Raw genomic sequence first — 55,913 nt, 5'->3', positions numbered from 1 at the left:
TCGTCCTTTAGGGCGGGGAGTATGTCAAGGTCAGTAGTCGAGTCTCCGTATGAGCCCCCAACAAAACGAGGGAATTCATGACAAAAATCGGTATTGCGAGCATCGACATAACACCCCAGCACCCCGTCTGGCTAACGGGCTATGGCAACCGTGACCACAGATCTGAAGGTGTCTACCAGCCACTCACCGCCGGGGCTATCTCCATCACCGGTGATACAGACGAGGTGCTGATCTTAACCGCAGACCTCATCGGATACGACCTTGCGTACGCAGCGTCCGCAAAAAATCGGATCGCTGAATCCACCGGTTTGCTACCGCGCCAGGTCGTTTTGACAGCGACGCACACGCATTGTGCGCCGTTCTTCTATCCGATGGCGATGCCGGGCGAGGTTGAGAAGGGATATGCAGAATTTCTCCTGAACCAGCTTGTCCAAGTCGCAGTTGCAGCAAAAAATCGGCAAGTTGAAGGAACTGTAGGGTTTTCGAGAGGACACTCTGAATTTGGCGTCAGTCGCCGTCTGCCGGACGGAGAGGGTGGCGTTCTATTCGCACCAAATCCGGATGGTACCATGGACCGAGATTTAGACACCCTCTGGTTTAGTAGCACAAGTAGAGAATTGATCGGCAGCTTAACAATCTTCGGCTGCCACCCAACAAGCCGAGGCGGATACATGCTGGGCGGGGATTACCCCGGCTTTCTATGCCGCGCATTAAGCGAACAAACCGAAGCACCCGCATTCTTCGCGACAGGCTGTGCGGGAAACATTCGTCCATGGTTTAAGGGCGAGAACAACGGCTTTAACACACCGTCACTCGAAGAGCTAGAAACCGCCTCCCGACGAATTGCAGATGAGGCGATCCAGTCCCGACAAGCCATAACCCCAGTGGACGCTGAAGAGTTGTGTGTCACAAGTGATTTTCATCACCTACCCTATGCCGAACTACCCGATGATGCAAGGTTCCGTGATAAGGCAGAAAACCACGCCAATCCATTCATCAGACAGTGGGCATCAGAAATGCTCAAGCTATCCAAAGCAGGTGGACTACCTACCAGTTGCCCGCAAGAGATTCAGGTGGTGCAATTCAACGAAGCGCTACGAGCAATCTTCATCGGCGGTGAGGTACTAACAGAGATAGGTCTACACGTCAAAAGCGCACTCCAACCCGCGACAACGATTACGGTCGCTTACAGCAACGGCTTGATCGCTTACGTACCGAGTAAGGAGACGTATGACCTCGGCGGATACGAAGTGGATGGCTCTCACTTCTACTTCTTACGTCCTGCCCCGTTTTTAAAGGAGATTGAGGACCTGATCGTTGCCAAGACGGTAGATATAGTTAAGAAAACAGGTTGATTCCTTCAATTGACAATAAATGCCGCACAACAAGAGGCTCGGCTCTATACCCACAAATTAATTCGAGGGTTCTGCCATGAAAAAGTCCATGAAACATCTTACAACCGCAACTTTCATTAGCGCATACCTAGCACTAATCTGTGGATGCCAACAATCATTCAAACAGGTTTTTGTTGAGGAAAGCGAAATTGACAAACAACTTGTAAATTATGCCCGCCCCGAAAATGGAGGTGTAGTTTATGTCTCTCAAGATAACCCCGATCATCCCGCCTCAACCTTGACGAACGGAATTGTAAACTCTGAAGGTTGGGATCAGGGTGAGGGCTGGGAATCGAAGTTTGATGGCGAATATGAATATGGTGGATACATAGAACCTGGCGAACGTGAGCAGCTGGCAGTCTTCAGTCGGGGAGGCGGCGCAACACGTCGGAACGAAGATACAAATCAGATAGATTACAATAGCGGAGACCTTTACGGCGGTGGGATACAGGGTACTGCTTCTTCGGCGGTAGGCTGGGCTGTTATTCAATTCGCAGAGGAGGAACTGGTAACCCGCGTCATCGTCCACACCGTCGATTCGGAGAAGTATCCCGCCAGCCAGTACGGCATCAGCGATTTTGCGGTCCAATATTGGACGCCACACGCAAACGGATGGAAGCACGTAGATCGGATTGGGAAAAAGATCGGAGAACAACACAACAGTATCCGCAACAACAAAGATGGACGAGTCGTCGTGCGTTTCAAACCGGTGCGAACCTCAAAGATTCGTCTGCTTATTCGCCTGACAAATGACACCGAGACCTACGCAAAAAGGCGTTCCGTCGGCTACACACACGGAATGCTCAGTCGCATCCGCCTCCGCTCTATGCGGGGAACGATTCGCCTCACTGAAATCGAGATTTATGGACTTGAAAAGAAAGACGAACTCGCATCGATGACATCAAGCCAAGATGACGCTAGTGAACAGCTGCTTGATGAGATTTTCGCGGTAGAATCCAACGCGCCTGTGTCATCATCGGATTCCGATGCATCGACTACCGAAGATTTTGCGCGGGCTGCGATGGAGACAGTAGCCAGCCCACAAGATCCCGTTGAAGTCGTTATCCAAAGATATGCATCCGCTTACACCAATCGCGATCTATCCGCATTGATGGGGACCATATCGCCCAACTACTCAAGAGATGGCGAAAATTACAAGCAGCTGCGAGAGAAGATGGCGGGCGTATTCCAAAGGTATGCACAGATCGATTTTTCATTGCAAAAATTGCGTGTTCAAGGCAAAACCCGAACAGCAACGGTGGACGCAGATTACACGGCTGTCCTAACTTCAGCAGCAGACTCACCTGTAATGCTTTCAGGCAGGTTGTCTTTTAGATTGATTAAGTCCAAAAATGGGTGGCAGATTTCAAGCATCAACACCCAAGGACGATAACATGAACCTTAGAAACCCGTCGATTTTGCCGCACGTTCCACTCCTCCGCTCCGCAAGTCCAAGAGTGGGAGTCCGATGTGCAACGCATGGTCCCTTAACCCCAATCTATCGCTATCTCACTTCCTGCCTCTTACCAGTCGCACTGTGCGTTCTGGTTGTGCTCAACGGATGCGGAGCCGCAGCGACAACTTTTCAGCTATCCCCCGCTGACGCCGAAAAGTTGAATCCAATTCTTGAAGAACTTCAGTTGAGTTACAATCTGACTTCGACATTAAGGATACTGCAGCTAATCGTGACCATTGAGGAAGAGGACAAAAAAGAAGAAGTCCGAGAATCCCTCTGGTACAAGAGATCCGAGACGGACGGCGATCTACTGCACATTCAAGCGATGGGACCCCTGAATGAACCACGAGTGGTTGCTATTGCTGCGCGAAACCAGTTTCTGCTTTATTTCGTCAACGAGGAAGAGGTCATTTTTGAACCGTTGGAAGATCAGGTGCTCCAAGAAGTTTTTGGGGTAGATCTGCGGGTTTCCGATGTGCGGAGCGCTATTTTCGCAAATCCCTTCCTAGACGGGCGAACCGGCGAGTTGTCCCTAGCACATTCCGGTGCGAAGTTTGTGGTGAGGCGTCCCGGTATCACCGCAGGTCAAATTGAGCAGATTACAATCTTTGTGCGCGATTCCGAACCGCAGGTCAGCGATTGGGAAGTGCGTGAAACCAACGGCACAACTATTCAGCGAGCAAAGTTCTCAGACTATCGGGAGGTCGGCGGTATCTTGCGCCCTCATAAAATTGAGATAGAACGCCCCATCGAAAAGACGCGAGTCGAACTGAAAATTATAAAACCTGAAATCAACCTTGATATCAACGACAGTAAGTTTGAGTTTGAGCGGTTTTTGCAGCAAGGTACACAGCGCCCATTGTTGAAGGAGTAGCATGGCAGATTTCGACTTGTGCGTACATGCACACGGAAAGATTAATCTGTACCTCGATGTTATTGAAAAACGCCCGGATGGGTATCACGAAATCGAAACAATCTTCCATTCTATTGGCCTGCATGACGACATCTACCTCCGCAAACGTACTGATAGACAAATCACAGTGCACTGTGAACACCCACATGTGCCGTGCGACCCACGTAACCTTGCCTATCGCGCGGCAAAGCTGCTGCTTGACAATACGCCCGATCTGAGCGGCGTCGAAATTACGATTCTGAAACGGATACCGGTCGCAGCGGGCCTTGGTGGAGGTAGCGCAGATGCCGCTGCGGTGCTGTGTGGAATGAATACCCTTTTTCACCTCGGTTTGACACAGTCAAATCTAATGCAGTTAGGCGTACAACTTGGCGCGGATGTGCCGTTTTGTATACTGGGTGGCGCCGCTCTTGGACGCGGCATCGGTGAAATCTTGACACCGTTGCCTGCCATGGACAAACCGTGGATCCTGCTGGCAAACCCCGGCTTTGAAATCTCTACCGCTTGGGTTTATCAACACATCAATTTATTATTGACTCCACCCAAAAAAAATGTTACAATGCTGACTCGCTGTTTGCAGAATGGCGAGTTTTTCAACATCGTGCGCTATCTCTATAACGGCTTAGAAGTACCTGTTCTCTCGAAATACCCCGCTGTCGCTGAGATAAAAACCAGACTCAACAAATACCCAGGCAGCCGTGGGGTGCTCATGTCAGGGAGCGGCGCAACGGTGTTTGCGTTAATGCAAAACCAAGCTCAAGCGAAGCTGGCTGCCGCGAACTTCGAGAACGACTTCGCCTTTTGCAATGCAACCCCTATGAGTAGCGTGGGAGTGCGTATCTCTTGATGGGCGGTCGCCAAGCGGTAAGGCACGGGTCTTTGGCACCCGCATGCGTAGGTTCGATCCCTACCCGCCCAGCATTTTCATAGGCCGTAGCTATCGTCGCAGCTACGGCTTTCTTTTGTCCTGGAGGAATATCACATGCAACAAGTTAAACTTGAAGCCCAAAAACGGGAGGCTGCTGGCAAAGGCGCCGCACGTGGCATGCGACGTGCAGGGAATCTTCCTGGAGTCCTGTATGGTCGCAAGAACGAGGTTATCCCCATCCAAATTGATGCACGAGGTTTTCGCGATTTTCTGCAAAACTACGGGGAAAACACGTTTATCAATCTGGAAATCGCAGATCACGGCATCGAAAACGTTATGGTGAAAGAAATTCAGAGGGACCCGGTAAGCAATCAACCGCTTCACACAGATCTCCTGCGCATCTCAATGGATGAACCGATTACCTCTGCAGTACCAATTACCTTAATCGGATCTGCCCCGGGAATCCAAGAGGGAGGAATCCTTGAATTTCCGCACCGACAATTAACGTTACACTGTCTCCCAACCCTTCTACCTGACGAAATTGAGGTCGATATCAACGAATTAACGATCGACGATAGGATCTCGGTGGAAGATATCTCCCTCCCTGAAGGAATTGAGATTATAGATGACTCAAACACACGGATCGTCGCTGTTGTGCCGCCGAGGATCGAGGAAGAACCAGAAGCGGAAGATGAGGAAGGCATGGAACTAGAAGCAGAAACCGACGAGGATGCGGAACCAGAAGTCATCTCTCGCCGCAGTGATGATGACGAGGACGATGAGGAATAAGTGTGTGGCGCTTTACCTGCAAGTTCGCCACTATTTTAGGGTGTCCGATAGGCAGCGTAATTCCTCTATATCACTACATTAGGTCATCAGAATAAGCCGCGATAAGTGCAGTAGCCCTCCGATAGATCTGGACACAATCTAGCTCGACTATCGGTAACATGTTACTACAATCTTGTAGTCAGGTGCTTAATGGTGCGTCAATCCATTCTATCCATTGCCATTTTGTTATCGAGTTGGATCAGCTATAGCTACGCTCAATCCTCGCTAATCCGTTTTGTTGATGGAAGCGGCAAGTCGCTCGCCCAAGCACAGATTATTGAGCAGGATGGCGGATTATATCTGCCAGTTAAGACCTTGCGGGAAGCATTCGATCCGGGGATGAAACAACAGTACAGTTCCCTGACAAAGCGGCTTACCTTAAACCTCAAAGAGAAGCAGCTCCTGCTACGAGTTGGATCACTTTCTGCTAGCGCCGATTCGGACGAAACGAAATTGTCACTCACGCATCCCCCACTGATCATTGAGGGACAATTGATGCTGCCCCTCACATTTTTTACCGATCTGCTGCCCAAGTTATACGATTTTCGGGTCACTCATAACCCCGTAATACAGACGATACACATCACTGAAAAAACTGCACCACTCCCTGATCTCTCCGCTCCTGAGGCTATGGAAGGCCCAGCAAAATTTCTGGTAATCCTCGATCCAGGACACGGCGGTGCCGATACAGGTTATCACGGCAGCACAATGCGACCGGAGAAAGATATTGTCCTTGACCTTGCCAAACAGGTCGAGGAGGTTGCCAGCCGGAATCAGGTGGCGGTCCTATTGACGCGCGACGCAGATTTTGAACGGCGTCCGAGCGAGCGAATAGATATTGCACAGAATAATCAAGGGAAACTGTTTCTCAGTCTGCACTGCAACACCTCTTTTTCAGAACGGGCCGCAGGTATCCACCTCTACATTAGTAATTCCTTAGGATTTACCCAATTAGAGCGTCCACCCACTCATCCAAACGAAACTTCACAGCGTAACATAACTATCGAAACGCTCTCCCAAGAAGATTTCTTGATACAGAGCCGGAAGTTCGCTACGATTCTCCAGACAGAATTAGAAAAGCTCTCGCCTGCTCCAATTCCCCTGAACGAGATACCGGTCGCAACCCTGGCAGCGGTCTACATGCCGGCAGTTCTTATTGAAATCGGTTATCTATCTAACGAAGCCGATGAAGCGAGACTCGTAGACGCCGACAACCTTGCCCTCCTCGCAACAGGAATAGTACAGGCAATTCAGACGTATATCGCAGAATCAGATCAGGCGGAGGAAACTGCCAATGGTAGATAATGCGGTGCACAAGAATATGAAACCTACTCAGATTCGGCATGTTGCGATTTCAACTGCCACTCTCGCAATCACTATTGCTATCTTAGTGATATTTATAACATGTGAGTCTCCACAAACCGATCCAACGCCAGTACCTCCTCCTTCACCCATTGTCATCTCCGAACCGGCACAGACCCAACTTCAGAAATGTACGCTCTTCTTCTTTGATACCAATTCACTCAGGCTCGCCGGCGAAGAACGACAGCTAAACCTATCCCAAGATGTCACTGAACGCCTTAAACAAACTATCACCGCACTCCTCAGTGATTCCATCAGTGGCTTATATCAAACCATTCCCAAAGGTACGCTCCTCTATGAGGTATACGTCGATGAACAGGCAACGGCGTATTTAGATTTTTCACAACATCTCAAAGACGGTCATATCGGCGGAACAACCAGCGAAGCCCTCACCGTAGCCGCAATTCTGCGAACTGTTAAGGTGAATTTCTCGGATGCGATTAGAAAGGTACAGATTCTTATTGAGGGGCTTGAAACGGATACGATTGGTGGGCATGTCGATATTTCAAAGCCGCTGAGACTTACGCTGGACTTGGAAGTGGTGAGTAAGCATGCAGAATCAACCGAAGCAGAATCGACAGAAGTTGAGTCGACCGCAGTTGAACCGGCGGAAGCCGAAACAGTGGAAGCAGGTCAAGCTAGCGGGCAGGAAACAGATAATTAACGCTATTTCTCACAGTTGAATGCCCCTCCCGAAACTTCCTAAAACTAAACACCCATCATGTCCACACCAAGAAAGCTAATCGTTGGACTCGGAAACCCCGGTCCCCGATACGAAAATACGAAGCATAACCTCGGATTTTGGGTTGTCAACGAACTCCTCTTACGATTGCAGCTAGATCGGCTAGCGCCCTTGTGTAAGTCACTTGTCGCTCGAACAGAATGGCACGACTCCGAAGTTATCCTTGCCAAACCGATGACTTATATGAACAACAGCGGACAAGCTGTCAACATGCTTGTTCAGAAGTTTGACATCTTCCCGCATGAGCTATGCGTAGTTTATGATGATCTGAACCTAGACATCGGTGTGCTACGGATGAGAAGGGCGGGAAGCGACGGTGGACATAACGGGATAAAGTCAATTATCCATCACCTCGGCACACAGGATTTCCCGCGTTTACGTGTGGGGATCGGAAAGGTGGAAGGAGATTGGATGGATCATGTTCTCAACGAATTTTCCGCCGCCGAGAGAGAAGATATCAATTGGGCAATTCCCTGCGCAGCTGACGCGATTGAGACGTTTGTAATAGAGGATGTCCAAACAGCAATGAATCGTTTTAACGGATGCGCTCCTCCGAAACATGACCCTTGATCACTTTACCGCTAAGCATGCAGAAGAACGGCGTTATGGAATGGAGGGCGAGTTCTCTATATTCTCCTCGTTTCTCAGCGAAACATAACTCAGATAGCGAACATCGCTAATTTCGCCCGTGTTGACCGCCTCGGTAACCGCACAACCCGGCTCAGACAGATGGACACAATCTGTGTATTTGCACTTGCCAAGATAATTTTCCATCTCCGGAAAATAGAGATCGAGATTCTCCGTATCGACGCCCCACAAGCCGACCTCTCGAATGCCGGGCGTATCCGCCACCTCACCGCCAAAATCCAAGCAAAAAAGTTCCACCAGTGTTGTTGTATGCCTACCCTTCCCCGTTTTCAGTCCCACTTCGCCGACACGCAAGCCCAGTCCCGGTTGAACCGTATTCAGTAGGCTTGACTTTCCCACGCCGGACGCACCAACGATGACGCTAAACTTATCTCGTAGCGCGTCCCGAAAAGGTTCAATGCTCTGTGGATAATTGATACTTGTAAAAATCACTGGATGCCCGAGTTGCTCGTAGGCGCTCAAGATTGAACCCAATTTTTGCTGTTCTACTACATCGATGAGGTCAACTTTATTGATGCAGACAACCGCATCCATCTCCCCCACTTCTGCCAAAATTAGGAATCGATCCAAGAAACGATAATTAAGGTCAGGCAAACGAGTTGAGAGAACAATAACCACCTGATCCGCGTTCGCAACAACAATCTGTTCGATGGCATCACGCTTGCCGGGGTGTCTGCGCGAAAATTTTGTCCGACGCGATAAAATCTCCTCAATGACCCCCTCGTCATTATCGAGTGGCGTCACAATGACCTCATCCCCAACGGCAACGGGATCCGCGTAGATCTGCCTCCCCTCTGCAGATCTCTGGGCACGCTTGACACGCCCCCGCAGCTGACAACGAAGCACCGCGTCACCATCCTGAACATCATAGAAGCTAGTTCTAGCTCGAATGACTCGTCCTTGAATCGTATCCATAACCAAGGTTGAAGACTACAGGTTGAAACTTCGCGATAGCATCACCAAGAAAATATCTATACCTAACAAAGAAAAATAATCTAGACATACGCTTTCATCGTTCGGAGCGCAGTTTCCACATCAACATCAAAATCATCAAAACTGCATTCGCATGAGACACGCCCATCGTAGCCAGCACCCTCAAGGGCGGTAAAGAACTCCTCGAAATCGAAGTCATCGTTGCCCGGATACGATCGTTTCGCCGGCTCGGCGATATGGACGTGCGCCAACCACTCTGCCGCATCAATGATATTTTGCATCGGCTCATCCTCTTGCCAGACATGGTATAGGTCTGCTAGCAACTGAATCCCCTCTCGATTAACCCGTTGCGCCATCTCCAACCCATCAGCAACAGTGCGGAGGATATTTCCCTCCCTATGACAGATTGGCTCAATTACGATCGTAATATCATTCGCTTCTGCGTGATCTGCAGCCATGTCCAGAAACTCCGCAATCTGATCTAACGCGCTCTCTTCTGAATAACCGTCCTCAAGATTGCGAGAGCCACTGCTTCCATAAACGATAATCTCCCCACCAATCTCCTTCGCTCGACGACACGCGGTTTCGACATAGCGCGACAGCCGTGGGAAATCAACCACGTCCCCGACGACGCGCAAATCACCTGGAATAAAACCTGAATACGCCTCCGGCTTCAAAGTTGACTGTGCCACGCGTTCCTGAATCTTTTGAAACTCCGCATCGCTCGCTTCTGGAATGAGCGCATTTCTCACTCCTAATTCAATGTAATCATAGCCAACCGCTGCGAGCCTATCAATCTTTTCGAGCGGAGCGCAAACGCCAAATCTCATACTGTTCTCCTGTCCTTTTAAGGTCGGTTCAAGAATAGATCAACTACCATTTATGCGCTATCTCCAGCGATTTCTCGAACCTTCTCAAAGAAAGCTTTCTTACGTTCTGTATTGAGTCCCCACTGCACCGGTACACTTTGGTAACCGTCGGAGTAGTTATTCTCGCCCGGATCGAAATATCCCCACGACGCATACTCACTGATTGCTGCAACGAAGTTATTAAGCGGCTTATCAAAATCGAAGTGATCGTCCTCATTGAACAGAATCGGCATCGTTCGGTAGCCGGACACCTGCCGTGCTTGCTGAACCATCTCGGCGATCCGGTTGGGATCGCGGACACCGTTGCCGTGCATCAACAAAAAGTCTGATGTTCGCACGACGTTCTCCTCTGAGACCTTTCCGCCGCCGTAGCTTGTCCCGACAAGCAGCCGTCGTCCATCACGGGTTATGCCCTTAACCCGTTCAATCAACTCATGAACCCGGTCCGGTTTCAAAATGTCGTGGAGATATCGCTGTACATTGCATTCATTGTTGACCTCAACGAGGACATTCGTATATCCCTGATCAAAGATCCAGTGCGTAACATTATCTACAGCACGAACAACCGCCGCCTCGTCGCTAACACGCTCATCTTGACCAAAATAGAAATAACCCAGAATCACAACCATTCCAAGTGCATCGGCACGATCGATAATACGAGTCAACCGATCGATATAATCGGGGTTTAAGCTACCATCTGCCTCAATCCCTGTATTATGCCACGGCTGCCCCTTCGAGTATCCCTCCGGGCTTCCACCTTGAAGGTTGATCGTAAATGCCAATAAACCGTAGGATCTCCATTCAGGCATTGCCTCTAAGAACTCTCGCGTGTTCCTTTCCGCATCCCACTCGCCGGTGTCAGGATATGCCCACATGGCGACAGTCTCCGGATTGCGATCATCGAAAACTCCCTGCACCATCCGCGAATTGAGGAGTAATCCCTCAATCTTATGTCCGTTATAGAATCGACCGGGATAGGTTATTTTTCCATTGATGTAAAACGCATCGTCAGCAATACTTATAGCAGTTTGCCTTTCCATATAATCTCCTTTTCGAGTTGTTTGAACAATGCTATTTGAGCACCCTATCGAAACGGCATCGGCACCCTGTCGCCATGCCACGGAAAGGCATAGCTCGGTTGATTCACAAAACGTCGCATCGCTCCCTCCAGTCGAATATTTGTGGAGGGAGGTAGTTGGACTACAAAATACTTGCTATCAACAGGAATGGTATTCTCCAATGCTTTTTCTTGGTCAATTGTCTGAAATTTCACTTGAGTAAATTGGTGTTCCCCAAAAGCACCCGCCTGTACAATCACATTCCGAGTTTCAGTTCGGTTGAGATTCACAAGCTGGATGCCCACCCTGTCAGACTCCAATTTATCAACTAGAGCCGCCACATCCTTCGGAAGCCCCGGACGTGCACGGTCCATGTCGAAATAACGTACCGTCGCACGCAACAGTCCGCCATTGTAGATAGGCTGTGGTGAGCCCATCGTCACCTGTGTGATTCCCTTGGTAACGACAGGGTTCGGGGGCCACCGGTTCTCGGCGATAATCTGCGCGGTATCACGGGAGTCACAACGCATAAACTCGTACATCGCCAAGACGTATTGATACTCCGCCTGTAACCGCTTTTCGGGCCAATCGGGGTTTACGCCGTCGTAGTAGTTAAAACGTGCCTCCAGATTCCCACTGCTCCGGTCACCCGCAACCTCGACTTCATTCCAGTCATTCTCCCTTTCACCGGCACGCAGTCTCGCTATTAGCTCGTAATCCCTTGCCCCCATCGACGCATGATATACACGTGCCAACCACTGAATTCCTCTCGGCTGATATCCCTCCCAACCGTTTTGCGTGATTCGCGTTGGCACAAGCAACTGACCATCTTCCCGCGTCTTAGCAAGACTCAATAAAAATTCAATCTGCGAGCGGATGAATTCCAGATAGCCAAAATCGCCGGTGAGCAACAGGGCACATTCAGCGGCGATGGTCGCGGCTAAAAACGCATTACGGGCAGAATTACGACTGTTCCACCCGTAAAATCCACCCCACCATTGACCGTTGCGTTGCTCGCCTACCTTTCCTGTAGGTCCGACGTTGTCCGGAATAATCCCGTTGTTAGCCCGTGTGCGGTCCATCCACGCTTCCGTGTATTCGAGGACCCACCGCTTATACTTCTCTTCGCTGGTGTAAAGATAGGCATTCGTCATCAGCGCCGTAGCCGCTAAATTATCTGGAATATCGCCGTTAAGAACGACGTCATCGAAAATCTTTAGAATTTCTTCCGCCCGCCCCGGGTTCTCAAACCAGTTCTCCTCTAAATCCTCAACCACCGGATAGAGGTTTGACCGTTGAGCGTGCCCGTGTGCAACGCCACCCGGATAGTAAACCGGATCCAGCAGCACCTTCGCCAGCGCAAGGTCTGCATGAAAACGGGGACCGACGCTGCCATGGAATGGAGAGCGAATAATCTTATACTCAGGGTCATAGTTGGGGGCTTCAGGATCCTCAGCCATATACATCGCTGCGAACCGTTTGGCGCGTCGGATGTTCTCCGGATGGGTTGGATCCGCCAAACCGAAGCAGTAAAAGGACTGATTGCCTTCGCCCATGTGAAACCAGTCGGCGGGACCGTTCAGGTTGTAGTACTCATTGTGGAGTTGCACCCGAAACTCTGGATGTTGCGGCTCATCCTCCCGACGCACAATCCCGTCATCATAAAGCCGGGTAATCGCATTCCATTCTTGGAGACCGATCTCCAGCACCCTCTCATCCGCACCGATAGCGTAAAGGAGTCCTTTGTATGAATGCGCTTCGTATGTATCATCAACATCGTTCACATTATAAGGGGTTCCATCAAGACGACCATACTTCTGCGCCGCCAAATCCACCGCCTTCTCCATGAGGCGGATAAGTTGATGCTCTATCAATGCCCACGCCGGCGGCGTGGAGATCTCTGCCGCCTTGATCGATACCATATTTCTTTGCATGTTTCGTATTGTCATTCTCCAACCTCCAACACACGAAAAAGGCATAAAACGCCGTTCCAGCCTTCTACCTAATTACAACATAGGCATGTCCATTATCTCACATCAACACCTATTTTTCAACGCCAAATCCTGCATTACAATCAAATTTTAATGGCGAGTAAAAAGTTTGACAAAGCTTTGCACATTGGCATAAACTAATATCCATAATGCTCGCTGCCTTTTTCTACACGCACATCTCCTAAGCTAGAGACGCATCGAACGCAAACATTGAACCCAAAACCGTTGAAGTCGAGTTGCCCGCGCTAGAAGGAAAAGAGTGGGGAGCGGCCCGCTTAGAGGCGAATTAAAATGAGTGACACGTCAGATTATCAAACGACAGTCCAGCGGCAAGCTGGCAGGATCGGAGAACTCCACTTACAGCGCAACGGGATCGCACTCCCACCGCTATCAACACCAATTTTATTTCCCGTCCTCTCATTCATGACGAGCACGAGCACAAATGGGGGTGGGATATGGAAATACCTGCTGAAAGACGTTATGAAATACGACGTGCCAATCCTCTCGCAGGTATTACATTTCCTCGATTTTAACCTCAGAGGCAAGCACATCGGCTACTGGCGAGAAAAACCGATGCGCGAACGCTACCGAGAGCCCAACGGCCCCTATGATGCCCCCATGTTTCTGGATTCGGGCGGCTTCAAACTGCTCTACAACGCCGGGCTTTCCCTCTCAGAATTCGGTATCCATAAGGAGACCGAGGCGGATAATATTCTAGACTTCCAACTCGATCTGGGTGGTGATATCATCGCTTCCCTCGATTATCCACTACCGCCCGGTCTCGTCCGCGCCGAAGCCGAAATCCGTATGGATCGGAGCCTTCAGAATGCGTTCCGAGTTGCAGAGAAACTCGCAGCTATGGACAACCCGCCCTACCTGTACATCTGTTGTCACGGACAATCCAGAGAAGATATTCAAATCTACGTCACGCATGTTTTTGAGCGGCTGGTGGGAGCGCTCCCCTCCTTCGGACTTGCAGTCGGCTCGCTCGTACCATTGCGGGGCGACAACGATTCAGAGGTGCTATCCCGGATATGTGGTGTACTCGACGCCATCCCGGAATCAGCACGGGACCGGACACCGATCCACGCCTTCGGCGTTTCTGGCAATCTAACCCCAATACTCGCTTACTTGGGGGTCGATAGTTTTGACAGCACGAGTTACATTCAAGCTGCGCGTAGCTTAAGCTATTCACATCCGGAGACAGGGAAAAAACTAAAGATCCTGGAGTTGGATACGATGGAGTGCACCTGTCGTGTCTGTCGGGAGTCTTCGCTCGAAGAGATGCAACAAGCATTCATGGAAGCAAAAAGCTATCGACTCACCTCAACGGGAAAATACAAAAGCTACTACTACGCCAAAATTGCGTTGCACAATTTTGAGATGGAGGTCAAAACTCTCAAACACATGGTGAAGGGAATTAAAGCCGACAATTCGCTCGCAGCAGTAGTCGATCACGCCTCAAAGGCACGCGGTGTTCGGGACGCAGTTAACTGGTTAATCGAAAACGACAATGATTTTGCAACGAAGATGTCAAAGACCGTGGTCTCCACACCTAAACGTTTGACGACTCAACGGACGCAACCATCGCTCTCGTTGAACTATACTCCCGACTCGTTTTCAATACCCCCAGATTATCAGCCTCCTCCAGAAAAACGGATTCTTTTGACAATCCCTTGTGCTGGCCAGAAGCCGTATTCCCTGTCACGCACCCATTCCATTGTAAACACCACACTCCGCACCGCATTTGGCGGGGATCAGCAGTTCATCCATAAAATCACTCTATCGGGACTTTATGGACCCGTCCCCGAAGAATTTGAATCGCGGGAGGCAGTAGTCCGCTACGACTTTCAGTTGTTGCCTCGGAACGCTGCCCAAATTCAACTCAGCGCAGATAGGTTCAACGCCTATCTCGATCGGCATAAAGCACACTATGAACTGATCGTGGGTTATGCTACAAGCCGTGCCTACCGCAAGGTCTTAGAGCTGGTCGGCAAGCATCACCCGGATTTCATCTTGCTACCAACTAAGCCCAAGCAGAAAAGACTTTCCGAGTTTTTCCGACACATCCATCTCGACGAACTCATAAAAATATTATCCAGTGTATTGGCTAAAAAATCGAAATAGGATTTTAGTTGAATTCCATGAAAACCAAAAGTCATCTGGAAGTTGGCCTGTGTCAGACCTGTCAGCACGTCAAAATAATCGAAAACGCCAATTATAGTCGTTTCTATCTGTGCCTCCTTTCAAACTCCAACCCTGACTTTCAGAGATATCCACGTCTACCCGTGCTAACCTGTCCCGGCTACCACCCCCAGAAGGAAACAACCCGTCAGAAATACCACGCATCCTAACTTGCTTGAAGGAATACTCGGAAATTTCCTATTCTTGACGACTTTGATCTTGAATATCAACCACGTTTCCCTTATAATATTTGATAATGTGTCAAGTTCATATATCCAGTCACCAAACCTACTTCCATACAGAGTTTTCACGCTCAAATATAAAAAGAATATGTAAGGTTTGATGGGTATGCGCTCCACTATTGGATCTTTACACTATTTAACAGATCGCCGCAAGGCAATCAGGGCTTCTTAGGTAAGTAGGGCACAACCATCGTTGTTCCCCGCATACATTAGCCCCAAAAGGAGGACAGGAAATGACAACAGCGGAAATTAAAGCAATGGCTACAGAGTATATTATGAACACATACGGTGAACGCTCGCTGGCGTTTGTCCGTGGAGAAGGGGCTTATCTTTGGGATGCAGAGGGCAAGAAATACCTCGATTTCCTAGGTGGTCTAGCCGTCAACGGATTGGGACATTGCCATCCTAACGTGGTCGCAGCCATCCGTGAGCAAGCAGGGAAACTCCTGCACATCTCCAATCTCTACTACATCGAACCACAAGCCCGGCTCGCGAAAATGCTTATTGATAACTCTGATATGGATCAATGCTTCTTCTGCAACAGCGGTGCCGAAGCCAACGAAGCCGGGATTAAACTTGCACGGAAGTTTACCAGAGACCAAGGCAGAGACGCGTACGAGATCATCACGATGGACAACTCATTCCATGGGCGTACAATGGCAACGATAACCGCAACCGCTCAACCCAAATATCACAAGGGTTTTGAGCCGATGGTTCCGGGGTTCACCTACGTCCCGTACGATGACCTCTCCGCTGTGGAAGCCGCAATCAGTGACAAGACCTGCGGCATCCTTGTGGAAGCGATCCAGTCCGAAGGCGGAGTCAACACACCGGGCAGCGGTTACATGGAAGGGCTGCGCGAACTCTGTGACACACATAATCTGGTCCTCATCCTTGATGAAGTACAAACGGCGATGGGACGGCTAGGTCCACTATTTGGGTATCAAAGTTACGGCATTATCCCGGACATCATCACAATGGCAAAGTCCCTCGGTGGAGGGGCGCCAATCGGTGCGATGCTCGCTAAAGGGCATATCGCAGCAAGTTTTGTCCCCGGCACCCACGCGGCGACGTTTGGAGGAAATCCGCTAGTGACCGCCGCAGCATGTGCAACAGTCCAAACCATCCTCAATGAAAACCTAGGCGAAAATGCGGTCAAAATGGGTGACTATTTGGAAAACAAACTGATGGCATTTAAAGACCAATACCCGATCAAAGAGGTACGCGGCAAAGGCTTGCTGCGTGGGTTGGTGCTGTCTGTTGATGCCAACGCAGTCGCCGCGAAGTGTATCGAAAATGGCTTAATCACGATTTGCACAAATGATTATGTCCTTCGCTTCTTGCCACCGCTCAATATCACCGCTGCCCACGTTGACGAAGCGGTTTCGATCGTCGAGAAATCGCTAGCTGAGACTCTCTAATACAGATGACAAAAGTAACTGAGGGGTGCTCATCGTTACTGTAGAAGGATCATCCGTGCTAGGCAAGCGGAAGCATTGACATGAAGCGAAGAGAGAGACTATTAGCAAAAGCGCGAAATAACCCCAATAGCCTACGCTTTCGTGAATTTGAAATCCTGCTTACTCAATGTGGCTTGGGTTTTCGACCATCAGACCGGTAGCCATCGCATCTCGTATTCACCGCGAGGCTATCGGCTACCAATCCAACCCAAGCGGTCACAAGCAAAGGGGTATCAGGTAAGAGAATTTCTCAGACAACATGCTCAAGGAGATCACAATGAATAACGACATATTCAACGGATTCACCGTAAACATATTTCTTGATGAAGACGGCGATTATCTAGCCCATTTTGTCGAGATGCCCAATATATCCGCATTCGCAGACACACCGGAAGGGGCACTGAAAGAACTCACAGTTGCTTGGCAAGGAGTCAAAGAGAGTTACCGAAAACATAACGACCCCATCCCAAAAGCACCTCCACGGAAAAGGCAAGCGTCTGCACCTTCCCTAGTGTCGGCCGGGACTGTCACACCCCAATAACAAAGTCTTCCATATTGGGTGTTTGATGTATTATCAACATCGGTCAGAAGGTTAGGTGATTTACTCGTTAAACAGAACCAGAAACCGAGCTTTTGCCAAAAACTCGGTTTCTACACATAGGAGAAAAAATAAGACTCAAAAGTATAGAGTCTTTCTTGACACTAATGCCAACTACAAAATCTGTGTTATGGTTGTGGACCATCATCCTCACCACCTGCAACGGGTGTGACAAAACCAAACCCAATGCAATCTTGGAGACGAACAAAGGACGGATCGTTATCGAACTCTACCCCGATGCCGCGCCGAAAACAGTTGATAATTTCGCAACCCTCATCCAACAGGGGTTCTACGACGGGCTCTCCTTCCATCGGTATGTGCCTGAATTTGTAATCCAAGGAGGCGACCCAACGGGTGACGGCACCGGAGGACCCGGGTGGATGATCTACGGCGAATTCCAAGACCCTCAACTTCGGTCGAAAATGCCCAAGCACGAAAAAGGGACTGTCGCAATGGCACGAACGCAACAGCCGAATTCTGCGGGCAGTCAATTCTATATCTGCTTGAATCCAGACTCCAACGGATATCAGCACCTCGAAGGCGAATACACCGCCTTTGGGCGCGTCATCGAAGGGCTAGACGTCGTTGATGAACTTCGACAAGGTGATAGGATGAATAAAGTTACACTCAAGGACTACGAGCCGACAACAGAAAGCGAGAAATAACTTTACGAGAAAGGCAAATAAATCTCATGGAAGAATGGAAAAAGCTCGTTCGGGATACCGTCAATACACCTGAAAAACTTGCTGCTATTTTCGATGTAGATCTCGACGAGATAAAGCGCGTTCACGAAGTATTTCCTATCCGTATCAACCCTTACTATTTAAGCCTGATCGAGGAGCCGGGAGACCCGATCTGGAAACAGGTTGTCCCAGACCCAAAGGAACTGATCCGAACCGGTTTTGAAGAAGACGATCCACTCGGCGAAGAAGATGATAGCCTTGTCCCCAACGTCACGCATCGCTATCCGGATCGGGTGCTGTTTTACGTCAATTACATGTGCCCGATCTACTGCCGATTCTGCACTCGAAAGCGTAAAGTGGGAGATCCGGATTCCATCCCCGACAACAATATCGAAATGGGCTTGGACTATATCCGAAGTCACCCTGAAATCCGTGACGTAATTATCTCCGGGGGGGATTCGTTGATGCTGACGGATCGGAAGATCGATTATATCGTCGGCAGTCTCCGCGCCATTGAACACCTTGAAATTATCCGAATCGGTTCGCGTGTTCCAGTCACTTTACCACAACGTATCACGCCGGAGTTATGTGCGATTCTCAAACAGTACCACCCTTTTTATATTAACACCCACTTCAATCACCCGCGAGAAGTTACGCCGGAAACTGAGAAAGCGTGTGGCATGTTAGTAGATGCCGGTATCCCTGTCGGCAATCAGGCAGTCCTGCTCAAAGGCGTCAACGACGATCCCGCGGTCATGGTTGATTTGATGAAGAAACTCCTCAAAATCCGCGTCAGACCCTACTATATCTATCAGGCAGACCTCGTTTACGGAACAGATCACTTCCGCACGTCCATCAAAACAGGCCTGGAAATTGTCTCCGCATTGCGCGGGCATATCTCTGGGCTCGGTGTACCACACTATGTGGTTGATGCCCCCGGCGGCGGTGGAAAAATCGCGCTCATCCCAGATCCAGTCGTGTCGTTCGACGATGATGAAATCCAGTTGAAAAACTACGAAGGCAACACCTACAGCTATCCAAGCACCTCTTTCTACGATGAGGATTGGTAGGATTTTAGAACCTGTTTGAAAAAGAAAACAAACTCAACCCCGTAGGCGGGGCATCTTGCCCCGCCACGATTAGAAAAGTTAAATCTCATAAAAAAAGAACAGATTATTACATGTGATGAAGAGATCGTCAGTGGAATGCCCGTCTTTGCCGGTACGTGTGTGCCCGTCGCGATATTGATTGATTACCTTAAAGCAGGGGACTCCTTGGAACGTTTTCTGGATGGCTTTCCTACAGTCAAGCGTGCACAAGCCATCGCTTTTTTAGACATGGCTCTCGAAGCTGCCCTGATAGAAGAACCAAGTGTACGCCCTGCTTAGCGCAAAAACGATCGTCTCAATCGGTATTCAACAAATTAAAGTCTTGTTTGTGTTGTCCTTAAAACAAACCGTGCAAAATATGAAAAAACTGCGACTTTGGGCGTTTACACTCCTACTGCTTTCTCCTCTATTGCTGCCCATGAGGGTATCCACTGCCCAGTTGGATATGGATGACAGCGCGATTTCAGGTGATCTGTTTGACAGAATATCCCCGCCAATCACTGACTTTTTTATCTCTGCCCAACAGGTATCTGCGGGACCACCAACAAAAAAAAGTCCCAGAGACTTTATCGGTCGTATCTATGCGCCCAAACCCGAAGATTGGAAAGTGCGTTCTGAAGCGCATCCCATAATAGGCGTGCCCAATACACCGTTACCCCTTCCCTTTGCTGTCGCCGTGCGAAACTTAGACGATGGTTTTCCGCTTAGCGGGCTGCCCATCACGTTTGCAGTCACCGCGGGCGGTGGAACATTTAGTGTGCCCCGCGCCCTAACCGATCACACCAGTATAGCAGAGACCACACTCACACTAGGACCAATCTGCCGCTGGAATTGAGGTGCCAGCGACCTTCCACGCCATCTCCGATACGGAAGCACCACCGATTATAGCAGATGTCAACAACGACGGTGTTGTGAATGTCCTAGACCTCATCTTGATTGCATCCAATTTCGGGCAGTCTAGGCAGAATGATGCAGATGTCAACCGAGATGGGGTTGTCAGTATTCTGGATCTGGTATTAGCTGCGGGCATGTTTGAGGAAGAGGCAGCCGCGCCATCAGCACAATCACAAGTGCCTGAAATACCCACAGCGGTAGAAGTTCAAGGGTGGCTGACTGACGCGAGAGCACTTCAGGTTAGGTATCCCCTCATGAAACGAGGAGTTCTGGTGCTTGAACAGCTCTTGGTATTCTTAACTCCAAGGGAGACGGAACTACTAGCAAACTTTCCAAATCCCTTTAACCCAGAGACGTGGATACCGTATCGGCTAGCTGAGGATGCTTTCGTCACCTTGACCATCTATGACCTAAGCGGTCAGGTTGTCTGCACGCTGGATGTTGGGCATCGGATCGCATCGGCCTACGAAAGTCGGTCAAGGGCAATCTACTGGGCTGGAAAAAACGGATTGGGTAAGCCGGTGGCAAGTGGTGTGTACTTTTACACCCTGACGGCGGGAGGCTTTTCCGCCACACGGCGGATGTTGATACTGAAGTAATGGACAAAATCATTCTCAAAGGCATTCAATTTCACGGCTATCACGGCGTCGCAGAAGCAGAGCGTCAGCTTGGGCAGAAGTATGAAATAGACCTTGAGCTGATGACCGATCTCTCCGACGCCGGCAAAACCGATGACCTCACCCGCACAATCGACTACGCCCAAATTGTCCAACTGGCAATTGAAATTGGAACCCAGCAGTCATTCCAACTCTTTGAAACCCTCGCCGAAACGATTGCGGAGGCAATCCTCGCTCAATTCCAAATCGAGGAAGCCCGAATAACCGTCAAAAAATTATCACCTCCCATCGCACCAACCCTCACCTATGCAGGCGTCGAAATCCATAGAAAGCGAAAGCCAAATGGCTAACCCCGTAATCCCCTCCTTCCATCAGACATCACAGACGGATCCAACCTACCGGGATTTCACGTTCCACGTTTCAGGTTTCATTCTCAGCATCTGCCTTTTTGTGATTACCGGTCAATCCGTCCAAGCAGCTATCCATCGTACAAATCTGTTTAGCGATCTGCATCCGGGCGTCCATATCTATCGGTACGATTGGCGCGAGGAGGGGTGTGTCATCTACGTCGCCGAAATGGATCGCTCCCATATCGACCTCCATTTTGAAGCAGCAATCGCCAGGGACCAGATCCTAGGCAAGGAAACCGTCAGTTCCATCGCACATCGACGCTCACAGCGTGGTGACCGCCGCGTCTTGGTCGCCATCAACGGTGGATTTGGCGTTCTCGGTGATATGAGAGGATATGGAGGCGCGTTGGAAAATCTACATATCCAAGCCGGGGAGTTGTTGACGCAGCCTGCTTCGGATAGAGAGGCGTGTTTCGGCGTAACATCAGATGGCGAATTCTTGATTGGGCCCGTCCAAATGGAAGCTGCCGTGACCATCGGGACATATAACTTCCCACTGGAGTGCATCAACCAAAGATTCCTCGATGGCTGCCAATCCATCCTTTATACTCCCCGCATGGGCGACTCCACACACACGAATCGTAAGCGCGCTTATGAAATTACCTTAACTGGATTCAATTTGCCAATCACACCTAAATACGAGAGCGAGTTTGTTATTGATCGGTTTGGGAAAGGTGGTAACAACCCGATTCCCGAAAACGGTGTAGTCATCTCCTTCCGCTCACGAATCGACAAAAAGTTGGAGACACAGTTAAGTGCAGGAAAACACGGAAAGATCGAAATTGAGCTCAAGCCAGCTATCTGGAATCGCGCAATTCAAGCAATCGGCGGTCGAATCCGACTTGTGAAAAGTGGACGGGTGAACGAAATCCTAGAAAAGCATCACCACGCCCAGAAAAATCACACCCCCGGAAAACGGCAGCGCGACTTGGCGTTGAGCTACGAACCACGCACAGCCCTCGGCTACAATGAACAGAAGTTGATTCTGATTGTCGTGGACGGGCGAAGGGCGGATTATAGCACCGGATTATCCCTATATCGACTCGCGAGCCTCCTTATCGAATTCGGCGCAAAAGAGGCAATTAATCTGGACGGCGGCTCATCAAGCACCTTCGTGGTCGATGGAAAAATCGTCAATCGGCCCTCCGGACAGAGTGAACGTGATGTCCTCAACGCCGTTTTTATTACGGTCAATCAGCCCCGGTAAATGCGATGTAACGAAACCAGATCTTTGATGTAGGGAACAACGATCGTTGTTCCCTACGGAATAGTGGATTCTTGGTAAGGGTTTATTTTAACGCAATTTGCCACCTAAAGCCCCAGTGAACCGACACGTCTCTCAGTAGATCAAGATTTCATCCCACTCAATTTACATCCCACACAACAAAGCACATCTCACCAGATTTGTCACCAAAAGTTTTTCGTAGCCTTACACTCGAATTTGTGATAACATCCCACACAACAAAGAACCTTGAGCCGTCCCGTCTGTATCCAGTCTTCAACAAACAAAACTACCAACCCAAATATAAGGAGCCATAAAATGCCAGACCGAGTTGAACTGAATCCACCCTGGCCTTGGGCGAGCCAATTCCGAATAGCCCAAGGAGTACAGGTAGGAAACACCGTATATGTATCAGGACAGGTCGCCTTCGATCCACAGGGCAATTTAGTTGGCGGGGACGACATGGGGGCACAGGCGCGACAAGTTTTCGTCAATGTTCAATCGGTCCTCGCTGAAGCCGGCGCAACTATGGAGGACGTGGTAAAAATCACCGCCTTTCTTACCGATATGAGCCGCTACGCAGAGTACGCAGCCGCGCGTACAGAGACATTCCCAAACAACATTCCGGCTAGCGCCACGGTCGCCACGCCAACATTGGTGAACAGCGACCTGCTTGTCGAGGTCGAAGCAATCGCCGAGATCGGTTGCGGTGGGACATAGTTGTAAGGCACACTCCACTTTCCCAGAACGGAATTGTCGTATCACCAATAACGGCGCGGTATAGCGCATCTTCGAGGCAAAAAGCAGTGATTCATTGAAGGCCCATTTTTTGACAATGCGAAGCGATAGCCCAACGAAAGACACGTCCATCACCTTCCAAAGTGGCTTAACGCTTAAATCCTGTCTAATCACCCTACTACTCATACCAATCACTGCGTATTGGCTAATCGAACTTGAGGTCGTCCGCTATACTTTCCCGACAATTATTCACCCGTTTTCAAATGTCATTTTCGTCATTTTTTGGCTCCTGCTGATTCGGCATATACTTGTTAAAATCTCTCCAACGCTCGGTCTCTCTCAGCAGGAGCTTCTCACCATCTACATCATGTTGGGGTTCGTTTCCTGCCTCTGTTCGTATGACATGATGGAGATCTTAGTCCCGATTTTGGGACATCCGTTTCGGTTTGCAACCCCCGAAAACGGCTGGCGAGAACTGCTTTTCAAGCACCTTCCCGAATGGCTTACCGTGCGGGATGAAAAAGCCCTGACACCATTTTATAAAGGAGGTACAACTCTCTACGAAGAGGGGTATTTTAAGGCATGGCTCATCCCCGGCGTTGCTTGGATCGCCTTCCTATTTGCACTGATGGTTGTGATGTTGGGACTCACCACCCTGTTGCGAAAGCAGTGGACGGAACACGAGCGATTGACATATCCACTGATTCAACTCCCGTTGGAGATGACCAATCCTAGGTCTAGCTTCTTTAAAAACAGACTGATGTGGCTTGGCTTCGGTATCGCTGCCTTAATCAGTATCGAAAACCTGCTCAATTCAATCTACCCCGCGTTCCCCTACATCCCCGTCAAACGTCAGAACATCCATCAGTTTTTCACGGAGCGACCTTGGAACGCGATGGGCAGCGTAAGGCTCTCTTTCTACCCCTTCGTCATCGGTATCAGCTTTCTTATGCCGCTTGACCTCCTGCTTTCGTGTTGGGTGTTTTACTGGGTTTTCAAAATTGAGTTGATGGTCGGTAATATCATGGGTTGGCAGGGGTTACCACGCTTCCCCTATATCGCTGAACAGAGTTTCGGCGTGTATATTGGGCTATTCGCGGTTGCATTGTGGACAGGAAGGGCGCATTTTACAAGATTAGGACGCCATCTGTTCAGCAGTACCACATCCACGTCACAACTGGATGACTCCCATGAGCCGATGCGGTATCGGTTGGCATTTGCGTGTGTGGTCTTTGGCACGATTTTCTTAACAGTCTTTTCCTATAAAGCAGGTATGCCCCTATGGGTAATACCACTATTCTTTGGGATTTACTTCTTACTGGGGACGATGATTGCGCGGCTGCGTGCGGAAATGGGATTCCTGTGCCACGATTTTCAAAATGGTGTCGATCCGCATCATATGATTATCGACGCCTTCGGGACACGCCGACTCGGTGCTGGTGCCCTCACCGTTTTTACGTTGTACATGCACGTCACTTTCGCAAACCGTACCAACCTGATGCCGCAGCAACTGGAAGCCTTCAAGATTTCGGAACGGCGAAATATTAATCCCCGCCATATCGTCATCGCCATCGTGCTCGCAACACTCATTGGGGCAATCGCAACGTACTGGCTTTTGTTGGACAACTACTATCGACACGGTGCCGAATCGGGATACTACATGGGCCCAACCACAGGACGGGGCTGGATTTATCACCGACTTGAAAGCTGGCTGAACTCCCCTCAAGAGCGAGATGAACCCGCGCTTGCCTTCATGGGTGGCGGACTCGGTATAGCGGTAGTCCTGATGTTGCTGAGAGGGCGTTTCTTGTGGTGGTCGCTCCACCCCCTCGGCTATGCAATGGCGGATAGTTGGGGGATGTACAATCTATGGAGTTGCCTATTCGTCGCTTGGGCGTTGAAGGCAGTCATCCTGCGCTATGGGGGTCTCAATGCCTATCGACGCGCTATCCCCTGCTTTTTGGGGTTGGCGTTGGGAGATTATCTGTTAAGCAACATCTGGGGAATTTTGAGTATTCTAACCAATACACCTTTATACCAATTTTTCCCCTAGCCCGCTTGTCTTTTTATCAAATTTAACGGAAACGAAGGTGTAACCATGAAACTAAGCTGTATACCCGTTTCGCTCTACGAAGATATTTTTAGCGGTGAAAAATCAGTCATTGATTGGATCCGTTTCGCCAATACTCTAGGGCTGGAGGGAGTTGACTTCAGCATAAAATTCTTCCCGAGCCGAGATGAGGATACCCTTAATGCAATCTCTGAGGAAGGGCAAAAGATTGGTATTGAGTTTTGCGCTGTGGCGTGTTATCCTGATTTTACACATCCGGACGCAGATCAACGCGCACTAGAAATAGAACAGATGAAAGCAGACATACAACTGACAGCGGCACTTGGCGCCAAATACGCCCGCGTAACCGCCGGACAGAATCACCCCGGCACGGATCGGTCAGAAGGAATCCGATGGGCAGTGGATGGACTCCGTCAAGTCGTCGATGAAGCAGATAAGTTGGGGGTAACTTTAGTCTACGAAAATCACACAAAAGGTGCTCCCTGGCACTATTGGGACTTCTCACAACCTAGCGATATTTTCCTAGAAATTCTCAACAGCCTTGCGGATACGTCTCTCAAGGTCTGCTTTGACACCGCAAATTCGCTTGTTCTCCGAGAAGATCCAATAGCGCTGCTAGAAGCCGTGATAGACCGAGTGGAAGTTGTTCATGTGTTTGACATCCGTACCCCAGGTGAATTCGAGACCGTCCTTGTTGGCACGGGAGCATCACCTATCAAACAGGTTTTCTCCATTCTGAAACGAAACGGCTACGATGGCTGGTTAAGTATTGAGGAGGCAAGTCGTACAGGAGAAGCCGGATTTGAAAAAGCTGTCCCCTTCGTTCGCCGTGCATGGGAGGAGGTCTCATAGCATAAAATGAACATTATCTGCATTTGCTTAGACACATTTCGAGCCGATATCATCGGCTCCGGCAAAAAGTACAGCCACACACAGACGCCCAACCTAGATGCCTTTGCAGCCGAAAGCATTCGGTTCACACGGGCATTTGGGGAAGGTCAACCCACACTTCAGATTCGCCGTGGACTGTTCACTGGAATGAGGAGTTTTCCGTGGCGATTCAACTTCGACCGCCGGGGACATTGGCACCACGCACCCGGTTGGCATAAAATCCCTCCAGAGCAAGATACAATCGCTGAAGTCCTACTAGAGAGAGGCTATCTGACAGCCTTGATTGCCGATACCTATCACATGTTCAAACCTACAATGAATTTCTCACGCGGGTTTGCTCACTTGGACTTCATCAGAGGACAGGAATCGGACAACTGGCGAAGTGGCGATCCCCGTCTGATTGAAGATCAACTAAGACAGCACGTCAGGGAACCGATTGACTGGCAGCGCCACGCAGGTTTGGTCAACTACCTACTCAATCAACGACATCGGCGCTCTGAAGATGATTACAGCTGCGCTCGTGTATTTCGGTCCGCCTGTGAATGGCTCGACGATAATCACACGGTAGGGCCGTTCTTCCTATGGATAGACAGCTTTGATCCACACGAGCCGTGGGATCCACCACCCGGCTATGCAGATGCATATCTCCCCGACTATTCGGGCAAAGACTTCATCACGCCAGGCGCAGCATCTGAACAGGGCGATCCAACGGAAGATGAACTCCGCAGGATCGAAGCGCTCTACCTCGGCGAAGTTACCTTCGTCGACAAATGTATTGGACGCCTGCTCTCCAAAATAGAGGAGTTAAAGCTACGCGATGACACGCTGGTGGTAGTTCTCTCCGACCACGGCACCCAACTTCGTGATCAAGGACGTTTCGGAAAAGGTCCCGACCAGCTGCACCCATTCAATACCCAACTGAATCTGTTGATTCGCCATCCAGAACGACAACAAGCCCAGGAGGTTGATGCGTTTGTTCAGAACCACGATCTGATGCCGACCTTGCTACATCAGCTTGGCATTCCATGTGATTGGACAGACGGGGTGGACTTCTGGCAACTGGTGACAGGTGAAAAATCATCTATCCGCGACCGAATCATAATTGGTTGGGCAAATTTCGCAACAGGCAACGCACGGGGTCGCGTGAGCGTAAGAGATGAACACTGGAACTTTTGCACCGCCGTCGGTTATGACGATTCGGACGGTGATGAACTCTTCAACTTGGTAGATGACCCCGCAGAAATCCATAATGTAGCAGAGAATCATCCAACTGTGGTCAATGCTTGCCGCACGGAAGTAGAAGGATTGCTTGGCCAACCTCTACCGGGGCGTATGATTGAGGTGTGCGATCCGGCACCGGGACCGATGACGCACTGGCTACAGCAAAAACTCCAGCAATTCAACTGACAAGCCAAGGGAATTGAACGATGACCAAAGCACTCCAATCCGGTCTCCTCACCGAATCGAATATGGCACTGTTCGCTGACTATTATGAATTCACCATGGGCAAGGCGGATTTTGACAGTGGGAACAACGCAATCTGCACTGAGAACTACTTCGTCCGCTTCATTCCGCAGGGCGAGTATATGATTACGGCAGGACTGGAGCAGGTGATCCACTACATCTTGAACCTGCGCTTTACCGATGCAGATCTCAAATGGCTGAAGGAAAGCAAGGCGACGCCGGATATGAGCGATGATTTCCTTGATTACCTGCGTCACTTCAAATTCGATGGCGATGTCTATGCGGTGCCTGAAGGGACACCCGTCTTCGCAAACGAGCCGCTGATCAATGTAACAGGCAGATCTATCGACATCCAGATCTTCGAGACCTATCTCCTCAACGTGATGAATTTCCAGACGTTAATCGCCACGAAAACCGCGCGGATTGTTCATGCAGCACGCGGACGCACCTGTTTCGACTTCGGAGCGCGCAGGGCGCATGGGCGAGATGCCGGCATTCTGGCTGCACGGGCATCATTCATTGGTGGTGCTGCCGGTACGTCCCTCGTCATTGCGGGTCAATACTTCGACATCCCTTACGTCGGGACAACTGCACACAAGTTCATCATGGACCGTTCGTCTGAACTAGCGGCGTTTCGAGACTATGCAAAATCTTTCCCACACAACACCCTCCTCCTGATCGACACCTACGATACCATTCAAGGCGCAAAAAACGCCTGTATTGTTGGAAAAGAGATGCAGGCAAGAGGTGCACAACTGAGAGGGGTTCGGCTTGATAGTGGTGATCTGCTAACACTAAGCAAGGCGGTGCGAGCAATCTTCGACGAGGCGGGGCTGCACGATGTACAGATCTTCGCTAGCAACGACCTTGACGAATTTCAGATTGATAAACTATTGGCTGCAGGTGCCCCGATTGACGGTTTCGGCGTTGGCACCCGTTTGGCAACGGGAGCAAATTTCAACCCGCTCACCGGTGAAGGTGGTCCATCGGCGCTGCCCGGTGTCTACAAGCATGTCGAGCGAATCGAGGACGAGAAGGCTACTGTCACCATGAAGTTAAGCGAGGAAACAGGCAAATCAACCCTTCCCGGCAGAAAGCAGCTCCATCGCATATACGATGATGATGGAAATTACGTTAAGGATGTGATCGGTCTCTGGGAGGAAGATCTCCAAAACAGTGAGCCGCTGCTCGTGCCGGTAATTAACAAGGGTGAGCTAGTCTATTCATTCCCTGACTTGGCTGCGATGCAGGCAACAGCAAAAACCGAGCTAGCGAGGCTGCCCGTATTCTATAAAAGATTGACGAAGGCGGACGAATATCCTGTTGTTTTGAGTGCGGGATTGGAGGATTTATTGGAGAAATTGACACAAAACAGGCAACATTGATATACTTTTCAATAAGTAATAGGCCTTACGCAGTTGAGTGCTCAAAACCCTGTAGTTCGGCGATGAATCGCCGCAGAACACAATGTCCAACACCCGATGAATCGGGTAACTACAGTGGGAGCACCATCAAGGAGTGTGTAGGGAATAACGATCGTTATTCCCTACGGAAGTGCGTAACTTCTAAGGTAAATTGACTTAGAACCTGTTTGAAAAGTCATTTGATTCAGCATATCTTCAGAATAGACGGAGATATACCGCCTATTCGTATTCAAACTTGGGAGGGTATTCAGAAGGGTATCCAGAAACATGAGCAGTAAACCCAAATGCATTATCGTCACAGGCCGTCCGGGCTCAGGGAAAACAAGTCTATCCAAGAAACTCGCTGAACGACTGTGGATGCCGGTCATCAGTCGCGACGAAATCAAGGAGGGCTATGTCAACACCCATGGTGTCAAGCACGATCAACTTCCACCGGACACCAATGGTGTGGTCACCAATTTCTTCTTCGAGATAGTGAATCAGTACCTCGCCGGTAAGATCTCTGTCGTCATAGAAGCGGCCTTTCAGCACAAGGTCTGGGAACCAAGGATGCCCAAAATCCTTGAATTGGGCGATCCTTTCATTGTTGTATGCTCCGTTGACGGGATGGTGGCAGCAGAGCGCCATCTCCAGCGCGGCCTGGAGGATCCAAGCCGGGAGTTCTACCACGGCGATAAGCGCGTTGAAGTCTACAGGAAAACTGGTGTAATGTCGCCCCCTGGTAACTATATGGCGCCAGATTTCAACGTGCCCACAGTTCATGTCTCAACAGAAGGGCAATACTCACCCAGTATAGATGAGATTGTGAACCTTGTTTTGCAAATATGATTGTTTCTTTGAGTTTGGGTTATGTTATCGACTTCACGAACAAACGTGACAAGGCAAAAAAATCCTGTCTGGCTTGCACCAAGAAGTATTATTGTATTGAGAGATGAAGCTAGATATGAGTGGTTACACGGTATTGCCCCTAGAAAATCAGACCAGTGGGATGGTCAAACCTACGAGAGGCAGCGTAGGCTATCGCTAACATTTAGAAAGGTGATTCTCGAATAATCGTCAGGAGGTAACTGATGCTCGAAAAATTGTTCCGTTTGCAAGAGTCAGGAACAACTGTTAAACGTGAAGTTGTTGCAGGCTGTACAACGTTCATGACATTGTCCTACATTATCTTCGTCCAACCGGCGGTGCTGTCGGCGGCGGGGATGGATTCCGGCGCAGTGATGGCAGCAACCTGCATCACTAGTGCATTGGCAATGGTGTTGATGGCACTGCTCGCCAACTATCCAATCGCCCTTGCGCCGGGGATGGGACATAACTTCTACTTCGCCTTCACGGTCTGTCTCACCCTCGGCGTATCGTGGCAAAACGCGCTCGGTGCCGTTTTCATCGCAGGGGTGCTGTTTATCCTGCTCTTCTTTGTCGGTTTGCGTGAAAAAGTGATGACTATTCTGCCCGTTTCGTTGAGGAACGCCATCCCTGCCGGAATTGGGTTGCTCATCGCGTTGGTAGGCTTGGAATGGGCGGGCCTTATCGTCGACCATCCAGCAACCTATGTCACCCTCGGCGATCTGAAATCACCCCCGGCACTCCTCTCGCTGTTCGGAGTGATCGTGATAGCTGTCCTGTTTGCTTTGAAAGTGCGAGGCGCAATCCTGATCGGCATTATTGCCTCAACCATTGTTGGACTCATCACCGGCATGGTGAAATTTCAAGGGGTTGTTTCCGCACCGCCGTCCATCGCTCCCACCTTCCTCCAACTCCAGATCCCGAACATTCTCGTAGACCCGAAGATGATTTCGGTCATTTTTATCTTCATTTTCCTGGATCTGTTCGATACCGTTGGAACGTTGGTCGGTGTCGGCGAACAAGGTGGATTTATGGTCGATGGCAAGCTGCCGAAAGCCAAACAGGCACTGCTCTCTGATGCGGTCGCCACAAGCGCAGGCGCCCTGCTCGGCACATCAACGGTTACCAGTTACATTGAGAGCGCGTCGGGGATCTCCGCAGGAGGGCGCACAGGCCTAACCAGCATCGTGACAGCGGTTCTGATGCTGCTCGCTCTATTCTTCAATCCACTAATCAAAATGGTAGGCGCCGGATACCCCATCAGTGAAACTACGTCCCTCTATCCCATAGTTGCCCCGGCACTGATTATCGTCGGAAGCCTTATGCTCAAAAATGTGGTCTCCATCGATTGGGACGACACGACAGAGTCTATCCCAGCATTTCTGACCCTGCTGCTGATGCCCCTCACGATCAGCATCACGGAAGGAATCGCGTTTGGGTTCATCTCCTACGCCCTACTAAAACTGGTCACCCGTCAAGGGAAACAGGTGCACTGGCTGATTTACCTGTTCGCAGTGCTTTTCGTGGCGCGATACATCTGGCTCATCTGATCGCCAGAGAAAAATATACTTCAACCATTTCTACCTACTATGCCTCCATTTCGCCGGATCGGTGACATCGGTGATGTTTACGTGCCGACCCAATTTCGAGAAATTGCCGCAGAAGACGCTTCATGGAAGCTGTTCACACGCAGCGAACTGGGACAATTCGATCGAATTTTCACCCACCTGCGCCGCGGTGGCGTAGCAATCCTGTCCGGCGACTGGGAGCAAGTGACGAGGGTCATGGATTACATTGGACGGAAAAAGGATGAGATGATTCGTCCATCCCGCGAAGGTGGGCGGGACAGAAAAAGGTCGGGTCGGGACAAAGACAGATGGCAACCCCAAATGGGAAGCGAGAAACGCAAATCACATTCGGGGTTGGGGAGTGTAAATCCCACACAAGAAAGGGAAAAAGCACTGTCGCGCTTGATGTGCTGGGCAGATCCAACCGGCACCTTACAAGTAACCCCACCGCCAAGTCTACCCTATCTCCTTGAATGGATTGGCGAAAATCAGGGCGCAAGTGAAGGACGACCGTTTCTAATACCCATCGCCAAGATTCAGAATATTCAAAGGGCACTTGCAGCGACTTATCCGATTCGTGCGCTCGGGGTGCCGCTGGTTGCCTCCGACAACGTGCTTCCACCCCATTCTCAGGAAACGATTGAACTGTTCCAGCAGGGATTGCAAAGCGTTAAACCGCATCTACCGCACAGTACAACGGTGCTCGATATGGGTTGTGGGTGCGGGTGTCTTACACTGCTCGCTGCGCAGGAAGTGGGAGATTTGGGAGTGAAAATCTACGCGTCGGATCTGCTGCCCGAAGCGGTTGCGACAACCCGCCTCAACCTTCTGCGTTTCACCGATAAGCGCAATGCTCCGTCACAAATCCAACTCATGCCGGCGGGCGACCTTTTCCAGCCGGTGTCAGCACTTCGTTTCGATCTGATTATTTTCAATGCACCGTGGGTGGTTTCGCGCCCGCGGACCCGAGCAGAGATCGCCATCCACGACGAAAAACAACGGACCCTTCGACGCTTTTTCGACGACCTTCCCAGTTACCTCAACCCAAGAGGTCGAGTGCTGATTGGGTATGCAGATGCCTCCGGCAAAAAAGCCGTTGCGCACCTCGACGCAATGATCAGCTCTGTGGGTTTAACCGTCTTGCACCGATTCAAGGAACGGGTGGCGACCCATAGAACAAAGCGGAAATGGGAAAATATCACGGTTTATGAACTGGTCAACGAAAAGTCAGACGCCTAAACCTTGCCGAATAAAATTCCGACTGGCTTTGGCACATTCCAATGGAGTCTTATCTCCCATCGGACCATTCTGCTCCACCGTAATCCAGCCCGAATAACGTTTCTCCCTCAGAATCCGAAACACGCCTTCATAGTCGCAGTCGCCAGCGCCAACCTCTGTCCTTAAGTCGAAATCCTCGCACCAATCCTTAAACTCCAGAAAATCGATCCGATCCCAATTTCGCTCAAGGAAGATGGACGCGCGCTGTTCCACCGGATGCCCCACAAAATCCTTGGTCGCGTGTCCGACATCCAAGAAACCGAAGAACTTGGTGGGATCTGTTTTGTGTAGCAACTCCTCAGTCTCCTCCAACGTCTCGCCGGTGTGATGGGTGTGATTGTGGAAGCAGGCACGAACGTCATACGTCAGCGCAATCTCGCCAATTTGGTTTAGCAGGTCAGCGATTTCGTTCATGTCTGCCCCCTTCTGTGCCAAACCACCTATCGTGACCAGATGCTTCGCACCGAGCTGCTGCATAGCCTCACAGACACGGTTGACCCTATCGAAGTCACGGTCTATGACCAGATCAACACTTACCACGGGGAGTCCACGATCTGTTATCCGCTCGAGAAAGTCCGTCTCCTTAATAAGCCGAAGCAGCACCCTCTCAAATGTGGCAACACCCGTATAGCCCGCTGTCGATACATCGTCAATCCAAGCAGGCATCTCTTCGTTAGGCAGATCGCCACCCCACATCAGACTCATACACGCGAGTTGAATATCAAGCGTTTCGCTCATATTTACTCCAATCGGTACAGTTGTTCAAATCGGATTAAATTGAATTCTCGACTACAACTTTTTATCACGAAACCTCCTCGACAATCGTACCTTCAATGCCTCGATGGCCATCCGAATAGACATAGTAATACACCACCAACACACGACCGTCTTCAAGTTCAACTGACCAAGGATAACCGCAATCGGAATCGTGCGAATCGCTTCGGATAACAAGCACCGGTGCGGTGTCCAAGTCACTTCCCTCCGGTTCGAGGATACGTGCTAGGCAACCCCGCTGTCCGGGCCAGCGTGTCCCGACAGTGGTGAAGATACGCCCATCCCGCAGTCCAAGCATGTGACCGGGGCAGCCGCGGATTGCCGTCTGTCGCCACGGAGACCATGTTTCCCCACCGTCGGTCGATTCCACTAACGCGAGGCACACCTCGCGGCTAGCTGCACCGGGCCCAGGGTGGCATCGAAAGAGAACGATAATCTTTCCACTAGGGGTGAGATGGATGGCAGGCTCACTGAAGTGGGTAACAGGGTCTTCCGCAATCCGCCCACCGTACTCCCACGTCCTCCCCATATCCCTTGACACCCGCAACATACCAAAGAAAGGCATTGAGCCGTCCGGATGATCGGTCGCCTTGCTCGGTAAGAGCAAACGTCCGTCGGGCATCTGTATCAACCCGCTCCGGGCAATCCCCGAATGAGACGCAGGATGCCCCCACACGGCATCAGGCAATGGTGGGAAGCGTACCGGTTCGGTCCAAGTGTGCCCATCATCCTGGGAACGCACCCAGAATGGGATACCCGCGTGAGCATCCCATTCGCCACCTTCGCGCTCTTCAGCCTCGGGAACTAGCGCAACATTGGAAGCGTGAAGGAAGATGCTCCCGTCCGCAAGGGTATGCGTACCGAAGTCAAGTACACCGCCCAACGGATCGATGGTAACCAAGTGTTGATCACTCCAAGTTTGCCCTTCATCCTCTGAGCGACAGGCACGGACATCAAATAACGGGTGACTGTGGTGAGAATAACCCACGAACGGTGAACGATGAAACAGAACTAACAGATTCCCACTGGGTGTACGCACTAGGTTGGGGTGGGCACCGTACCAGCCCTCTTCACGATAAATCGTTATATGGTCTACAACGCGCCAACTCATTCGACCTTTCTCCTTTGCACCAATTGAAATCTCCAGAAAATCAGATGTCTAAATCTAAAGGACTTTTTGGTAAAGAAATCCTGCGGAAATAGGTCTCTGCCACAATTTCCTGAGACTATATCTTAACAGATGTCTGCTCTTAAACCGTCCCTAATTGTACAAAACCGGTATTTCTTGCGTTTGAGTTTCGTGATAATTCGGTCTGTTGCTTCGAGTGTACCCGCACGGTCCGCATGTGCATTTTCCGCTTTTCCATCATGTAATACAATTATTGAACCGGGCCCTGTTTTTTTTAATACCCTTTGGGCAATTCTATCCGGATTCTGGGTAGTCCAATCCCAACTCCACACATTACAACTAATATGTGCTCTATCAGCTTTCGCGAGAAACCATGCGACTGGCAGAAATCTTGTTAACATCGGTGCACGAAACGCGATCTCACCCGCAGCCCCTAACTGTCGAAGAAGGCTGTCCGTGCGTTCAATTTCTCGTCGAATACGAGCAGGCAACCGGAAACCCAACACAGGATGGCTATAGGAATGATTACCAATCTGATGTCCCTCAACGATGACGCGGTGCACCGTTTGGGGATGTTTTTCGATCCGATTTCCAATCATGAAGAATGTAGCTTTGACCTTGTGTTTGGCGAGCACATCAAGTAACCGATCGGTGTAGGGCGGATGAGGCCCGTCATCGAAGGTGAGCGCGACTAACCGTTGCTCCGTGTCCAAACGAATAACATTCTTCCCAAATGGTGGCTTAAAGAAGAGCCGCAGTAACATCATCATTACAATTCCTACCACAGCAGTGATTACTAAACTCATAGGAGATGTTTTCTCTGTACCAAAAACCGAGGATTATCCAATGGGACGACTATGGCGATATACATGATTCAAAGATTTCATCTTTCGTATTGTTGGCAGCTTCCACCATGGAATGTATGGATACTCGTGATGTTCCCAATGGTATCCGAAGTGATAGCAGGTGATAAACGAACAGAACGTAGAATACGCATTGCTCTGTGCACGGTGCGGATTGTTATATCCACCTGCCGGCATTCGGTGTGGTAAATATGTCCCGAAATAAAATAACTGTACCGTGCTAAGTAGCGCAGGAGAGACCCAAAACAGAACCAAGTTGAAGCTAGAGATAGCCAAACCATATTCCATGATTTGAAATGCAATCGCCATCCCAATTACCTGTTTCCAACTCAGGTAGGTTTTCATAAAACAGAGATACCACACTAAAAAGCTACTGTGTTGTCCATCGTGAAAATCTGGGTCCGTATCGCTTGCAGGTGTTCGATGGTGTTCCCAATGCTTTTCTTGTAATTTGCGATATGAGAATAGTGCGTATAGCCTGACAGCAATTGCGCCGATTATATTGTTGACCCATGGATGAGTCGGACAAACTGTACCGTGCATCGCATCGTGCGCCGTAATGAACAGACCGGTATAAAGAAATGTCTGACAAACTATGCACACAGGTATTAGCGCAATGTTGATATCAGCCACATTGAACGTGAGTAAAATTGAGAGACTCAATCCCCATAGTCCTATAATCGTTAACCCAATGAATAAGCCTTTTTTTGTTGATTTCATACTTTTAACTTTTCAGGCATACCAATCCGAAATAAGCGAGTTGAGCAAAATAAAAATGAAAGGCGATTCGGGGTAACGAGCGATGGAACAAACCAACTCGTAAACCGATCGTCGTAAAGATAAAACTCAATCCAAACCACGCTAGATAGTTCTGCAAAGGAATGTGGTCATTCACCCATATCCAGTAGTTCAATTTTACTGCCGCAGGCTCCAGCAATAGGTCGAAACAAACCATTAACAATGCAACAAAACACGTCAACTTAACAAGACTCCTAGCTACGGATTTCGGTGCAATTGTTTGGGCAACAGCCATTGAAGCAATAAGCATTACAAACCAAGCACCTCCAATAGAGATTGGCACACCATCAATTGACGGACGTAGTGTTTGTCCATATACATACGAACCAAAAATCTTACCTGTCCGTACACCAAGCCATTCAATTCCAAAACTAGCGATAATAATACCTACACCCCAGAGGGCCAGCTTTAGCCTTTCACGCTGTGAATATATCTGCCAACATTCCCAAAATAGCCAAACACCTAAGCCAAACATGATTGGCGAAGCAAGTGCTCGCATAACCTCTTGGAAAACGTTGAGCATGTGCCACAGTCCACCTGCGCCTAAAAATAGATATAGCACCCCTATTTTTACTCTGTTCACTACGACACCGGATGCCTAAGCCTATATCGTATAATAATGATACGCATTTGCTCGCTTTTCACAATTTATCATGTATCGACTTGCCCAACTGCAAGTCGATCTGTCGTCCCTTCCATTCCAAGCGACCACGTCTAGCTTGATAGAATGAATTAATCCCAATCAGCAATGTTAGCAAAACACCAAACGGATGCAAAATCACACTTGCAAAGAAAGGGTGTTTATATTTGACCGATAGTATCAGTCGCATCGTAACGTTCATGATGATCGCAACGAGGGAAAGTGCTGTAAATGGCGCGAACCAGACAGTACCGTAGGGCAGAACACACGTGGTAGACAGCAGCAGAATTAAGACAAAAAACGGGATCGTCCGGTAGCTTACCAATCCAAAAAGATTCTTGGAAAATCCGTTCCATACTTCGCTGAACGAATGATACATTCTGCAAGATACCATCTGAGTGCCCGCCAATGTTAAGATTTTAATACCTCTCTTTTTTGCCAATCGACTTAACTCAACGTCTTCAACAATTCGATTCGATAATGCCTCATGTCCACCAATTCGTTGATACGCTTCACGAGTGAAAACAATCCACAGACCACTCGCGGCAGCAAGCGACGGTGAACGACTCAAATATGTAAGCCATAGTGGAAGTCCGGCGTAAACGAACATATCAACCACCGGAACCACAAGTTTTTCCGCCAAGGTCCGTGTCACCTTCTGTGGAAACGCTGACAATAGTCCCAGCTCTAACTTCTGCATATAAGCGATACTATTCGCAATCGCAGTTGGAGCGGGACGGTTATCCGCATCGGTGAAGATGAGTATCTCTCCACTCGCATACTGACTCAGTTGATGGCACGCCCAGTTTTTTCCCGTCCAGCCCGATGGCAGGGGTTGGCCCTGAATTGCTTGAATGTTAACATATTGTTGACTCAACTCCTTGATGATGGATTCCGTGTGATCTGTCGACTGATCATCAAGAACGAGAATCTCAAAGTTATCGTACTTTTGAGCCAAGAATCCTTCGATACAAGCACCGATGTTGGCTTCCTCGTTTCGAGCGGGAATCAGCACTGAAACACGGGGTTCGTTCCGGTAGTTATTGGCTTTTTTGAGCATCGGTGCAGTTACGGCATTGAACAAAGTCACTATCAAGCAAATCAGTAGCAGCCCAGCCGAGATAATCAGCCATGTAAATAGTATCATATCTACCTTTCAGGAAAGCAGATTTAGTCCCTCTTCTTCACAAAGAATCCGTAATGCCAATTCATCCAACAACACTGTTTCAGTCTTTTCAAGCCAATCCATCCCGCAAAATGTTTCTGTGTCAAATAGATTCACTTCCCCGCAAAGAAAAAAGGCACTTGGACATCTTTCACCGAGAAATTCCGTACGAATTGCCAATGGAAGTACAGCGACCTGCTTGCCGTACTTTTGTAAAATCCATTCAACGCCTCGCTTGTAACCGAGGGGTCGCGTATGCCACGGTAATAGTTCGCCTTGAGGAAAAACAGAGACCAGCGACATCTGTTGGTTCAATAACTCAACGGTGTATGCCAGCGATTCGACGATACCCCGCCGATGGCCCGGCTCGATTGAATAAGCACCAATCTTCGCGAAGAACCAGTATTTAGATAGCTGTTCCTCAAGCATCATCAGATAGGCGGTACGACGAAAAATCCGTTTGTTGAGCAGATACACAAAGAACCCGTCCCACCATGTACTGTGGTTTGGCAACAACAGCAACGGTAAATCGTTGGGAATTTCCGGCGGTGTCCCTAACAGTTGAATCGTATCAAAATGACGCTTGAAGAGCCACTTAAGGTAGGGATGGAAGATGAGGTCCGCCCAAAGGCGGTGCTGTGCTCGAATCATCTATTTATTCCAGAGTGCATCGGGCATAGTTTCTCCCACGCCGATAGAACGTTCATCCTAAGCACCTCGTGTAACAGAATCCCAATTTTTTGAATGGGTGGCACAAATACTCGGCTTGTGAATGGATTATAGTTTCGCGCTTCAATTTGCCTCAAGATACCACGGTAAATTTTAGCAGCCGAATAGATCGCATACTGTGATTCCGTCTTGAGTAGAGAGATGCCGGGGATCGCTTCAGAATAATAACGATCTGCCCGTTTAATTTGGAACTTCATAAGTGCACGTAATTGAGGCGTCATCTTCTCATTTAAGATGTCTTGATTCGACACACCGAATACCGATAAATCCGCCTGTGGCAGATAGATCCGTCCCATCTCCTTATCCTCTTTGATGTCTCGCAGAATATTGGTCAGTTGCATCGCAATCCCGAGTAACTTCGCGTATTCAAAAGCACGTTTGTCTTTATACCCAAGGATATGTGTCATCATCAGTCCAACAACGGAGGCAACCCGATAACAAAAAAAAGTGAGTTCATCAAATGTTATGTACCGTGCCTGTTGGATATCCATAGTAACCCCCTTGAGTAGATCGAGGGGGTATCCAATAGGAATCCCATACCGCCTGGCAACAAGAATAAAGGCACGAACGACCGGGTGCTCGGACTCGCCGGTGTTATAGGCAATTTGCAATTCTTCTGTCAAGAATTCGATCTCTCCAAAGATTTCCGATCGAGTTCGCTGACGTGGTGTGTCGATCAGATTGTCACAGTGTCGGCAGAAACCGTACAACGCGTATGTTGCCCACCGACGATCAGCGGGAAGTATTCGTGCTGAGACATAAAAGCTTTTTGAATAGTATGCGGTTATTCTACGAGCGTACTCAAACGCAGCTCGATCTTCGTCTGTTAGCTTCCACGATCTCATGATATAATCTCCTCCCTCAATTGATTCCTAAACACTGAAGACTATCCTAATCCAAGTTGCTAGTATCTTAGACACACCTACAGGTATTGGATCAAGCGGATGAGTTGGGTTAGAAATTCGTCCCACCAGCCATCAGGACACAAAATATCAAAATAGACGGAGACCCAATCTATCCTATCAAATCCTTGATAACCAACTTTACCGTTGTTTCTGCTGTTAGCAGCACGCCAGGCACTCCTGCACCGGGATGGGTGCTTGCTCCAACGAAGTAAAGTTGCTCTATATCTTCACTTCGGTTATGTGGCCGGAAATACGCTGTCTGCGTTAGTTTTGGCTCAACTCCCCATGCGCTGCCAAGATGACTATTCCGATGTTGTTTAAAATCCAAAGGTGTGAACGTTTCAATTACCTCAATCGAAGTACTTAAATCTGTCAATCCAAAGTCGTTCTCCAAAAAGGTCAGTACCTTGTTAATATACACTTTCTCCATCTTTTCCCAGTTGATCCCACTCTCCAAATTCGGTACTGGAATCAGTACATATATGCTCTCACAATCTTCCGGTGCCATCAACGGATCCGTTTGCGATGGAATGTGTAAATACATTGAAAAATCATCTGGAAGAATCTTATTATCAAAAATGTCATCTACCAACCCTTTGTACCTCTCAGAAAGAATTAGCGTATGATGCTGCAACTGTGGATACTTTTTACGAACACCAAGGTAGAGCAAAAATGCACTCATCGAATATTGAGTTTTCCTGAGTTTCTTGTAAGACCATCTCCTACGATGTTCGGGCTCAATAAGTTCTCCGTAGGTGTGCACCAAATCGGCGTTGGAAATAATACCATCTGCCTCGTAAAATTGTCCGTTTGCTAGAACGCCTTTTGCTTGCCGATCTTCAACAACAATTTGCTCCACTTCTGCATCGTTTTCAACAACACCGCCGAGTTCTTTGAACACGCTCTCTAATGCCCGCACAAGGTTGTACATCCCACCTTTGCAGAACCAGACACCCCCTGTCTTCTCAAGATAAGGAATCATTAAGTAAACAGCTGGTGCCCGGAACGGATTGCCACCTATAAACAACGGATGAAACGAAAAGGTGAAGCGGTGACGTGGGTCATCAAAATACCTCTTAACGAAGTTAAAAGCAGGTGTCAATGCTCGCAGTCGCAAGGCACGCGGCAGAAAACCAAGCATAGTTTGCAAATCAAACGGAATTGAGCCTAAACCGTCTGTGATAACAGCATCGTAGAGTTGACGGGTATGCGCCATGAAATCGTCGTAGTTTCCAGCATCTGCCCTATTGAACTGCGCCATCTGCTGTTTCATCCGCTCGGTATCATCCGTATAGTCAAGCGATGAACCATCATGGAAATAGATGCGATAAAACGGATCCAGTTTGACTAAATCAAGGTAATCTTCCATCCGCACACCGGCGCATCTAAATACTCGCTGAATCAGGTCGGGTGCGGTGATAATAGATGGTCCCATGTCGAAAGTATACCCATTCTTAACCAATTGATAGGCGTGACCACCAACTTTCGCGTTTTTCTCCAGAATTGTAACTTGCAGACCTTGGGATTGGAGTCGAATCGCTGCTGCAAGCCCACCAAATCCTGAACCAATGATGACGATTTTCTGTTTCATATCCGCTCCCGCGGACCAACGATGTTTTCAATTTTCAATCCGTGATCCGCAGCAATCAATGATGCCGCCATTTTTCCAGACAATATAACCAGAGGAATACCACCCCCCGGATGCACAGAACCGCCTGCGAAATAGAGTCTATCAAGGACACGGCTACGATTCGGTAGACGTTTGAACGCGGTAGTTTTGCTATTGGACGAAATGCCGTAGATGCTTCCCTGATTGCTAGCATAAAACTCAGAAAAATCCTCCGGTGTGTAGACCTGCTCCGCTTCGATTCGATCTTCGATGTCGAGACCAATTTCTCTTAACCTACCTAGTACAAAGTTTCGCATCCGAACTTTTTCCTTTTGCCACATCTGTCCCGGTGCGAGATAAGGCATGTTCAACAACACAAACCAATTTTCCCCACCAACAGGGGCATGTGCTGCATCCGCTTTACTCGTTATGGCGATGTAGATAGTCGGTTCATCCGGCACTCGCCTATGCTTGAAAATCTGCCGAAATTCCGCTTCGTAGTCACTAGAGAAGATAATGTTGTGATGCGCTAATTGTGAGTGATTACTTCTAACACCCCAAAGGAATACCATTCCCGACAACGATGGTTCCAATCGATTCAGTTTTTCACGCTGATTTGGAGGACCGCCAATCAATTCGTCATGCGCTATGATAGCATCTGCACCGCACAGTACATAATCCGCGGGAACCTTCTGACCGTTGGCTCGCACTCCACTGACCTGTTTACCATCTTGACAAATCTTTTCAACCTTGACCGATGTATGAATCTCGACCCCTCGCTCGCGGGCTATCATTTCCAAAGCATTGACCAAGCGATACATGCCACCTTTGATGTAGTAACCACCCAAGCCGTATTCAACATACGGAATTATATTCAGGGTTGCAGGGGCTTGAAACGGATCTGAGCCGTTGTACGTAGCGTACCGGTCGAAAAGTTGGATCAGGCGCGAATCTGAAAAAAAACCTGACACACTCTGATGTATCGTCCGAAACGGATCTATTTGATGAAGTCTAAACAGCGTCCGCAAATAACGGAACTTCATCAGTTTCTTGAACTCATGAATCGGTGTAAACATAAAGATTTCAGCTGTCAGAGTGTGTATCCGTTCCGCATATTCCAAGAAACTTTCATACGCTTCCGCATCAATGGGCGATAACTGTTTGATCGCAGCTTTCATCTTTGCTTTATCAGCACTTGCATCCATCACTGAACCATCGGCAAAGAAATATCGGCATATCGGGTCAATTGGTATAAAGTCCAGATAATCTGACCGATTGAATCCAGCAAAATCAAATAATTCGTCAATAACAAAAGGCATCGTCAATAAAGATGCCCCAGTATCAAACCGGTAGCCCTCCAAAACCACCTCGTTGATCTTCCCACCAATTGTCGGATTCTTCTCGAATAGTTGTACAGAGAATCCCAGCCGCGCGAGACGAATCGCCCCACTTAACGCACCGAGCCCGCCACCAATGACCGCCACTCTCTTACGTTCCATGCCAAATTTTCCTCAACTTCTCATAGAGAATCGCGTTAAAAAGCATCAGCCCGAATCCGTATCCGAAATCCTCGACAGGAATTGACAAAATTCGGTAGCCAACCTGATATGACTCACCATATAGAACAACCGGACGAGCTGTGAGATAGCCGTTAAACACCAAAACCAAACCAGCTACAACTGTAAGATAGAGATAAGTCCTCGGTTGCAGCAGCAGATCAACTCTTAACAACCTATCTGCCAATCCAACGAGCCCCAAACAAAATAGCACCAACCCTGTATACTGCTTACCCATGCTAAAAACCAATGCTCCCCCCAACAACAGCATGTATAAAATAGATCTGACGTGCCGAAGAGACTTCACCTGTGTCGCCTTGTTTGCTTGAGGCAGGGTTTCCCATACTAACAAACACCCAAATGGAACCGTGATAAAAAAAAGCCACTCTTCAATCGGCAAACCGAATAATCGAAAGTCGAGCGTATATGCTGCATTGAACCACCAATGCGAACCGGTGGCGAGCACATCCCAAATGATATAAGGAATCATGACAATTACACTCGCCAGTAATTTCAATTTCCAATGGGAAATCTGCTTAATCTGGCAATTGAATTGGGAGGCTATGGGTCCGGCAATAACGACGAGATTAAATAAAAGATATTCGACTTTCATTAATCCACAACTGGAGGCTGGAATTCCAATTTACCTTTGAGTATTTGGAGATATGTTTTCTCATCGCTCGTCAGTTTTGCCTTTTCAAGCAAGAACTCAACGACATGTGCGATTAGCTGCTGATCATAGGTATATCGTTCCAGTGGCAACCGCTTGATAATCTCCTTGAAGGCTCGCTGGGCACCATCAGAACGTTTGAAAAAGAATGGAAGGTGGTAGCAGGTCGTGCCGTGGATGAATAATGCTTCAATGTCATTTGGGCTTTTCTCTAAACCGTTATCCATGATTGCTAGGCCACGCTTTGTCCACTTGAGCTTGGTATGCGGAAAAAACGCATGTTTTCCTTTGAGAGCAACAAGTGCTCCAATATAGACCTGCGTACGCCCAGTGTAACTCGGTTTTACCTGTGCTATTAGCTCGAACAGCTTGATTGTTGGTTCAATCTGCTTTTTGTCCTCAATAGCGGCATAAAATTGCTTGCGCGCCCTTTTCAGTGTTTCTTCTACCGGTTCATTCGCTGCAGCTGTACTAATATACAACAAAAGTAATAGCGCCACTATGAAATTTACATGAACAAATTGATTAAATTTCATTCAGAGAACTAACCGTTTGGTACTGCTTAACAACACAATTAAGTATCAATTTGAACCAGTAGGTATAATGCTCAGGGTTTTCTCCAACATCCCGCTTCAGTTTTTCGGGTTCCATCCATTTCCAATCCTCAACTTCGTCAGGATTGGGCACCGGTTGACCATCATAGCGTCCAACAAAGACACTGTCTAACTCGTGCTCAAATAGGCTATTCTCCAGTTTGGCATGATAGATAAAGCTGAAAAGCTCAGTCAATTCACAATCGAAACCCATCTCCTCATTGAGCCGCCGTCTCGCCGCACAATTATGACTTTCACCAAGACGTGGATGACTACAGCAAGTATTCGTCCACAACCCACCCGAGTGATATTTTGTCTCTGACCGTTTCTGAAGCAGCAGTTCCCCTAACTTATTGAAGATGAAAACCGAAAATGCGCGATGCAGTTTACCCTCGCGATGTGCCTTTAACTTCTCTTCAGTACCGATTTCTCTGCCCATGCGGTCAACGAGTATCACACGCTCTTGCACGGCTTATATCCTTTCGCATATGTTGCGGTTCCAGCATATTATGAACTTAGCGGCACGACCCACACCGAGCGGCATCTACCGTGTCTTTTTACATATTACACATTACGCATTAGGCTGCCGTCTAATCAATTGCAATCCGCTCAATTGAATGGACAAAGAGCACATCGTTCGCACCCGCGTAATGCCGCAGTGTTTGGGTCGCCAGCTCAGGTTCGAGATTGTCCGCCATTACACCTGCAATAACTAAGTCAGCCTGAGAAGAGTAATGGGACACCTCTTGCTCCAATGCTTCCCCATTGCTGCACGAAACAGAAGTCACGTTCTGCGCTGAAATCGGCAGCCGTCCTTCCCTCATCCACGCCGAGAGCCTATCCGCCTCACGTTCCGCATCTTCAGACTCGAAACACGCAAAAAGCTGAATCTCAGCACGTCTCCATTCCGGATGACCTACAATGATATACGCGAGCATTAGCATCATTGGAGCGTTCATCAAGTTCTCTTCGGTCACCCATACATGGATCGAAGACCGATACCCGAATCGGTACTTCGTCGATCGCAGTATAAGGACATTGAACATCGAACTAATGGCGAGCCGAGCACCCTGTCCGACATCACTGATTTCATCAATATTTTCCCGATCAAACTCAAACAGGATAGAGTTATTTGGCAGGCCAGAAATACCCGGCATCTGCAACGTCTGTGCAACGGCGAGCTGAAACGTCGGGCAAATCAGGGTATCAACAAAGATGCCTGCCCTGCTGACCTCTGTCCGTTGGATTAACTCGTCAACGTGAATACGAGCCTCAATCTCGTCAAGAAACGAATAATCGCCGTGGAAGAACTGGATGAAATGACCAAACCCGTGCCGATGGCAAATCCAACGGAGCAGATCAAAATGCCCAAGCCGACGCTCGCCAAATTGAGTCACTGCGACAATTGATGGACGCCACCCGCCCTCAGGGGAGATACCACGGTTCCGCTGCAAGGTAATCTGCAGCCACCGAGTTAGCTGGAACATCGTCCCCTGAAAAATTGCCGTCAAGTCACGCTGTCCCTTGTGGCCATGGCGGAGCCCGAGGTAGATTGCCACCATCATAAAGATCGAGATGAACGCATACAACACGTTTATCTGAATCATCATCAAGCCACACATCACGGTACCAACTAGCGACAAGTACCAGCGAGAATGAAACGTGGGACGATAGGACGGATTACCTGCAAAGTGTTCAAGGAACGATACCGCACACAGAACGCCGTATGTCACAATGAAGAACATGGTGAGGATTCGGGCGATAAAGTCCACACCGCCAGCCACCACGAATACAATCGCGATTGCACCTGAGACGTAAGTTGCATATACCGGTTCTTGCGTCTGACCCACCCCTTTTTCCATCAGACGGTTCAACTGAGAAAACGGTAAAACATTGTCACGACCAAGCATCTGGAGCGTTCTGGGCGCGACCAAAATCGAGCCAAGAGCCGAAGACAGTGCTGCTGCACCCAATCCAACGTAGATCGCGGGCCCCCACAAGGCAATCTTCGCCATAACAAACTGATCGGCGACAAGTGCTTCAGGCGTGGCACTCTGCGCCAGCTTGACAGCGACGAGTGCGTATATCACCATTCCTGCGATCGTCGCGGCAATCGTACCCAAAGGTATACTTCGCTGAGGGTTCTTCAGGTCGCCGGATAGCCCAAGTCCCGCAATCATGCCGGTGAAAGCAGGGAAACAGATCGCGAAAACCGTGCCGAAACTGTCACCACCTTCGATTCGTGCCGTGATGTTTAGCCCTTCCGGCCGAATCTCATCGGGCCCCATTCCAAAAAGGAACGCACCGATTGAGACCACTAGGATTGCACTGACCGCCCATAAGCCCCACACACCCAAATCGGCACCCTTAATCAACATCAGCGCGATAAGGAGGAGCGTGCAGGTAAGACTCACCCAGCGGTGGTCCAGCTTGAATTCGTATGTAACAGCTACCCATTTATAGAGGGGCTCCAGAGCTTCTGCAAACGCCACCATATAAAAAGCAATTGAGATCGCTTGGGCAAGATATAGAGTGATCCCGATTGTACCACCGATAGTCGGACCAAAGGAACGGCTAACAATGTAGTATGCGCCGCCACCTGCCACGCGGCGGTTAGTTGCTATCTCAGAGACCGCTAGAACCGTGGGAATGGTCACCGAGTGTCCAAGAGCAATAATCGCCAAACTGCCCCAAAGTCCTACATGACCAACCGCGTAACCAAACCGCAAGAAAAGAATTGCACCCAGAATCGTACAGACCGATGTAAGGAAAACAGGCGCGGTGCCGAAGCCGTGCCCATCTTCGGAATGCGAGACACCGCCGCTCGAGGTTAACCCGGATTGTTGTGCTGCATTTGAAAACATTAATAGGAATTCCCCTTTAGCCTGAGAAAATCTGCGTAAAGTGAATCGGTTAGAGAAAGCATCACCTGCCTATGAAATTGTAAAAAATAAATCAAAGTTCCATCGGAAAAACTTCCAATTTCTTTGCCTCAAAGATCCTCAGGTCCATAAGATTCTGTAAAGGTTGTCCAAATACCTGTGTGTTTATCAAAACGACTCAAGCCACGATAGGTGCCGAACCACACATAAGTATCTCCTACTGAGATAGAGAGGATCCCGTTATGAGCCAAACCTTCCTCTCGGGTGTACGTTAGCCAGCTATTCGCCGACGGGTCAAAGCGGCTCACACCCGCATTATACGTCCCAATCCAAACTTCAGTGCCATCAACATCAATCGAAGTCACCTTGTTGCTAGTAAGTCCATCTTCCGTTGTATAGGAAGTCCAAGCCTCTGTGTCCTCATTATAGACAGTCGCACCACGATCGGTTCCAAACCAAACTCGCTCGTCATCAATAGCGATGCAACTGATTTCATCGCTCGCCAAACCATCTGCTGTTGTGATAGTCTTCCACGTGTCCTTACCAATATCATATTTGCTTACGCCGCGTCGCGTACCGACCCAGACATTTTTCTTGCTGCTAGCGATACACCAAATCTCATCTGTAACCAACGACTCCGCGAACTCTTTGGAGACAGATGCAGGTTGAATCTCCGTGCCGGACGTGTAAGCGATCCAAGCGTTGAGGTCGTCTGCAGTTCGGGGATACTTACCAATCCCGGAGTTAGTGCCAACCCAAATGTTATTGCCATCATTACTAACAGAAGTCACATTATTAGCAGGCAACCCATGCCCGGTTTTGTACTGATCCCAGCGTAGGGCGAGTTTATCAAAACGATTCGCTCCATCTCGGGTGCCGACCCAGACGTACTGGTCATCAACCACAATCGAACTCACCGAATTATCGGACAATGTATCTTTCCTTTTGGGACGCCATCGGTGCCAATGACCACCGTGGGTGGCAATCTCTTCGGAACCACCCTCCTGTTGATACTGCTTCCAAGTGCCCAATTCCTTATCATAACGCGACAAACCGTTGTCAGTACCGACCCAGACAAAACGCTCATCTGTATCCACCGTCCGGATGGTGCGTCCCGAAAGGGTTGGCATCGCTGTGAAGGAAGTCCAGGATTCCCTCTGTTTGTCATAGCGAGAAAGCCCCCGCAACGTGCCCACCCATACATACCTATCATCAACGGCAAGCCCATACTCGTCTACATGGTTATGTAGCAACCCTTTGAGATCTCTGAACACCGTCCAAGTGCCAGATGCGAAATGGAACCGCCTGAGCCCATTATTGGGTACGGCTAACCAGAGGTAGTCGTCGTCGGTAGCTAACTCAAGCGTTCCACGCCCAGACTTGATTGTCGTCCACTCTCCGGTGCGTCTATCGTATCGGGTAACCCCCTTCTTCGTCCAAGGTCTGTAGAGTATCCAAACATCGTCCTTTGTGGCAATAATTCGCCTAATGGTGTCTGACGCAAGCACGTCACTCGTTGAAAACGTGTCCCACCTCTCCGTTTTTTTATTGTATCGTGACAGCGGGCGGTTACTGTCTCTGTCCCACTCCGAACGTGCAACCCAAATGAAATCCTCGTCCGCGGTAATCCACTCGGCACCTCTGCCGGCTAGTCCGTCCCTCGGCGTGAAATCACGCCATTTACCGGTAAATTCATTATAACGGTGAAGTCCACGTCCCGACCCAAACCAGACCTCCGGCCCATCAACCGCCAGTGATTTCAACCGCTCAATTTGCATCTCTTTACTAGGCGAAATTGCAGTCCATTTTCCAGTCTTTTTACTATAATGGCTCAATTCGACACCGATCATTGGACTCACCCAGACGCTGTGTTCGCTCACGGCAATTTTGTCTAAATCGTTCGTAGGAAGGCCCTCCTCTATCGTAAAATGTTGCCACGTATCCGCCATTTTATCGTAGCGAAGGATCCCGTAGTCCGTGGTAAACCAAACTGCATCTGTATCCACATAGCTCCAACGTACTGTGGTCATCGATCTTTTCCGGGTTGACTGGAGAATATCTAAGCGCGTAAAACGCTGCCACGCGCCAGTGGGGCGATGAAACCGTATAATCCCACCGTTCGGTGAAGAAGCCCAGTTGTTGAACCAGATGTAATCGCCATCAAATTTGATATTTGAAACCTTCGTTTCAAGAAACGGCTCACGTACCGGACGTGATTGATGCAGCACGATGTCGCCATCTGAGGGGTGATATTCGACAAGACCGACCGACGTCGCCAACCAAAGTCTTTGTTCCGCATCACACAGGATGTCTCGAATGCTATACGGTACATCCGAGATAAGACTCCAAGCCTCCGAAGCAATCGTATAACTTCCCAAACCTTGTGGTGTGCCGATCCAAAGGATCCCATCTCGGAAATCGAGTGCGGTAACATTAGAAACAGGCAATTGTGCGTTGAACGACATCGGCATCCAACGTTCCTGGCCAACATCATAGCGCGCAAGTCCTTGCCGTGTCCCCGCCCAAAGAATATCCTCTGTGGAAAATAGTGCATTGACGTAGGTGTCGGGAAGTCCCTCAGCAGCATGATGCATCTTCTTATCCGCAATGGAATATCGCCAAACACCCGCCGCGCCACCAAACCAGACCATTCCGTCGCGGACAAGTACGGATAACACAATCGCATTTGAGCGATCACCCGGTGTCTCAAGCTGCGTCCACTCTTGAGAAGTTCTGTCATACATGGCGGGACCTAAACTTGTACCGATCCAGAGTACATCCCCATCAGCAACGATCGCCGTCACAAAAGCCTCTCCCTTCGTCTCGGATCGGGGAGGAGAATAGAACGTCCATTCGCCGCCGGAGAATGATCGTGTGCCAAGGCCCCGATCTGTACCGATCCAGACCTGTGCACCAGTCATCCCGCCGCTCGAAATTTCGATTAGTTCGCTTTGTTCCGATTCACGCAGTGGAGACGCAACATCTATCTTCGTAACATACGGGCTCGGAAGACCATCCTCTTTGGAGATGATTTCCCAACTGCGCGTTTTGGGTTGGTAAATCGAAATTCCGGATACGGTCGCTAGCCAAAGGTTACCATCCGCATCACGCGTTATATCCCGGACATCGTTATCCGTGAGAAAATCGGCTCGTTTGTAAAGCGTCCACTCACCGGTTACCTTATCAAAGCGGCTCACTCCATCCTCTTTGCTCGCAAACCAGACATCATTGCCTTGTGTCGTAATCCAACTGACATGATTGCTTGCCAGTCCGTCCCCTTTGGTGTAATGCACCCAAGTGTTGACCGGCTTGATGAAACGATGCACGCCGGCATTCGCAGTACCAAACCATACCTGAAACCCATCCGCACGGATACAAGAGATCATATTGCTTCTGAGTAGATCGCTCTTGGTAAACGTCTTAATGAAGGCTTGCTCAACCTGATTGTATTGACTCACACCCTCATCCTGCGTTCCGAACCAAACACTATTCTCGTCTACCGCAATAGTAGCAATTTCATTGTCTATTAAGCCATCTGATTTTTTATAGTTATTCCAAGAATCGGTGTCTCGATGGTAGCGGCTCACCCCACCCTTGCTAAACCGAGGGTCATCCTCCCAGCCGTGGGGATCCGGATTTATCTCCCTATCCGTACCGACCCACACATACTCTGGCTCGACCGCGACCGTCGTAATCACCTTGCTGACGAGCCCATCCTTGCGGGTACGCACCGCCCAACTGTCGATGGTTTTGTCATAACGGTTTAACCCGTCAGATGTCCCAAACCAAACGTAGTTCCCATCTACCGCGATGGACGATACCTGATCACTTGCCAATCCATCAATCGTTCGGTACGTTGCAAAGGTGTTCGTCTCCGTGTCGTAGCGGCTCACCCCCTCCTCTGTGGCGAACCAAACCCATTGCCCATCAATTGCAACGGCGTTGACCGCATCGTTCGACAAACCGTCTTCCATCGTATAATGGAACCATTGGTCTTGGTCTCGATCCCAACGCGAAACACCGGCTTGTGTTGCAAACCACACATTGCGTAAATCAGCCGCAATACAGTTGACCTCGTTACTGACGAGCTTCCGTTCCACCCGCCAAGTTTTTTCGGTAGGAGAACCGGAATCGAAATTCTCCAATGGCATATTGGGGTCATCGGGGACCAATGTCGTGCACCCTACCATCATCAGAAGAGGTAGCAACAACAAGTTACATATAGCGGTTTGCACCCTGTGCCGATCTGCTCGCTTCATTATTTTTACAACCTTTCGTTCGCTCGCCTAAGAACGGTTTTGTAGTTATTGTGCCACTAGGTGGAGAGTATGTCAACTTAATTTGGCATCGCAATAAATCGTAGACACGTTTTTTTAGGCATTACGGATTACCCATTATTTCTTCAGAAACATGGGGAAATCAGTAGCGACTTATCGCCCTAGCTATTACATCCCAAATCAACCCGTGTTTCTATAGCAAACACAACTGTCCAAAAGGCAAACACAACTGTTCAGAAATTGAACACTAGGCAGCCTATCGTCGGAAAAAACCGATCAGGAATCCGCATATAGACGCACACCCTAGCTTAAATCCCTTTGGCACAAAAATTGCCTTTTCATCAACACATGGTCTCAAAAATTCAATTATCCACAAATCATGCGGAGAAAGGAGCGACCCTATGAAAGCTAAACAAAACCACCTATGGATATGTTTGACTCTTTTCCTTATTAGTATCAACCTCGTTTATTCTCAAGAAGATGAGGTAGAATCGTCGATTGTTGAACTTGAGGAAGTCACTGTCATAACCCGTGTCGAAAAAGATACTTTCCGAACGCCGAACGCGGTCTCCGTGATTGATCGGGAGCAGATTGAGCGCATGAATGCGCCAACGACTCCCCAAATCTTGCGCGAGACAGTGGGTGTCTGGGCACAGCAAACCACGGTTGGTCAAGGTTCACCCTTGCTGCGTGGGCTTACCGGCTATCAAGCCTTTCTTGCAATTGATGGTGTTCGACTCAACAACTCCACCTTCCGCTCCGGCCCTAATCAATATCTGGTAACAACTAGCCCGGACAACCTCGATCGGATTGAAGTGCTGCGCGGTGCCGGTTCAATGCTATATGGCAGCGGCGCGATGGGCGGTGTCATCAGCATGTTCACTAAAGACACCCTTCTTGATAACGCAACAGACAATTGGAACATCCAGCCCCGTGCCTTTACTCGATTCGCTTCGGGAAGTGCAGAGCGGCTCGGACGGCTTGAGGTGGTCGGAAGCCAAAAGCAACTCGGATTTTCGGTCGGTGCGTCCGCACGATGGTTCGGTAATATTAATCCGGGCAGCGGCTACGATCTACACTACAAGAACCGCAAGTTTGAAATCGTCACCGACAAACCAACCGGTGTAGAAGTCTCCGATGGACCACCCAAAGATGTTCCCGAACAATGGTTGATTGATTCCGAAGGACCACTCGGTTGGAACGCCTACGACGGCGACGCCAAAGTCTCTTACAAACTCACTGATACCAGTACAGTCAACCTTGCATACCAACTCTGGCGACAACCGCAAACCCCGCGCTATGACAAGATTGCACCCCGTGAATACGATGAGTTTTTCTTTCAACCGCAAGATCGAGACCTGCTCTACGCCACCTATCTCTCCAAACCGGAAAACTTGGCGATAGATCAGATTCAATTCACCACCTCATTCCATCGTCAGAAAGAGGGGCGAAATGAACTCCTACGCGATGCAACGGAACGGCGCGAGCGGTTCGATACCGTCAACACATTGGGACTTAGTGCACAGGCGGTCAATTCGTCAATGCCGAAGCAGCGTGTCGTCGCAGGCGGTGAATTCTACTTCGATACCGTTTCAAGTCAAACGATCAAAACCGACATCAAGACCGGTGCTGAAAATGTAGACGACACAAAGGGCAGGTTCATCGACGGATCGCAGTTCTGGGACGCAAACCTCTACGTTCAGGACGAAATCGAACTGCACGAACGCCTCGAAATGACGCTTGGTGGACGATATACCCTTTACAACACAAACGCGGACCTCTCGGTGCGCTCTGATCAGTTTGATGATTTTAACCAATCCGGTAACGCATTGACCTACAGCGCAGGGCTAGTTGCAAGCGTTACCGACGGATTGAACGTCGTCGGCAATTTCGCTACATCGTTCCGCGCGCCTTCTTTGAACGATACAACTGCTGTTGAAGTCACCAATGAAGGTATCGACTCCCCTTCACCCGATCTCAAATCGGAGAGAGGATGGACAGCAGAGGGAGGCTTTAAGGCACGCTATCCGTGGCTTATCGGTTCACTGACCCTTTTTCATGGTCGCGTCAGCGATCTGGTCACCCGTGTACCCGTCGAAGATGCTTACAAAGACCAACCGCTGCCAGAACTGATTCAGGAAATCCAGCAAAGCAATCCGGGCGTTGATGTCTATGTATTTGATAATGTGGATGAAGTGCAGATCCAAGGCGTTGAGCTTGCTGGAATGGTTCCGATTCCGATTCAAAGCGGTTTGTCGCTCTACGGTAACGCGATGTTCACACGTGGGAAGGTACTGACCATCAACGGTGCAGCACCTGATCCCGATAAGCCGTGGGAGGAACGGATTCGTCGTGAACCACCACTCAACGGCATGGTCGGTATTCGCTGGCAACCGCCTGCCCAACGATTCTGGGGAGAATTCTTCGTCCGTGCCGCTACCGAGCAGAGACGGTTAAATCGGAGTGATATTCGAGACCCACGGATTCCGGGAACCACTCGCGATACAGGTGAGGTCGAGTTTGATGCCAACGGCGCAGCGATTGGTGAAGGTTCGCCGGGCTGGGTAACGCTTAACCTGCGCGGCGGTTTTCAGGTGACCCAATACAACCGACTCACCCTCGCCCTCGAAAATCTGCTTGATAAGCGGTATCGCGAGCACGGCTCCGGCATCAATGCGCCGGGATTCAACCTGATTGTCAGCCTTGACAACCAGTTCTGATTATCGGAGATTGAGAAGATCAATTCGAGGAATCTCGCACATATCCATTTGACCTTAATTACATTCCGGTCGAGGATTATTACATATTCAGGTTATTACTTGAATATGTAGTAATCCCCCTCCTAGCCATTCTTTGCTTAACCGCCAAACCGCTTCACACCAAAATCTACAAAATGGACTCGGATGGGGCAATCAGACACGACTCACGTTAAATTAGGTGCCCAGTGGACGACAGATTGTATTTGGGTATTACCGGGAGGGTGAGGAGAATCGGAAGGTGTACGTAATGGATACCGATGGCGGCAATCAATAGCGGTTGACCCGCTATCCTGCTATCATCACGTTAAACGCAGCAAAATCTCGATTTTATTGAAAAAGCCGCATCCAAAATGGTTCGGTATAATAGCAGAAAAGGCAACCAAAGTCACATAGGAAACGCTCCCAACGCCAATTGTTAGCAAATTCCTAGGTGACAATTGACTCGATATGCCCATCTCCGATTTCTCGTAGAGGGGTGTTTTTTGTCTGCCGCCCTTTCTGCTGCTAATTAGTATAATCGAATTGACAGTAAATGTTAAGCAAATTCTCAAAGGAGCTTCAAATGATGAAACCATTACACATTGCTAAAATCCTATTTTTAATTACATTGCTGATTTCGATTGGGTTGGTTGGCTGTGGTGAAGAATACGACGACGATGACCACGATAACAATGAATATGACGACGATAATGACGATGATGAGTACGACGATGATGGCAACGATAGGCGTTCTGCCAATGCTCTCGACGTCGTATTTGATAATCCCGTAGATGCCGGTAGACCAAGTCCCTCGTTTAACGCCGATATCCTGCCTATCCTTACGAACCGATGCGCCTTCGCAGGGTGCCATGTTGCCGGTGGACCGGGCGGTATAGATCTCCGTACGTATGATGCCGTAATTGCCGGAGGAAATGATGATGATACCGTCATTGCAAGCAATGCGAGAGAGAGTGAACTAGTCGATCAAATTGTTGAGGGTGAAATGCCACCTGACGGGCCACCTTTGCCAGCAGCTCAGATCCAACTTATCATTGACTGGATCAATGAAGGTGCTAAGAACAACTGAACCCGATTAAATATGTAGGAGTTACGCACTTCAGCTTGCAGTATCGCAATTTAATGAACGGATGTAAGGACCGTAGATCTGCGGTCCCTACGAAATCGTGGATTCACGGTTTGGTAATGTTTGAAGGCAACCACAAGGGTTGTCCCTACGAGGCTTTGAACGTTCAGCTGCGTAAGTCCTAATATGTTTCGTTTTCGTAGATCTTTTACAGATAGAGTGCAAAACAACTAATTGGAGGAAATAACTGATGTCCACGAAATTAAAGAAATATCTAAGTATTACAACATGTCTGTTTTTTACAGTGATAGGTTGCGCAATCAAACACCAAGGCTCTAATCGTTTGGATAAAAATGAGGAGGGCAAGTTCCATAACTCCTCGACCTCCGATGTTGACTTGGATCCCTCTGGCGATGAAAATCTAAAGCAAACCGGTAATACAGAAGGTCTTGAAAAGGATGGATTGAAGCAGCATAACTTCGGTGAAAATGGAACGACTGACTCTAGTCTAAGTGGCTCTAGCAATGGGGTGGTGATTTACCCAACAGCCCAAAAGCCGAGTTCCAACATGTATAGCCAGAGGGCGCAAGATCGCGACGACGATGATGATGACGACGATGACCACGACGATGACGACCATGACGACGACGATGATGATGACGATGACGACGATTACCATTATGGTAATGTGTTATTTGATGATCCTACAGATGCCGGTAGATCCAGCCCCTCTTTTCAGG

General features: G+C 49.2%; 49 protein-coding genes and 1 tRNA gene. 31 read left to right on the top strand and 19 right to left on the bottom strand.

What is annotated here, in order from left to right; translation table 11 throughout:
- Window positions 1-77 precede the first annotated feature (77 nt).
- From J4G02_01560 to pth, 9 genes are all read left to right on the top strand, one after another.
- Window positions 78-1,355: a hypothetical protein gene (locus J4G02_01560; protein ID MCE2393281.1), complete on the top strand. Its 1,278-nt coding sequence runs from the start codon at window positions 78-80 to the stop codon at window positions 1,353-1,355.
- A gap of 88 nt (window positions 1,356-1,443) precedes the next feature.
- Entirely contained in the window at window positions 1,444-2,787 is a 1,344-nt protein-coding gene (locus J4G02_01555) for a nuclear transport factor 2 family protein (GenBank protein MCE2393280.1), read from the top strand.
- A gap of 1 nt (window position 2,788) precedes the next feature.
- Entirely contained in the window at window positions 2,789-3,724 is a 936-nt protein-coding gene (locus J4G02_01550; GenBank protein ID MCE2393279.1) for a hypothetical protein, read from the top strand.
- Window position 3,725: 1 nt separating this feature from the next.
- Complete coding sequence (locus J4G02_01545; GenBank protein ID MCE2393278.1) at window positions 3,726-4,610, top strand: 4-(cytidine 5'-diphospho)-2-C-methyl-D-erythritol kinase; 885 nt, start codon at window positions 3,726-3,728, stop codon at window positions 4,608-4,610.
- A tRNA-Gln gene (locus tag J4G02_01540) sits at window positions 4,611-4,682 on the top strand. It begins immediately after the preceding gene.
- A 63-nt stretch (window positions 4,683-4,745) separates the two neighbouring features.
- The gene (locus tag J4G02_01535) at window positions 4,746-5,420 is read left to right on the top strand and encodes a 50S ribosomal protein L25 (protein ID MCE2393277.1); all 675 of its coding nucleotides are present in this window, start codon (window positions 4,746-4,748) and stop codon (window positions 5,418-5,420) included.
- A 192-nt stretch (window positions 5,421-5,612) separates the two neighbouring features.
- A complete protein-coding gene (locus J4G02_01530) occupies window positions 5,613-6,764 on the top strand; it encodes an N-acetylmuramoyl-L-alanine amidase (protein ID MCE2393276.1) in 1,152 nt (383 codons plus the stop codon).
- On the top strand, window positions 6,754-7,485 hold the full coding sequence (locus tag J4G02_01525; GenBank protein ID MCE2393275.1) for a GerMN domain-containing protein: 732 nt from the start codon (window positions 6,754-6,756) through the stop codon (window positions 7,483-7,485). Before J4G02_01530 ends, J4G02_01525 begins: the two co-directional genes overlap by 11 nt.
- Window positions 7,486-7,542: 57 nt before the next feature.
- Window positions 7,543-8,133, top strand: a complete 591-nt coding sequence (gene pth / locus J4G02_01520) for an aminoacyl-tRNA hydrolase (protein MCE2393274.1) — start codon at window positions 7,543-7,545, stop codon at window positions 8,131-8,133.
- Window positions 8,134-8,166: 33 nt separating this feature from the next.
- Here pth and rsgA read toward each other — a convergent pair whose 3' ends face one another.
- From rsgA to J4G02_01500, 4 genes are all read right to left on the bottom strand, one after another.
- Complete coding sequence (gene rsgA, locus J4G02_01515; protein MCE2393273.1) at window positions 8,167-9,126, bottom strand: ribosome small subunit-dependent GTPase A; 960 nt, start codon at window positions 9,124-9,126, stop codon at window positions 8,167-8,169.
- An 80-nt stretch (window positions 9,127-9,206) separates the two neighbouring features.
- Complete coding sequence (locus J4G02_01510; protein ID MCE2393272.1) at window positions 9,207-9,974, bottom strand: sugar phosphate isomerase/epimerase; 768 nt, start codon at window positions 9,972-9,974, stop codon at window positions 9,207-9,209.
- Window positions 9,975-10,024: 50 nt separating this feature from the next.
- Window positions 10,025-11,053, bottom strand: coding sequence for a hypothetical protein (locus J4G02_01505; GenBank protein MCE2393271.1), 1,029 nt, complete (start codon window positions 11,051-11,053; stop codon window positions 10,025-10,027).
- Window positions 11,054-11,097: 44 nt separating this feature from the next.
- On the bottom strand, window positions 11,098-13,005 hold the full coding sequence (locus J4G02_01500) for a hypothetical protein (GenBank protein ID MCE2393270.1): 1,908 nt from the start codon (window positions 13,003-13,005) through the stop codon (window positions 11,098-11,100).
- 348 nt (window positions 13,006-13,353) lie between these two features.
- On the opposite strand from J4G02_01500, the gene J4G02_01495 reads away from it, so the two are divergent.
- The 19 genes from J4G02_01495 (at window position 13,354) to J4G02_01405 (ending at window position 32,722) form a co-directional block, all read left to right on the top strand.
- Window positions 13,354-15,189, top strand: coding sequence for a tRNA-guanine transglycosylase (locus J4G02_01495; GenBank protein MCE2393269.1), 1,836 nt, complete (start codon window positions 13,354-13,356; stop codon window positions 15,187-15,189).
- Between the two features lie 17 nt (window positions 15,190-15,206).
- Window positions 15,207-15,416, top strand: a complete 210-nt coding sequence (locus tag J4G02_01490; GenBank protein MCE2393268.1) for a hypothetical protein — start codon at window positions 15,207-15,209, stop codon at window positions 15,414-15,416.
- A gap of 305 nt (window positions 15,417-15,721) precedes the next feature.
- Window positions 15,722-16,909 (top strand): aspartate aminotransferase family protein, encoded by a 1,188-nt coding sequence (locus J4G02_01485; protein MCE2393267.1) that lies wholly within the window; start codon window positions 15,722-15,724, stop codon window positions 16,907-16,909.
- Window positions 16,910-17,225: 316 nt separating this feature from the next.
- Window positions 17,226-17,489: a type II toxin-antitoxin system HicB family antitoxin gene (locus J4G02_01480; GenBank protein ID MCE2393266.1), complete on the top strand. Its 264-nt coding sequence runs from the start codon at window positions 17,226-17,228 to the stop codon at window positions 17,487-17,489.
- Between the two features lie 164 nt (window positions 17,490-17,653).
- Window positions 17,654-18,211 carry a peptidylprolyl isomerase gene (locus tag J4G02_01475; GenBank protein MCE2393265.1) on the top strand — a complete coding sequence of 186 codons (558 nt, stop codon included), beginning with the start codon at window positions 17,654-17,656 and terminating at the stop codon, window positions 18,209-18,211.
- Between the two features lie 26 nt (window positions 18,212-18,237).
- Window positions 18,238-19,299: a KamA family radical SAM protein gene (locus tag J4G02_01470; GenBank protein MCE2393264.1), complete on the top strand. Its 1,062-nt coding sequence runs from the start codon at window positions 18,238-18,240 to the stop codon at window positions 19,297-19,299.
- A gap of 135 nt (window positions 19,300-19,434) precedes the next feature.
- Window positions 19,435-19,617: a DUF433 domain-containing protein gene (locus J4G02_01465; GenBank protein ID MCE2393263.1), complete on the top strand. Its 183-nt coding sequence runs from the start codon at window positions 19,435-19,437 to the stop codon at window positions 19,615-19,617.
- 79 nt (window positions 19,618-19,696) lie between these two features.
- Window positions 19,697-20,173, top strand: coding sequence for a hypothetical protein (locus tag J4G02_01460; GenBank protein MCE2393262.1), 477 nt, complete (start codon window positions 19,697-19,699; stop codon window positions 20,171-20,173).
- A gap of 1 nt (window position 20,174) precedes the next feature.
- The gene (locus J4G02_01455) at window positions 20,175-20,831 is read left to right on the top strand and encodes a T9SS type A sorting domain-containing protein (protein ID MCE2393261.1); all 657 of its coding nucleotides are present in this window, start codon (window positions 20,175-20,177) and stop codon (window positions 20,829-20,831) included.
- Window positions 20,831-21,199: a dihydroneopterin aldolase gene (gene folB / locus J4G02_01450; GenBank protein ID MCE2393260.1), complete on the top strand. Its 369-nt coding sequence runs from the start codon at window positions 20,831-20,833 to the stop codon at window positions 21,197-21,199. The genes J4G02_01455 and folB overlap by 1 nt, the downstream gene beginning before the upstream one ends.
- The gene (locus J4G02_01445) at window positions 21,192-22,466 is read left to right on the top strand and encodes a phosphodiester glycosidase family protein (GenBank protein MCE2393259.1); all 1,275 of its coding nucleotides are present in this window, start codon (window positions 21,192-21,194) and stop codon (window positions 22,464-22,466) included. The genes folB and J4G02_01445 overlap by 8 nt, the downstream gene beginning before the upstream one ends.
- A 333-nt stretch (window positions 22,467-22,799) precedes the next feature.
- Window positions 22,800-23,201, top strand: a complete 402-nt coding sequence (locus tag J4G02_01440; GenBank protein MCE2393258.1) for a RidA family protein — start codon at window positions 22,800-22,802, stop codon at window positions 23,199-23,201.
- Between the two features lie 115 nt (window positions 23,202-23,316).
- Window positions 23,317-25,272: an OPT/YSL family transporter gene (locus tag J4G02_01435; GenBank protein MCE2393257.1), complete on the top strand. Its 1,956-nt coding sequence runs from the start codon at window positions 23,317-23,319 to the stop codon at window positions 25,270-25,272.
- A 45-nt stretch (window positions 25,273-25,317) separates the two neighbouring features.
- Complete coding sequence (locus J4G02_01430) at window positions 25,318-26,142, top strand: sugar phosphate isomerase/epimerase (protein MCE2393256.1); 825 nt, start codon at window positions 25,318-25,320, stop codon at window positions 26,140-26,142.
- A 6-nt stretch (window positions 26,143-26,148) separates the two neighbouring features.
- The gene (locus J4G02_01425; protein MCE2393255.1) at window positions 26,149-27,588 is read left to right on the top strand and encodes a sulfatase-like hydrolase/transferase; all 1,440 of its coding nucleotides are present in this window, start codon (window positions 26,149-26,151) and stop codon (window positions 27,586-27,588) included.
- A gap of 20 nt (window positions 27,589-27,608) precedes the next feature.
- Window positions 27,609-29,030, top strand: a complete 1,422-nt coding sequence (pncB, locus tag J4G02_01420; protein MCE2393254.1) for a nicotinate phosphoribosyltransferase — start codon at window positions 27,609-27,611, stop codon at window positions 29,028-29,030.
- Between the two features lie 306 nt (window positions 29,031-29,336).
- Window positions 29,337-29,897 (top strand): ATP-binding protein, encoded by a 561-nt coding sequence (locus tag J4G02_01415; GenBank protein ID MCE2393253.1) that lies wholly within the window; start codon window positions 29,337-29,339, stop codon window positions 29,895-29,897.
- Between the two features lie 242 nt (window positions 29,898-30,139).
- The gene (locus J4G02_01410) at window positions 30,140-31,465 is read left to right on the top strand and encodes an NCS2 family permease (protein MCE2393252.1); all 1,326 of its coding nucleotides are present in this window, start codon (window positions 30,140-30,142) and stop codon (window positions 31,463-31,465) included.
- Window positions 31,466-31,504: 39 nt separating this feature from the next.
- The gene (locus J4G02_01405) at window positions 31,505-32,722 is read left to right on the top strand and encodes a class I SAM-dependent methyltransferase (protein ID MCE2393251.1); all 1,218 of its coding nucleotides are present in this window, start codon (window positions 31,505-31,507) and stop codon (window positions 32,720-32,722) included.
- Here J4G02_01405 and J4G02_01400 read toward each other — a convergent pair.
- The 15 genes from J4G02_01400 to J4G02_01330 form a co-directional block, all read right to left on the bottom strand.
- On the bottom strand, window positions 32,711-33,499 hold the full coding sequence (locus J4G02_01400) for a sugar phosphate isomerase/epimerase (protein ID MCE2393250.1): 789 nt from the start codon (window positions 33,497-33,499) through the stop codon (window positions 32,711-32,713). The genes J4G02_01405 and J4G02_01400 overlap by 12 nt on opposite strands.
- 64 nt (window positions 33,500-33,563) lie before the next feature.
- Window positions 33,564-34,646, bottom strand: a complete 1,083-nt coding sequence (locus J4G02_01395) for an exo-alpha-sialidase (GenBank protein ID MCE2393249.1) — start codon at window positions 34,644-34,646, stop codon at window positions 33,564-33,566.
- A gap of 122 nt (window positions 34,647-34,768) precedes the next feature.
- A complete protein-coding gene (locus tag J4G02_01390; GenBank protein MCE2393248.1) occupies window positions 34,769-35,470 on the bottom strand; it encodes a polysaccharide deacetylase family protein in 702 nt (233 codons plus the stop codon).
- A 33-nt stretch (window positions 35,471-35,503) separates the two neighbouring features.
- Window positions 35,504-36,247, bottom strand: a complete 744-nt coding sequence (locus tag J4G02_01385; protein MCE2393247.1) for a fatty acid desaturase — start codon at window positions 36,245-36,247, stop codon at window positions 35,504-35,506.
- A 4-nt stretch (window positions 36,248-36,251) separates the two neighbouring features.
- Window positions 36,252-36,908, bottom strand: a complete 657-nt coding sequence (locus tag J4G02_01380; protein ID MCE2393246.1) for a carotenoid biosynthesis protein — start codon at window positions 36,906-36,908, stop codon at window positions 36,252-36,254.
- Window positions 36,909-36,966: 58 nt separating this feature from the next.
- A complete protein-coding gene (locus tag J4G02_01375) occupies window positions 36,967-38,112 on the bottom strand; it encodes a glycosyltransferase (GenBank protein ID MCE2393245.1) in 1,146 nt (381 codons plus the stop codon).
- A 9-nt stretch (window positions 38,113-38,121) separates the two neighbouring features.
- On the bottom strand, window positions 38,122-38,781 hold the full coding sequence (locus J4G02_01370; GenBank protein MCE2393244.1) for a lysophospholipid acyltransferase family protein: 660 nt from the start codon (window positions 38,779-38,781) through the stop codon (window positions 38,122-38,124).
- Window positions 38,778-39,704: a phytoene/squalene synthase family protein gene (locus J4G02_01365; GenBank protein ID MCE2393243.1), complete on the bottom strand. Its 927-nt coding sequence runs from the start codon at window positions 39,702-39,704 to the stop codon at window positions 38,778-38,780. Before J4G02_01365 ends, J4G02_01370 begins: the two co-directional genes overlap by 4 nt.
- A gap of 169 nt (window positions 39,705-39,873) precedes the next feature.
- Window positions 39,874-41,355: a phytoene desaturase gene (gene crtI / locus J4G02_01360; GenBank protein ID MCE2393242.1), complete on the bottom strand. Its 1,482-nt coding sequence runs from the start codon at window positions 41,353-41,355 to the stop codon at window positions 39,874-39,876.
- Entirely contained in the window at window positions 41,352-42,872 is a 1,521-nt protein-coding gene (crtI, locus tag J4G02_01355) for a phytoene desaturase (protein ID MCE2393241.1), read from the bottom strand. The genes crtI (J4G02_01360) and crtI (J4G02_01355) overlap by 4 nt, the downstream gene beginning before the upstream one ends.
- Window positions 42,862-43,542, bottom strand: coding sequence for a lycopene cyclase domain-containing protein (locus J4G02_01350; GenBank protein MCE2393240.1), 681 nt, complete (start codon window positions 43,540-43,542; stop codon window positions 42,862-42,864). The genes crtI (J4G02_01355) and J4G02_01350 overlap by 11 nt, the downstream gene beginning before the upstream one ends.
- Window positions 43,542-44,099 (bottom strand): hypothetical protein, encoded by a 558-nt coding sequence (locus J4G02_01345; protein ID MCE2393239.1) that lies wholly within the window; start codon window positions 44,097-44,099, stop codon window positions 43,542-43,544. The genes J4G02_01350 and J4G02_01345 overlap by 1 nt, the downstream gene beginning before the upstream one ends.
- A gap of 25 nt (window positions 44,100-44,124) precedes the next feature.
- Window positions 44,125-44,661, bottom strand: coding sequence for an isopentenyl-diphosphate Delta-isomerase (gene idi, locus J4G02_01340; GenBank protein MCE2393238.1), 537 nt, complete (start codon window positions 44,659-44,661; stop codon window positions 44,125-44,127).
- 121 nt (window positions 44,662-44,782) lie between these two features.
- Entirely contained in the window at window positions 44,783-47,056 is a 2,274-nt protein-coding gene (locus tag J4G02_01335; GenBank protein MCE2393237.1) for a hypothetical protein, read from the bottom strand.
- 128 nt (window positions 47,057-47,184) lie between these two features.
- Window positions 47,185-51,333 carry a hypothetical protein gene (locus tag J4G02_01330; GenBank protein MCE2393236.1) on the bottom strand — a complete coding sequence of 1,383 codons (4,149 nt, stop codon included), beginning with the start codon at window positions 51,331-51,333 and terminating at the stop codon, window positions 47,185-47,187.
- A gap of 419 nt (window positions 51,334-51,752) precedes the next feature.
- On the opposite strand from J4G02_01330, the gene J4G02_01325 reads away from it, so the two are divergent.
- From J4G02_01325 to J4G02_01315, 3 genes are all read left to right on the top strand, one after another.
- A complete protein-coding gene (locus J4G02_01325; GenBank protein MCE2393235.1) occupies window positions 51,753-54,071 on the top strand; it encodes a TonB-dependent receptor in 2,319 nt (772 codons plus the stop codon).
- 604 nt (window positions 54,072-54,675) lie between these two features.
- Entirely contained in the window at window positions 54,676-55,176 is a 501-nt protein-coding gene (locus tag J4G02_01320; GenBank protein MCE2393234.1) for a hypothetical protein, read from the top strand.
- A gap of 247 nt (window positions 55,177-55,423) precedes the next feature.
- Window positions 55,424-55,913 (top strand): hypothetical protein (locus J4G02_01315; GenBank protein MCE2393233.1); only part of this gene is annotated, 490 nt, incomplete at its 3' end.

This window comes from Candidatus Poribacteria bacterium, from assembly GCA_021295755.1.
Classification (GTDB): Bacteria; Poribacteria; WGA-4E; order WGA-4E; family PCPOR2b; genus PCPOR2b.
Note: the sequence above shows the minus strand (reverse complement) of the source record. Positions and strands in the feature narration are given on the sequence as shown.

Excerpts from the sequence above, each read along its gene's own strand:
- J4G02_01500 (MCE2393270.1), bottom strand. The coding sequence starts at position 13,005 with ATGCAAAGAAATATGGTATCGATCAAGGCGGCAGAGATCTCCACGCCG.
- J4G02_01470 (MCE2393264.1), top strand. The coding sequence starts at position 18,238 with ATGGAAGAATGGAAAAAGCTCGTTCGGGATACCGTCAATACACCTGAA.
- J4G02_01370 (MCE2393244.1), bottom strand. The coding sequence starts at position 38,781 with ATGATTCGAGCACAGCACCGCCTTTGGGCGGACCTCATCTTCCATCCC.
- J4G02_01320 (MCE2393234.1), top strand. The coding sequence starts at position 54,676 with ATGAAACCATTACACATTGCTAAAATCCTATTTTTAATTACATTGCTG.
- folB (MCE2393260.1), top strand. The coding sequence starts at position 20,831 with ATGGACAAAATCATTCTCAAAGGCATTCAATTTCACGGCTATCACGGC.
- J4G02_01425 (MCE2393255.1), top strand. The coding sequence starts at position 26,149 with ATGAACATTATCTGCATTTGCTTAGACACATTTCGAGCCGATATCATC.
- J4G02_01560 (MCE2393281.1), top strand. The coding sequence starts at position 78 with ATGACAAAAATCGGTATTGCGAGCATCGACATAACACCCCAGCACCCC.
- J4G02_01440 (MCE2393258.1), top strand. The coding sequence starts at position 22,800 with ATGCCAGACCGAGTTGAACTGAATCCACCCTGGCCTTGGGCGAGCCAA.
- J4G02_01495 (MCE2393269.1), top strand. The coding sequence starts at position 13,354 with ATGAGTGACACGTCAGATTATCAAACGACAGTCCAGCGGCAAGCTGGC.
- J4G02_01555 (MCE2393280.1), top strand. The coding sequence starts at position 1,444 with ATGAAACATCTTACAACCGCAACTTTCATTAGCGCATACCTAGCACTA.
- J4G02_01435 (MCE2393257.1), top strand. The coding sequence starts at position 23,317 with ATGCGAAGCGATAGCCCAACGAAAGACACGTCCATCACCTTCCAAAGT.
- J4G02_01535 (MCE2393277.1), top strand. The coding sequence starts at position 4,746 with ATGCAACAAGTTAAACTTGAAGCCCAAAAACGGGAGGCTGCTGGCAAA.
- J4G02_01550 (MCE2393279.1), top strand. The coding sequence starts at position 2,789 with ATGAACCTTAGAAACCCGTCGATTTTGCCGCACGTTCCACTCCTCCGC.
- J4G02_01480 (MCE2393266.1), top strand. The coding sequence starts at position 17,226 with ATGAATAACGACATATTCAACGGATTCACCGTAAACATATTTCTTGAT.
- J4G02_01350 (MCE2393240.1), bottom strand. The coding sequence starts at position 43,542 with ATGAAAGTCGAATATCTTTTATTTAATCTCGTCGTTATTGCCGGACCC.
- J4G02_01505 (MCE2393271.1), bottom strand. The coding sequence starts at position 11,053 with ATGGAAAGGCAAACTGCTATAAGTATTGCTGACGATGCGTTTTACATC.
- J4G02_01385 (MCE2393247.1), bottom strand. The coding sequence starts at position 36,247 with ATGAAATCAACAAAAAAAGGCTTATTCATTGGGTTAACGATTATAGGA.
- J4G02_01325 (MCE2393235.1), top strand. The coding sequence starts at position 51,753 with ATGAAAGCTAAACAAAACCACCTATGGATATGTTTGACTCTTTTCCTT.
- J4G02_01545 (MCE2393278.1), top strand. The coding sequence starts at position 3,726 with ATGGCAGATTTCGACTTGTGCGTACATGCACACGGAAAGATTAATCTG.
- J4G02_01465 (MCE2393263.1), top strand. The coding sequence starts at position 19,435 with ATGCCCGTCTTTGCCGGTACGTGTGTGCCCGTCGCGATATTGATTGAT.
- J4G02_01525 (MCE2393275.1), top strand. The coding sequence starts at position 6,754 with ATGGTAGATAATGCGGTGCACAAGAATATGAAACCTACTCAGATTCGG.
- J4G02_01475 (MCE2393265.1), top strand. The coding sequence starts at position 17,654 with ATGCCAACTACAAAATCTGTGTTATGGTTGTGGACCATCATCCTCACC.
- J4G02_01490 (MCE2393268.1), top strand. The coding sequence starts at position 15,207 with ATGAAAACCAAAAGTCATCTGGAAGTTGGCCTGTGTCAGACCTGTCAG.
- J4G02_01365 (MCE2393243.1), bottom strand. The coding sequence starts at position 39,704 with ATGAGATCGTGGAAGCTAACAGACGAAGATCGAGCTGCGTTTGAGTAC.
- J4G02_01430 (MCE2393256.1), top strand. The coding sequence starts at position 25,318 with ATGAAACTAAGCTGTATACCCGTTTCGCTCTACGAAGATATTTTTAGC.
- crtI (MCE2393241.1), bottom strand. The coding sequence starts at position 42,872 with ATGGAACGTAAGAGAGTGGCGGTCATTGGTGGCGGGCTCGGTGCGTTA.
- J4G02_01330 (MCE2393236.1), bottom strand. The coding sequence starts at position 51,333 with ATGAAGCGAGCAGATCGGCACAGGGTGCAAACCGCTATATGTAACTTG.
- J4G02_01460 (MCE2393262.1), top strand. The coding sequence starts at position 19,697 with ATGAAAAAACTGCGACTTTGGGCGTTTACACTCCTACTGCTTTCTCCT.
- J4G02_01400 (MCE2393250.1), bottom strand. The coding sequence starts at position 33,499 with ATGAGCGAAACGCTTGATATTCAACTCGCGTGTATGAGTCTGATGTGG.
- J4G02_01410 (MCE2393252.1), top strand. The coding sequence starts at position 30,140 with ATGCTCGAAAAATTGTTCCGTTTGCAAGAGTCAGGAACAACTGTTAAA.
- J4G02_01445 (MCE2393259.1), top strand. The coding sequence starts at position 21,192 with ATGGCTAACCCCGTAATCCCCTCCTTCCATCAGACATCACAGACGGAT.
- crtI (MCE2393242.1), bottom strand. The coding sequence starts at position 41,355 with ATGAAACAGAAAATCGTCATCATTGGTTCAGGATTTGGTGGGCTTGCA.
- rsgA (MCE2393273.1), bottom strand. The coding sequence starts at position 9,126 with ATGGATACGATTCAAGGACGAGTCATTCGAGCTAGAACTAGCTTCTAT.
- J4G02_01510 (MCE2393272.1), bottom strand. The coding sequence starts at position 9,974 with ATGAGATTTGGCGTTTGCGCTCCGCTCGAAAAGATTGATAGGCTCGCA.
- J4G02_01405 (MCE2393251.1), top strand. The coding sequence starts at position 31,505 with ATGCCTCCATTTCGCCGGATCGGTGACATCGGTGATGTTTACGTGCCG.
- J4G02_01395 (MCE2393249.1), bottom strand. The coding sequence starts at position 34,646 with ATGAGTTGGCGCGTTGTAGACCATATAACGATTTATCGTGAAGAGGGC.
- J4G02_01375 (MCE2393245.1), bottom strand. The coding sequence starts at position 38,112 with ATGATACTATTTACATGGCTGATTATCTCGGCTGGGCTGCTACTGATT.
- pncB (MCE2393254.1), top strand. The coding sequence starts at position 27,609 with ATGACCAAAGCACTCCAATCCGGTCTCCTCACCGAATCGAATATGGCA.
- J4G02_01485 (MCE2393267.1), top strand. The coding sequence starts at position 15,722 with ATGACAACAGCGGAAATTAAAGCAATGGCTACAGAGTATATTATGAAC.
- pth (MCE2393274.1), top strand. The coding sequence starts at position 7,543 with ATGTCCACACCAAGAAAGCTAATCGTTGGACTCGGAAACCCCGGTCCC.
- J4G02_01335 (MCE2393237.1), bottom strand. The coding sequence starts at position 47,056 with ATGTTTTCAAATGCAGCACAACAATCCGGGTTAACCTCGAGCGGCGGT.
- J4G02_01390 (MCE2393248.1), bottom strand. The coding sequence starts at position 35,470 with ATGAGTTTAGTAATCACTGCTGTGGTAGGAATTGTAATGATGATGTTA.
- J4G02_01415 (MCE2393253.1), top strand. The coding sequence starts at position 29,337 with ATGAGCAGTAAACCCAAATGCATTATCGTCACAGGCCGTCCGGGCTCA.